At 68.4% G+C, this 56921-nt stretch carries 54 protein-coding genes (2 of these 54 cut by a window edge); 33 read left to right on the forward strand and 21 right to left on the reverse strand.

Features of this window, described 5'->3' with window-relative positions:
* Together D577_RS0110660 and D577_RS0110665 are read right to left on the reverse strand one after the other, a co-directional pair.
* Positions 1–266, reverse strand: partial view of a sulfotransferase family 2 domain-containing protein gene (locus D577_RS0110660; RefSeq protein WP_026289015.1) — the 5' portion only. The gene continues 496 nt to the left of window position 1, outside the view; 266 of the gene's 762 nt are visible here — the first part of the coding sequence; the start codon lies at positions 264–266; its stop codon lies off the left edge, out of view.
* The gene (locus D577_RS0110665; RefSeq protein ID WP_018947461.1) at positions 263–1357 is read right to left on the reverse strand and encodes a glycosyltransferase; all 1095 of its coding nucleotides are present in this window, start codon (positions 1355–1357) and stop codon (positions 263–265) included. Before D577_RS0110665 ends, D577_RS0110660 begins: the two co-directional genes overlap by 4 nt.
* A gap of 81 nt (positions 1358–1438) precedes the next feature.
* Here D577_RS0110665 and D577_RS0110670 point away from each other — a divergent pair, with 81 nt between their 5' ends.
* A complete protein-coding gene (locus D577_RS0110670; protein WP_018947462.1) occupies positions 1439–2212 on the forward strand; it encodes a sulfotransferase family protein in 774 nt (257 codons plus the stop codon).
* Here the strand turns inward: D577_RS0110670 and D577_RS0110675 are convergent.
* The 3 genes from D577_RS0110675 to D577_RS0110685 all read right to left on the reverse strand — a co-directional run bounded on the left by D577_RS0110675 (position 2201) and on the right by D577_RS0110685 (position 5130).
* A complete protein-coding gene (locus D577_RS0110675) occupies positions 2201–2959 on the reverse strand; it encodes a hypothetical protein (RefSeq protein ID WP_018947463.1) in 759 nt (252 codons plus the stop codon). The two genes, D577_RS0110670 and D577_RS0110675, sit on opposite strands and share 12 nt — an antisense overlap.
* A 3-nt stretch (positions 2960–2962) precedes the next feature.
* Positions 2963–3757, reverse strand: coding sequence for a phosphotransferase (locus D577_RS14425; protein WP_018947464.1), 795 nt, complete (start codon positions 3755–3757; stop codon positions 2963–2965).
* Positions 3758–3999: 242 nt separating this feature from the next.
* The gene (locus D577_RS0110685) at positions 4000–5130 is read right to left on the reverse strand and encodes a glycosyltransferase (protein ID WP_026289017.1); all 1131 of its coding nucleotides are present in this window, start codon (positions 5128–5130) and stop codon (positions 4000–4002) included.
* Positions 5131–5307: 177 nt separating this feature from the next.
* Here D577_RS0110685 and D577_RS0110690 point away from each other — a divergent pair, with 177 nt between their 5' ends.
* The 6 genes from D577_RS0110690 to D577_RS0110715 are packed head-to-tail and all read left to right on the forward strand — an operon-like array spanning position 5308 to position 11168.
* Positions 5308–6702 (forward strand): O-antigen ligase, encoded by a 1395-nt coding sequence (locus D577_RS0110690; protein WP_018947466.1) that lies wholly within the window; start codon positions 5308–5310, stop codon positions 6700–6702.
* Positions 6702–7442 (forward strand): 3-deoxy-D-manno-octulosonic acid kinase, encoded by a 741-nt coding sequence (locus tag D577_RS0110695; protein WP_081618827.1) that lies wholly within the window; start codon positions 6702–6704, stop codon positions 7440–7442. The genes D577_RS0110690 and D577_RS0110695 overlap by 1 nt, the downstream gene beginning before the upstream one ends.
* Positions 7439–8581 (forward strand): glycosyltransferase, encoded by a 1143-nt coding sequence (locus D577_RS0110700; RefSeq protein ID WP_018947468.1) that lies wholly within the window; start codon positions 7439–7441, stop codon positions 8579–8581. The genes D577_RS0110695 and D577_RS0110700 overlap by 4 nt, the downstream gene beginning before the upstream one ends.
* A complete protein-coding gene (locus tag D577_RS0110705; RefSeq protein ID WP_018947469.1) occupies positions 8578–9180 on the forward strand; it encodes a hypothetical protein in 603 nt (200 codons plus the stop codon). The genes D577_RS0110700 and D577_RS0110705 overlap by 4 nt, the downstream gene beginning before the upstream one ends.
* Positions 9181–9229: 49 nt before the next feature.
* A complete protein-coding gene (locus D577_RS0110710) occupies positions 9230–9910 on the forward strand; it encodes a sulfotransferase family 2 domain-containing protein (protein WP_018947470.1) in 681 nt (226 codons plus the stop codon).
* Positions 9885–11168, forward strand: a complete 1284-nt coding sequence (locus D577_RS0110715; protein ID WP_018947471.1) for a hypothetical protein — start codon at positions 9885–9887, stop codon at positions 11166–11168. The genes D577_RS0110710 and D577_RS0110715 overlap by 26 nt, the downstream gene beginning before the upstream one ends.
* Before the next feature lie 21 nt (positions 11169–11189).
* Here the strand turns inward: D577_RS0110715 and D577_RS0110720 are convergent, their stop codons facing one another.
* Genes D577_RS0110720 through glnE form a run of 5 tightly spaced genes read right to left on the reverse strand, consistent with a single transcriptional unit; the run spans position 11190 to position 17658 of the window.
* Positions 11190–11999 (reverse strand): sulfotransferase, encoded by an 810-nt coding sequence (locus tag D577_RS0110720; RefSeq protein ID WP_018947472.1) that lies wholly within the window; start codon positions 11997–11999, stop codon positions 11190–11192.
* 25 nt (positions 12000–12024) lie between these two features.
* Entirely contained in the window at positions 12025–13449 is a 1425-nt protein-coding gene (hldE, locus tag D577_RS0110725) for a bifunctional D-glycero-beta-D-manno-heptose-7-phosphate kinase/D-glycero-beta-D-manno-heptose 1-phosphate adenylyltransferase HldE (RefSeq protein WP_018947473.1), read from the reverse strand.
* A 50-nt stretch (positions 13450–13499) separates the two neighbouring features.
* On the reverse strand, positions 13500–13727 hold the full coding sequence (locus D577_RS0110730) for a zinc-finger domain-containing protein (protein WP_018947474.1): 228 nt from the start codon (positions 13725–13727) through the stop codon (positions 13500–13502).
* A gap of 35 nt (positions 13728–13762) precedes the next feature.
* The gene (locus tag D577_RS0110735; RefSeq protein ID WP_018947475.1) at positions 13763–14683 is read right to left on the reverse strand and encodes a branched-chain amino acid transaminase; all 921 of its coding nucleotides are present in this window, start codon (positions 14681–14683) and stop codon (positions 13763–13765) included.
* A gap of 35 nt (positions 14684–14718) precedes the next feature.
* On the reverse strand, positions 14719–17658 hold the full coding sequence (gene glnE, locus D577_RS0110740; RefSeq protein ID WP_018947476.1) for a bifunctional [glutamate--ammonia ligase]-adenylyl-L-tyrosine phosphorylase/[glutamate--ammonia-ligase] adenylyltransferase: 2940 nt from the start codon (positions 17656–17658) through the stop codon (positions 14719–14721).
* A gap of 167 nt (positions 17659–17825) precedes the next feature.
* Between glnE and D577_RS0110745 the strand changes: the two genes are divergently transcribed.
* The 5 genes from D577_RS0110745 (at position 17826) to D577_RS0110765 (ending at position 27980) form a co-directional block, all read left to right on the forward strand.
* Positions 17826–18881 carry a Fe(3+) ABC transporter substrate-binding protein gene (locus D577_RS0110745; protein WP_018947477.1) on the forward strand — a complete coding sequence of 352 codons (1056 nt, stop codon included), beginning with the start codon at positions 17826–17828 and terminating at the stop codon, positions 18879–18881.
* 153 nt (positions 18882–19034) lie between these two features.
* Positions 19035–20834 carry an iron ABC transporter permease gene (locus D577_RS0110750; RefSeq protein ID WP_018947478.1) on the forward strand — a complete coding sequence of 600 codons (1800 nt, stop codon included), beginning with the start codon at positions 19035–19037 and terminating at the stop codon, positions 20832–20834.
* A complete protein-coding gene (locus D577_RS0110755; protein ID WP_018947479.1) occupies positions 20834–21919 on the forward strand; it encodes an ABC transporter ATP-binding protein in 1086 nt (361 codons plus the stop codon). The genes D577_RS0110750 and D577_RS0110755 overlap by 1 nt, the downstream gene beginning before the upstream one ends.
* A gap of 146 nt (positions 21920–22065) precedes the next feature.
* Positions 22066–23799, forward strand: a complete 1734-nt coding sequence (locus tag D577_RS0110760) for an autotransporter assembly complex family protein (RefSeq protein ID WP_038036312.1) — start codon at positions 22066–22068, stop codon at positions 23797–23799.
* Positions 23796–27980 (forward strand): translocation/assembly module TamB domain-containing protein, encoded by a 4185-nt coding sequence (locus D577_RS0110765; RefSeq protein ID WP_018947481.1) that lies wholly within the window; start codon positions 23796–23798, stop codon positions 27978–27980. The genes D577_RS0110760 and D577_RS0110765 overlap by 4 nt, the downstream gene beginning before the upstream one ends.
* Before the next feature lie 81 nt (positions 27981–28061).
* On the opposite strand, the gene D577_RS0110770 is transcribed toward D577_RS0110765, so the two are convergent.
* The 4 genes from D577_RS0110770 to D577_RS0110785 form a co-directional block, all read right to left on the reverse strand.
* Positions 28062–28709 carry an OmpA family protein gene (locus D577_RS0110770; protein ID WP_018947482.1) on the reverse strand — a complete coding sequence of 216 codons (648 nt, stop codon included), beginning with the start codon at positions 28707–28709 and terminating at the stop codon, positions 28062–28064.
* A gap of 285 nt (positions 28710–28994) precedes the next feature.
* Positions 28995–30662 carry a chaperonin GroEL gene (gene groL, locus D577_RS0110775; RefSeq protein ID WP_018947483.1) on the reverse strand — a complete coding sequence of 556 codons (1668 nt, stop codon included), beginning with the start codon at positions 30660–30662 and terminating at the stop codon, positions 28995–28997.
* A 51-nt stretch (positions 30663–30713) separates the two neighbouring features.
* Positions 30714–31004 carry a co-chaperone GroES gene (gene groES, locus D577_RS0110780; RefSeq protein ID WP_018947484.1) on the reverse strand — a complete coding sequence of 97 codons (291 nt, stop codon included), beginning with the start codon at positions 31002–31004 and terminating at the stop codon, positions 30714–30716.
* A gap of 142 nt (positions 31005–31146) precedes the next feature.
* Positions 31147–31647, reverse strand: coding sequence for an FxsA family protein (locus D577_RS0110785; RefSeq protein ID WP_018947485.1), 501 nt, complete (start codon positions 31645–31647; stop codon positions 31147–31149).
* A 151-nt stretch (positions 31648–31798) separates the two neighbouring features.
* On the opposite strand from D577_RS0110785, the gene D577_RS0110790 reads away from it, so the two are divergent.
* The 13 genes from D577_RS0110790 (at position 31799) to D577_RS0110850 (ending at position 43399) form a co-directional block, all read left to right on the forward strand.
* On the forward strand, positions 31799–32353 hold the full coding sequence (locus D577_RS0110790) for a thioredoxin family protein (protein WP_018947486.1): 555 nt from the start codon (positions 31799–31801) through the stop codon (positions 32351–32353).
* 76 nt (positions 32354–32429) lie between these two features.
* Positions 32430–33734, forward strand: a complete 1305-nt coding sequence (locus D577_RS0110795) for a TolC family protein (RefSeq protein ID WP_018947487.1) — start codon at positions 32430–32432, stop codon at positions 33732–33734.
* Positions 33731–34534: an efflux RND transporter periplasmic adaptor subunit gene (locus tag D577_RS0110800; protein ID WP_018947488.1), complete on the forward strand. Its 804-nt coding sequence runs from the start codon at positions 33731–33733 to the stop codon at positions 34532–34534. The genes D577_RS0110795 and D577_RS0110800 overlap by 4 nt, the downstream gene beginning before the upstream one ends.
* Before the next feature lie 34 nt (positions 34535–34568).
* Positions 34569–34901, forward strand: coding sequence for a divalent-cation tolerance protein CutA (cutA, locus tag D577_RS0110805; RefSeq protein WP_018947489.1), 333 nt, complete (start codon positions 34569–34571; stop codon positions 34899–34901).
* A complete protein-coding gene (dsbD, locus tag D577_RS0110810; RefSeq protein ID WP_026289019.1) occupies positions 34889–37204 on the forward strand; it encodes a protein-disulfide reductase DsbD in 2316 nt (771 codons plus the stop codon). Before cutA ends, dsbD begins: the two co-directional genes overlap by 13 nt.
* Positions 37201–37773, forward strand: a complete 573-nt coding sequence (locus D577_RS0110815; protein ID WP_018947491.1) for a TlpA disulfide reductase family protein — start codon at positions 37201–37203, stop codon at positions 37771–37773. The genes dsbD and D577_RS0110815 overlap by 4 nt, the downstream gene beginning before the upstream one ends.
* A 140-nt stretch (positions 37774–37913) precedes the next feature.
* Positions 37914–38357 (forward strand): type II 3-dehydroquinate dehydratase, encoded by a 444-nt coding sequence (aroQ, locus tag D577_RS0110820; RefSeq protein ID WP_018869755.1) that lies wholly within the window; start codon positions 37914–37916, stop codon positions 38355–38357.
* Positions 38358–38363: 6 nt separating this feature from the next.
* Positions 38364–38822: an acetyl-CoA carboxylase biotin carboxyl carrier protein gene (accB, locus tag D577_RS0110825; protein WP_018947492.1), complete on the forward strand. Its 459-nt coding sequence runs from the start codon at positions 38364–38366 to the stop codon at positions 38820–38822.
* A 34-nt stretch (positions 38823–38856) separates the two neighbouring features.
* Entirely contained in the window at positions 38857–40200 is a 1344-nt protein-coding gene (gene accC / locus D577_RS0110830) for an acetyl-CoA carboxylase biotin carboxylase subunit (protein WP_018947493.1), read from the forward strand.
* A gap of 7 nt (positions 40201–40207) precedes the next feature.
* A complete protein-coding gene (gene prmA, locus D577_RS0110835; RefSeq protein WP_018947494.1) occupies positions 40208–41092 on the forward strand; it encodes a 50S ribosomal protein L11 methyltransferase in 885 nt (294 codons plus the stop codon).
* A 495-nt stretch (positions 41093–41587) separates the two neighbouring features.
* On the forward strand, positions 41588–42028 hold the full coding sequence (locus D577_RS14430) for a DUF3426 domain-containing protein (RefSeq protein ID WP_018947495.1): 441 nt from the start codon (positions 41588–41590) through the stop codon (positions 42026–42028).
* A 43-nt stretch (positions 42029–42071) separates the two neighbouring features.
* The gene (gene dusB / locus D577_RS0110845) at positions 42072–43082 is read left to right on the forward strand and encodes a tRNA dihydrouridine synthase DusB (RefSeq protein ID WP_018947496.1); all 1011 of its coding nucleotides are present in this window, start codon (positions 42072–42074) and stop codon (positions 43080–43082) included.
* Entirely contained in the window at positions 43079–43399 is a 321-nt protein-coding gene (locus tag D577_RS0110850; RefSeq protein ID WP_018947497.1) for a helix-turn-helix domain-containing protein, read from the forward strand. Before dusB ends, D577_RS0110850 begins: the two co-directional genes overlap by 4 nt.
* 6 nt (positions 43400–43405) lie before the next feature.
* Here D577_RS0110850 and D577_RS0110855 read toward each other — a convergent pair whose 3' ends face one another.
* A complete protein-coding gene (locus tag D577_RS0110855) occupies positions 43406–44185 on the reverse strand; it encodes an inositol monophosphatase family protein (RefSeq protein ID WP_018947498.1) in 780 nt (259 codons plus the stop codon).
* A 133-nt stretch (positions 44186–44318) separates the two neighbouring features.
* Here D577_RS0110855 and D577_RS0110860 point away from each other — a divergent pair, with 133 nt between their 5' ends.
* Positions 44319–44636 carry a DUF2322 family protein gene (locus D577_RS0110860; RefSeq protein ID WP_018947499.1) on the forward strand — a complete coding sequence of 106 codons (318 nt, stop codon included), beginning with the start codon at positions 44319–44321 and terminating at the stop codon, positions 44634–44636.
* Between the two features lies 1 nt (position 44637).
* On the opposite strand, the gene D577_RS0110865 is transcribed toward D577_RS0110860, so the two are convergent.
* From D577_RS0110865 to D577_RS0110875, 3 genes are read right to left on the reverse strand one after another with little or no spacing between them, the layout of a single operon-like run.
* On the reverse strand, positions 44638–45237 hold the full coding sequence (locus D577_RS0110865; RefSeq protein ID WP_018947500.1) for a histidine phosphatase family protein: 600 nt from the start codon (positions 45235–45237) through the stop codon (positions 44638–44640).
* Positions 45234–45800, reverse strand: a complete 567-nt coding sequence (gene ampD, locus D577_RS0110870) for a 1,6-anhydro-N-acetylmuramyl-L-alanine amidase AmpD (RefSeq protein ID WP_018947501.1) — start codon at positions 45798–45800, stop codon at positions 45234–45236. The genes D577_RS0110865 and ampD overlap by 4 nt, the downstream gene beginning before the upstream one ends.
* Positions 45797–46177, reverse strand: a complete 381-nt coding sequence (locus D577_RS0110875; RefSeq protein WP_018947502.1) for a thioredoxin family protein — start codon at positions 46175–46177, stop codon at positions 45797–45799. The genes ampD and D577_RS0110875 overlap by 4 nt, the downstream gene beginning before the upstream one ends.
* A 52-nt stretch (positions 46178–46229) precedes the next feature.
* Between D577_RS0110875 and D577_RS0110880 the strand changes: the two genes are divergently transcribed.
* Positions 46230–48341: a UvrD-helicase domain-containing protein gene (locus tag D577_RS0110880; protein ID WP_051073640.1), complete on the forward strand. Its 2112-nt coding sequence runs from the start codon at positions 46230–46232 to the stop codon at positions 48339–48341.
* Here D577_RS0110880 and D577_RS0110885 read toward each other — a convergent pair whose 3' ends face one another.
* On the reverse strand, positions 48342–50069 hold the full coding sequence (locus D577_RS0110885) for a potassium/proton antiporter (RefSeq protein ID WP_018947504.1): 1728 nt from the start codon (positions 50067–50069) through the stop codon (positions 48342–48344).
* Here D577_RS0110885 and D577_RS0110890 point away from each other — a divergent pair.
* Both D577_RS0110890 and D577_RS0110895 read left to right on the forward strand, forming a co-directional pair.
* Complete coding sequence (locus D577_RS0110890) at positions 50068–51111, forward strand: lipid A deacylase LpxR family protein (RefSeq protein ID WP_038036277.1); 1044 nt, start codon at positions 50068–50070, stop codon at positions 51109–51111. The genes D577_RS0110885 and D577_RS0110890 overlap by 2 nt on opposite strands.
* 57 nt (positions 51112–51168) lie before the next feature.
* Complete coding sequence (locus tag D577_RS0110895) at positions 51169–51771, forward strand: DUF502 domain-containing protein (protein ID WP_018947506.1); 603 nt, start codon at positions 51169–51171, stop codon at positions 51769–51771.
* 28 nt (positions 51772–51799) lie between these two features.
* Here the strand turns inward: D577_RS0110895 and ilvD are convergent, their stop codons facing one another.
* Complete coding sequence (ilvD, locus tag D577_RS0110900) at positions 51800–53656, reverse strand: dihydroxy-acid dehydratase (RefSeq protein WP_018947507.1); 1857 nt, start codon at positions 53654–53656, stop codon at positions 51800–51802.
* Between the two features lie 84 nt (positions 53657–53740).
* Here ilvD and D577_RS0110905 point away from each other — a divergent pair, with 84 nt between their 5' ends.
* The 3 genes from D577_RS0110905 to argA all read left to right on the forward strand — a co-directional run bounded on the left by D577_RS0110905 (position 53741) and on the right by argA (position 56025).
* Positions 53741–54016: a heavy-metal-associated domain-containing protein gene (locus D577_RS0110905; RefSeq protein WP_018947508.1), complete on the forward strand. Its 276-nt coding sequence runs from the start codon at positions 53741–53743 to the stop codon at positions 54014–54016.
* Between the two features lie 46 nt (positions 54017–54062).
* Positions 54063–54524, forward strand: coding sequence for a DUF192 domain-containing protein (locus D577_RS0110910; protein WP_018947509.1), 462 nt, complete (start codon positions 54063–54065; stop codon positions 54522–54524).
* Positions 54525–54666: 142 nt separating this feature from the next.
* Positions 54667–56025 carry an amino-acid N-acetyltransferase gene (gene argA, locus D577_RS0110915; RefSeq protein ID WP_077244834.1) on the forward strand — a complete coding sequence of 453 codons (1359 nt, stop codon included), beginning with the start codon at positions 54667–54669 and terminating at the stop codon, positions 56023–56025.
* 18 nt (positions 56026–56043) lie between these two features.
* Here argA and dksA read toward each other — a convergent pair whose 3' ends face one another.
* Positions 56044–56445 carry an RNA polymerase-binding protein DksA gene (dksA, locus tag D577_RS0110920; RefSeq protein ID WP_018869735.1) on the reverse strand — a complete coding sequence of 134 codons (402 nt, stop codon included), beginning with the start codon at positions 56443–56445 and terminating at the stop codon, positions 56044–56046.
* A gap of 110 nt (positions 56446–56555) precedes the next feature.
* On the opposite strand from dksA, the gene D577_RS0110925 reads away from it, so the two are divergent.
* On the forward strand, positions 56556–56921 hold the 5' portion of the coding sequence (locus D577_RS0110925; RefSeq protein WP_018947511.1) for a metallophosphoesterase. It continues 420 nt past the right edge of the window; the window shows 366 of its 786 coding nt (coding positions 1–366); it begins with the start codon at positions 56556–56558; the stop codon falls past the right edge of the window.

The following is a 56921-nucleotide window of genomic DNA, read 5'->3' on the forward strand; positions in this document are numbered from 1 at the left end:
GCGCGCTTTTTGACCACCTTGTTCAGCGCGGAACGCCAGTCACGATTCTTGCGCCGCGCGTCGACCAGCTCCCGCAGCCCGCCGGGCGTCATCAGCTGGCGAAGAATCCACCCCTGGCGGGGGTCCACATCCCGCAGGGCCTCGTGCAGGCTCCCGAGCATCAGGTCGCGTCCGCCCAGATGGGGCGCGAGGGCCACCTTCATGGAGCTTCCCGCTACCTTGCGGCAATGGATAAAAATGAATCGATGGCGATGGCTGACAATCACGGAGTTTCTCCTTCTCGCGGCACCAGCCCCATGACCTGCGCATACCGAAGGGCGACGCAGTCGCTGCGGAAGCGGTCCAGGCCTTCGCGGATCCGCTCCTCGCCGGGCGGGTTTTCCAGCGTCGCCTGCAGGGCTGCGGCCAGGGCATCCGCGTCGCCCACCGGCACGAGCGGACCGATCCGCCCATGCTGGAGGATCTCGGCCGGGCCGGACGGACAGTCGGTGGCCACCGCCGGCGCCCCGGCCGCCAGGGCCTCGATGAGCACGTTACCCAGCCCTTCGTAACGCGAAGAAAGGCAGAAGACCCCGGCCCGGGCGAAATAGGGTAGCGGGTCCGGGACATAGCCGGGAAGGTCAACGGCCTCCGCCACCCCCAGCCGCCGTGCCTGCTCCAGCAGGGCTTCACGCAGAGGCCCCTCGCCCAGGATGACCAGTCGCACCGGACGCCGTTCGTGCACCCGGGCGAAGGCCTCCAGCAGCGTGGCAAAGTCCTTCTGCGGTGTCAGACGACCGGCCCCGACAATAACCGGCGGTCCGTCACCAGCAAACCAGGGATGATCCACCGGCGCCTTCACGCGCTCGGGGATATCCGGGGTTACGGTCGGGTTGTAGATCACCTCGATCCGTTCGGGATCCACGTCAAAATGCTCGACCAGGTCATCCCGGACGCCTTCGGAGATCGCGATGACCCGGTCGGCATGCCGGTACAGCCAGCGCGCCGAATGGCGCTTGAATGAGCGGCGCAACGTCTGGCTCGGAGTATTGGTCACCTTCACGAACACCGGCGACGGCACCCACCCCAGCATGCGCCCCAGTACGGCCACCTTGGCCGAATGGTCCTTGGCGGTCAGCACGGCCCCGGGCGGATCCTGCCGCAGCAGACGCCGCAGCTTGAACAGGCTGTCGAATTTACCCCTGCTCTGAAGATCCACTACCTCCACGGCCGCCGGGAGTTCCTCCGGGTAGGGCACCTGTCCGCCGCGGGTCAGCACAAGCCGGGGCCGGATGCCCAGTTGCAGGAACTCCCGACTCAGGATCAGCATCTTGCGCTCGATCCCGCCCCAGGCCTTGAAGGGTGCAAAAATCACCAATTGCGAGTTCAATATTGTCGCCCCCGTTAAGGAAACCAGGCCACGTGGAGGCCGGGCCTGCTGTGCTATATTTCGATCGCCATGCACCTGCGCCGCACCCTCGACGAAAGGTTCAACCCCCTGCTGTCCGGTCTCGACGGCCGGGTTGCGCGCCACCGCGTCAATCCGCGCATCCTGATATCGACCTCGAGCCGGTTCGTCTTCTATCGCATCCCCAAGGCCGGTCATTCCACTGTCGGCAACACCCTGCTTAACCACGACCCGGGCATTTCGCAGGATCAGCGCGACGCGATCCGGGGGCGGGGTGACAAGATCGGCGGCTACCACCATCCAAGGGAGGTCGGCATCCGCGTCAGCCGCGAGGCCTGGCGCCACTACTTCCTGTTCACGTTTGTTCGCAACCCGTTTCACCGCACCCTGTCAGCCTACCTCGACAAGGTCGTCCGCGGCCGCCCGCCAGCCAGAAAACACCTCGGCGCCGGGCAATATTCGTCAGCTCCGGACGAGGAGCCGCCCGGTTTTGCGGATTTCCTTGCACGCCTGGAGCAGGGCGATCTCTATCGCGGCCCACACTGGGCCCCGCAGGTGGCGCTCCTGCCGCGAGACCGCCGGCGTCTCGACCATGTCGGGCACCTGGAACGGATCGATGAAGACCTTCCGGAACTGCTGCACCGTCTTTTCGACGTCCGGGACAACCCCGAGATCGCCAACTGGGATCCGCATCGCACCGATTCGACTCAAAGGCTCGCGGAATATTATGACGGAAGGTCCATCGACCGTATCCGCCGTCTGTATCGCGAGGATTTCGATGCCTTTGGTTACAGCTTCGATCCGGATCGTTCCTCACCGGCCTGACATCACGGACAAGCCCTTCAGCGCCCGAGCAGTCTCCTGCACCGCGGACTCGACATCACCGGAGGCGTCGATATCGACCACCGGTATGCCACGCGTCCCCAGCGCCTCGCCGGCCAGCTCTCCGATCTCGAACGCCCGTTCCACCATGGCGTTGAAACGCGTCACATCGGGGTTCCGGGTCCGAAGCCGGGCCTGAATCTCCGCGCTCGAGGCCCGGACACGCACGACGGCCGCCGGCGCCGGCATCCGCCGATAGTATTCACGTGTTCGAGCCACATCCATGCCCTGCCCCAGGCTGATTCCCCGCTGTGCCAGGCCCTCGTCGAAAACCACCGCTCCCTGACCATGCAGGCTGTCCGCCACCCACGCCTGAGCCGCGCTGAACGCAAAACTCCGGAGGCGTTCCAGAGCGAGGGCCTCCGGGATTTCCGGGTCCGGGGTCCCGAGCGCACCACGCAGAAATTCCGGCCAGGGCCCGGGTGCGTCTCGCAAGGCGCGCAGGGCATGACGGATCATCTCCTTCTCCAGCCTGGGACGCATCCAGCGCCGCAGACCCTTGCGGGCATACAGGATCGATTCCAGATTCCGGGTCACGGCGTTCGGTCGCTTGCGCTGGTGTTCGGCCCACAGCGGCAGCCACTGGGGCGCGTGCAGCGCGGGCAGGCCGGGAGCTCGATCGTCCTGCAGACGGCGCACCACCGTCGTCTTGCCCACGCCCGGCGGGCCCATGAATTCGATTCTCAGCACGGATTACTCCCAGCCGCAGTCGGCGCGCAGCTTTTCGCAGGCCCCGATGAATTTCTCCCGACGCTTGCGCGAGGACGCCCGGGCGAACTGCGGACGAAACGCATGGGCCATGGCCATTGCCAGCAACGCACCCTCACGCCCCTCGGGGTCCCAGGTCTGCCCCGCGGCGGCCCAGATCTCGGCCAGTGCCGTATCAAAATGCCCTGCCAGAAAGGCACGCCGCAGAGACTGATTGACCGCGGCCGAACCACGCAACAGGGACAGGGCGTCAAAAAAGAAAGGCACCGACTGCACCCGCTCCAGATCGATCAGCGTTACCGAACCATCGGGCAGTACGAACACGTTGCCGTTGTGGCAATCCGCATGACTCGCGAGCAGCGGGCAGCCCTGCAACAGGGGTTCCCAGCGAGACCGGTGACCTTCAACTGCCCGGGAAAGCCAGTGCGGCAGGGTCCAGCGATCGAGCTCCTGCCGGACCGGATCCAGGTCGAACCGGCCCTCCCATCGGCGGGCATGCACGCCGCACATCCGCAGCAGGTCGCGATAGGCCGATTCCCAAACCGTCTCGGGAGCCTCGCGGATCGGCGTGCCCTCCACAAAGGATTCGCTTACGCCGGCGAACCCCCGCGGAAGGTCCGCCGCCGGTTCCAGCCGCGGGCACCGATACGCCGAGGACAGCCAGCGCGCATTTTCCAGCAAGCGCTGCACGCGTTCGGCATCCCGCGTGACCCGTAAAACCCGGCGGCGCGAGCGCTCCACCAACAGGGTCCAGTCGCCTCGAGCGATCAGGGTGTCCATACCCGGCTCTCCCCCCTCCGCCCGGACCGTCACATGGACCGGAGAACGAACCTGCCCGCCCTGGCCGGGCAACAAGGTATCCCGCAGATGCTGCTGGTAGGCATCCGGTTCCCCCTCCGCCCCTGCAGGCAGCCATGCCAGCGATCCCTGCAGCCACCACTCGCCAGGCACAAGACAGTGCTCCAGCGCCCGCAATAGTCCGACTACCCGACGCCGCTCTTTCCAGCCTCGCCAGGACATCCTCATGCGGCCTGCCCCGTTTGAAGGCGTTGAAGCCCGAAAAAGTCCAGGTAGGCAGCGGCCGCGGTTTCCGCACGGAACCGATCTACGGCCTCGTCCCGATCAAAAACAGGCCCGTCGCCCCGCAGGACTCGATCCAGTCCCTCGGCCAGCGCCTCCGGATCCTTCATCGGTACCAGGACCCCGTAGCGCCCGTCAGCCAGGATCTCCCGTGGACCGCTGGGGCAATCCGTCGAGACCACGGGAACGCCAAGCCCCAGTGCCTCCATGACCACGTTCACCAGTCCTTCCCAGCGGGACGACAGGGCAAACACGTCGGCCCGGGCCATCCAGGCGTACGGATTGGCGGCAAACCCGGGGAAGTCGACATGCTCCGCGATGCCCAGCTCACGGGCGAGTGCCTCCAGCTGCTCCTGTTCGCGACCCTTGCCGACGATGATCAGACGTGCCTCGCGCCGTTCGCGTAAGCGGGCGAAGGCTCGCAGCAGCGTCGGATAGTCCTTTTGCGGGACCAGACGGCCGGCCGACATAATCACCGGCACCGCGGAATCCTCGGCAAGCCACGGGTGGTCCACCGGCTCCCCGGCCCTCTCCAGGGTGCCCGATGCAACGGACCCGCTATAGATCCGTTGTACGTCCACTCCCTTCAGCCCGACGTTTTCGACCAGGTCCCGGCGCACCCCGTCGGACACGGCAATCACCCCGTGAGAACGCGGGTACCAGCGGCGAATCTGGCGGAACTTCTGTTCCCGCCGTCGCGGTTCCGCGGCAAGCTTTTCGGATTCACCAAACGTGTTGGGAACGCTCAGGAACCGCTTCGCCCCCGTTTCCGGCAGCATCCCCGCCTGAGCCAGGATCACGTTGGTGATGTGATTGACCGACAGGACAACGGCCGGGCGCCGCCGCCGCATGTACCGCCACAGGGCGAACGCTGTCGCAAGCTTCCCCCGGGTCCCCAGATGAACGCAGGCCACCGATTCCGGCATTTCGTCCGGATAGAACATCTCACCGTCGCGAAAGGTCACCAGCTCCACGGACCAGCCATCCCTGGTCCAGACGTGGATCTGGTTCATCAATCGCCGGTAGGTCCCGCCCCACGGCCGAAACATCCCGAACAGGACGATATCTGGCATGTTGTCCCCGCCCATATGTCCGGAGCCGGACTCCAGGACACGTGAATTCCGCCGCCATGATACAGCGGCCGACCGCTCAGGGCCCGCCTCCGGCTCCAGCGACGCCCCCTGCGCCCCACGGGAAACACTGGCAAAATACCACCCTCTGAGCCCCCCCTTGGCAAAGTCGGCCCATCCATGATGAACATCCATGCCCCTGCATCCAGCCGAACCTTCCTGCCCGGGGATGCCCTCAGCCTCTGGGCCGCCGGAGCCCTCTATGCGGGTGCGTTCGTGGCCCCCCTGTCCATCTCTCTGGGACAGGCCTTCCAGCTGCTCCTCCTGATCCTCGGAGTCCTTTTCGTGCGCCGTAACTGGTCACACCTGAGAGGATCCCCGCTGATCTGGCTGCCTGTCGCTTTTGCCGTTTACGTGGTCCTGCGGACGGCATTTGCAGCCCTGTTCGAACGCCCGGATCTCGCCACCTCACACTGGGACGAGATGACCACCTGGATGAAGACCGCGATCGTACCCGTGATGATCTACGGCCTCGCCCTGGCTGCCACTGGAAACTGGCTCCGCCATGGTCTGGTCACAGTAGCCCTGCTGCTGGCCGGTTACTGTATCTATCTGGCAATGCACATCTCGCCCGCGGACCTGGTGGCAGCCCTCCAGACCACCGGCCGGTACAACATGGAACTGGGGTTCCGGTCCTCGGCCATCAAGCTCCCGGCCATCATTACAGCCCTCGTAATCACCACCGTGTTCTTTTTCGCCACCCTGTCGTCTGCGCCATCCCGAACGCGCTGGTCCCTTCTGCTCGGTGGCAGCCTGATTTCTCTGGCACTTCTTGCTTTTTTCATCGCCTCGATCATCGCAACCAAGAGCCGTAATGGCTGGCTCACACTGGCGATCGCGCTGGTTGCGGTACTTGCATTGAGTATCTGGGCATATCGCAGAGACCTCCATCGCATTCGGGGAGCACTGCTGGGCGCGATGGTGGCGATGCTGCTCGCCGCCGGCACTCTGGCCACCTTCAGCTGGGACCACATCAGTGAACGCTGGGGACAGACAGCCGATACCGTACAGCAGACGATTGCCCTGCCTTTCCACGGGAACATCGAGGAACTGGAGCGCGATTCCGTGGGCGTCCGGGTCGTCTACTGGGCATTTGCCTGGGAACGTTTCCTCGAGCGTCCTCTGGTGGGGCGGGGTGCCGCCGACCAGCGCCACCTGACGGAAGAATTCCCGATTCCGCCCCAACTTGAGGATCGCGACGACACCTTCCACAACTCCCATCTCGACATCCTGGTCCGTTTCGGCCTTGTCGGGTACGGCATGATCGCCGTCTTCACGATGATCCTTGCCGTAGCCGCGTGGCGCATGCTCGGCATGGCGGGGAGCACTCGTGCGATCGGAATCTACACCCTGGCCTTCCTGCCGGCGCTGTTTTTCTGGGCCATGAATGCCCAAATCCTGCATCGATATACCATGGAGCACTTCTACGGTCCGATCCTGGCTCTGCCCTTTGCATTCGCAATCTCGAGGATACTGACCAGGAACAAACCCGAGTCACCCGGACAATCATCGTGATGCGTACTTTTTCCGGGACACCGGGACAATGGAATACGCATCCGGGTGTCGGGCATTGCCACATCCTGTCCGACCCCGGAATGCTCCGGGAGTGCAATAACGACCTGTTCGACCCCGAGGCATTGCGGGCACGAGGTCAGTGGACCGGCAGCAGCAGCGGCCGACGGGCGGCCCACTTCCTGCATCACGAGGGGCGCGACTGGGTCCTGCGCCATTACTGGCGGGGCGGACTGATGGCCCGGGTTGCCACGGATACCTACCTGTGGGCCGGGCTGGAACGCAGCCGGCCGGTGCGCGAGTGGCGCCTGCTGGCGCAACTGCACGAACTGGGTCTGCCGGTCCCGCGTCCGGGGGCCGCACGGGTCTGCCGCCACGGGCCGGTGTATCGTGGCGATCTGCTGAGCGAACGCATCCCGGACAGCCACCCGCTGGACGAATGGATCGGGGATGGAAAGGACGCGCCCGAATTGTGGGACGCAATCGGCCGGGTGATCGCCCGGTTCCACGCCCATGGCGCCTGGCATGCGGATCTCAACGCCCGCAACATCCTGATCCAGGGCAACGGGCAGGTCTGGCTGATCGACTGGGACCGGGGCCGGATCGGCTACCATCGTGCGCTTCAGGACAACCTGTCGCGTCTGCGGCGTTCGCTGGACAAATGGGCGGCGACCCGCGAACGCGGCGCCCTCGGCTGGCCGCACCTGCTTCAGGCCTACAACGAGGAACGGAAACCGGCATGACAACCCCGCGGCTGGCCGTACTCGTTTCCTACACCGGGGATGGCGGCGTCGAAAAGATGATGAACCATCTGCTGCGCGGGTTCGTGGATGCCGGCGTGCAGGTGGACCTGCTGCTGCTGAAGGCCCGCGGCGGCCATGTGGAAGGCATTCCGGCAGAGGTCAATGTGATCCGGCTGGATGCGCGCACCTCCCTGCTGGCACTGCCCGCGGTCACCCGCTACGTGCGTCGCCAGCGCCCCGACGCGTTGCTGGCAGCCAAGGATCGCGCCGGCCGCGTGGCCCTGCGCGCGCGCCGGCTGGCACGGGTCCCGACGCGGATCGTTCTGCGGATGGGGATGCACCTCAGCGGCTCGCTGGCCGACAAGACCGCCCTGCAGCGATGGCTGCGTTACCGCCCCGTCCGGCGACTGTACCCGCTGGCGGATGCCATCGTTGCCGTGGCGCCGCCGGTGGCCGACGACCTCGCCCGCATCGGGGGCATCCCGTCGGAGCGTTTCCGCGTGATCGCCAACCCGGTGATCTCGCCATCCCTGAGTGCCAGGGCCGAAGAAGCCGCGGAGCATCCGTGGCTGGAAGCGGCCACACGGAGCGAAACACCGGTGATCCTGGCGGTAGGCCGACTGCGACCGCAAAAGGATTTCGCTACCCTCCTGCGGGCCTTCGCGCTGCTGCATGCCCGGCGACCCTGCCGGCTCATCATCCTGGGGGAAGGACCGGAGCGGGACCGCCTGCAGGGCCTGACGCGCGAACTGGGCATCGCCGACCATGTGGATCTGGCGGGCTTCCGCTCCAATCCGTATCCGCTGATGCGCGCTGCCAGCCTGTTCGTGCTGTCATCCCGCTTCGAGGGATCGCCCAATGTCCTGGTCGAAGCCATGGCGCTCGGGACACCGGTGGTGGCCACCGACTGCCCGAGCGGTCCGCGCGACATCCTCGCCGGGGGCCGCCTCGGCCCGCTCGTCCCGATGGGCGATACCTCCGCGCTGGCCGAAGGGATGGCCCGCGGGCTGGAGGCACCCATCGAACCGGGGCTGCTGCAACAGGCCGTCGCCAACTACACCGTCGAAACGAGCGCCCGCGCCTATCTGGAGGCGCTGGGCATCGCGCCAACGACCAATCCGGAAACACACACCCCATGAAACCGCCCGTCCTCGTCGACCTGCCCACCCGGGAACTCCGGCGCTACCTCGCCAAGCGCGATCCGGCATCCAAGGCCCGGTTTTTCCTGGACGGGCTGTTCCTGCCCCGCCGCGTGCGTCGCGGGCAGTGGCACCGGCGGACCGAACCCTTCGACCTGCACCCGATCTACGCCCTGCTGGAACATCTACTGGACGAAGAACGCAGCCGCTCCGAACACATCGAGGCGCTGCATCGCTACTATCGGGCCCGTGGAAAAACCGAGGACCAGGCCGAAGAGAAGATCGCGCGCTCACTGGACAAGTACCTCGAGCGGTACCGTGGCCTCGCCCGCAACATGGCGGAGAACGGATACGTCGCCGGTCTGGGCAAGGACGAGATCGGCGTGGCCATCGGCCCGGAGGGCGAATTCATCAAGGTGGCGAACGGCAACCATCGGCTGGCGGTGGCCCGTCTGGCCGGGGTATCGCAGGTCGTCGGAGAGATCCAGTTCGTGCACCGCGACTGGCTGCGCCGCCAGTCCTCGCGGCGGGACGCCGACGAGGCCGTACTCCATGCCCTGCGCTCACTGAACGCGCGGCGCAACCCCGCGGACTCCTGAAGCGCCCGCGGTTACAATGCCGCGACCGTTCGCAGCCGAACCCCGATTTATGCTGATTTCCTATCGCAAGAATTTCCTGTTCGTGCACATCGCCAAGACGGGCGGGACCAGCATCCGGGCGGCGCTGCGGCCGTATCGCTGGGGCGGCTGGTACAGCATTCCGCTGTGGGCGGCCAGCCAGGTCAGTCAGCTGACCCGGCCGCGGCACAAGCTGGGGCTGAAGTTTCCGCGGCACGCGAAGGCGATCGCGGCGAAGGAGATGCTGCCGGAGCCGGTCTACCGCGAGCTGTTCAAGTGCGCGATCGTGCGCAATCCCTGGGATCTGCAGGTGAGCTCCTGGCACCACATCCAGCGGGAGAAGCCCCAAGTACTGGAGGGCACAAGCACCTTCGGCGATTTCCTGCGGCTGAAATTCGACCCCGAACGGCCGTACGACTACATGCTGGACACCTCGGCGGAGCTGCAGCACGAATACATCGTGGATCTGCAGGGGCGGGTGATCGTGGATTTCATCGGCCGCTACGAGAACCTGCACGAGGATTTCGCCACGATCTGTCAGCGCATCGGGATCCCGACGCCCGAACTCCCGCATCTGCGCCGCGCCAGCGAACGCGACGACTATCGCAGTTACTACGACGACACCCTGGCGGAGATGGTGGCGCAGCATTACCGCCGCGACCTGGACCTGCTGGGCTACGAATTCGATGCCCCGACTTCCACAAACCGGTGACCGCCCGGAGATCCCGGGCCTCGGGACCCTCGCGCTGGAGGACTGCCTCCACGAGTACCCGGGCAAGCGGCGGATCTTTCGCGCCCGGCTGGCGGACGGCCGTGTGGTGGTCGCCAAGTTCTATCTCGGGCGCATCGCGCAGTGGGCCGAATGGCGCCGTGGCGCCCGCGGGGCACGCCGACTGGAGGCGGCCGGCGTGCCGGCGCCGGCGCTGCACCACGCCGGCTACTGCCCGCAATACCGCGCGTGGCTGCTGGTGCTGGACCTGGTCGAGGCGGATACCCCCTGGCCACCGCCCGGCGGCGATCCCGGGCACGAGGCCCATGCCCGGCTGCTGACCACCCTGGCCGAACACCACCGCGCCGGCGTCGTGCAGAACGATCTCAACTGGCTGAACTTCATCCCCCGCGACGGAAAGCTGTACGCGATCGACGGGGACCGGGTACGCCAGCGTGGAGCCGCCCTCGGACGGCGAGCCGCCCTGCGCCACCTGCAGCGGCTGTACGCGTCCAAGACCCGCGTGCCCGAGGCGCGCATCCGCGAGGGCTTCCGGCGCTACCACGAGCTGCGCGGCTGGGACGCGAGCGAGGCCGAGCTGGAGCGTTTCCTGCGGGCACTGCGCCACGCCCGCGTCCGCCACGCCCGCCGGGTTGCGCACCGCGCGGCACGGGGCTGGAAACACTATCCGCGCTTTCGCAGCGACGACCTCGGGATCATCCACGACCGGCGCAGCATCACCCGTGAGCAGGCCGGCGAGATCGCCCGCCAGCTGTACGCGGCCGGCGAGCTACCCGAGACCCCGGCGAACAACGAGCTGCGGGCCCGACGCATCGACGCCCCCTGGCAGACCCTGCCTGCCCTGCTGCGCCCGGCCCTCACCCGCCGGGTCGCGCGTCGGGTCTGGAGCCATGCGCTCACCCTCCGGCGGCTGGGGTTGGCGGTGCCGCGGCCGGTGGCGGTGGTCGCTGCGGATTGCGGCATGATCTGGCTGGTCCAGGAGGCGATCCCGGACATGCACCCGCTGACGGACGGCGGCCCTCCGCCCGGTCCGGAAGCGGCCGAGACGCTGTGGGCGGGTCTGCGGGACTACGGGATCCGGTTCCGCGGGCGGGATCCGCGCATGCTGGGCAGCGACGGCCGGAACCTGTGGATCCTCGATCCGCTGCCGCTGGCCTTTGCCCGGCCGAGGGCGCGCGGCTTTCTGCGTGCCGCGCAGCACGACCGGGAGTGGCTGCTGCGGGTCGGCGAGGCGCGCTGACCGGCCGCGGACGCGGGTGCGTCAGTCCAGACCCCAGCGACGCTCCTTGGCGTCGTTGGCGACCCGTCCGGGCCAGGCGATCACGTTCTGGATGCGCTGCATGTACGGCGGAATCACCTGCTTCCAGGCATCGTCCGGCCAGATCACGCTGCCCTCGGTCTTGCGGAAGACATCCGCCGAGCCGATGTTGTGATGCGCCATCTCCGCCCAGGAGTCGAGCTGCGGGCGCTCGAACTCCAGCCCCAGACGCTCCATCAGCTTCGGCAGCTGGTCCTCGGGGTCGTAGGCCAGCTTCTCGTAGTTCACCACGATGTGCGGCTCGTTGCGCAGCAGGTGGTACAGCCGCAGCGAGCGATGGGAATAGGAGAAGGTGGGGAGGTAGTTCTGCTGCTTGCGCTTGCGCAGCGACTGCGCCCGCCCGCGCGGGTCGCGCAGCACGTGGATGGGCACCACTTCGATGTCCGGGGCGGCCATCAGCCGGCGCAGGCGCTGCACCGACTTGGAATTGTCGGTCACGAACGGGACCCCGCTGACCTCGGAGACCACCTCGAACAACGTGCGGTTGTGCTCGTTGAAACGGGCCGGGTCGCGCGCATGCACGTCCAGGGTCTCCAGGTTGCAGCCCAGGCGCTCCTCCAGCCGGGCGTTGACCGCCGACCAGAAGTCGCAGGCCCAGAAGCTGGGCGCGCCGCAGGGGCAGGGATGCTTGCGCGCGTAATGCGCCAGGCGCCGGACCCCGCCCAGCGCGCGCACCTGGCTGTGCGCGTCCAGCAGGATGTCCAGCAGGGTCGAACCGCTGCGGCCCATGCCCACGAGATAGAGTACTTTCATGTGTGGTTTTGCCCCGGAATTCGTCTCAGTAATGGCCCTGTCGGATACGCTCCATCACCGCGCTGGTCGAACAGCCGTCGACGAAATCCAGCACCTCGACCCGGCCGCCGGCCGCAGTGACGGCATCATAACCCGCGATGTCTTCCGGCCTGTAGTCGCCGCCCTTGACCAGCACGTCGGGCAGGATCTCGCCGATCAACTCCGCCGGGGTGTCCTCGGCGAACGGCACTACCCAGTCGACCGCGGCCAGCCCGGCGAGCACGGCCATGCGGCCCTCCAGCGGGGTTACCGGTCGTCCGGCGCCCTTCAGGCGCTGCACCGAGGCGTCATCGTTGACCGCCACCACCAACCGGTCGCCGCGAGCCCGGGCCTGCTCCAGATAGGCCACGTGCCCGGCATGCAGCAGGTCGAAGCAGCCGTTGGTCATCACGATGCGCTCGCCGGCGGCCCGCGCGCGCTCCAGCGCGGCCATCAGCCCGGCGCGGGACAGCACGCCGCGATCGGCGCCCCCCGGCTCGTGCCGCGCCGCACGCAGTTCGTACGGCGAGACCGTCGCGGTGCCCAGCTTCCCGACCACGATCCCGGCGGCGAGGTTGGCCAGATGCATCGCATCCTCCAGCGTCTCGCCGGCCGCCACCGCGGCCGCGAGGGTCGCGATCACCGTGTCGCCGGCACCGGTCACGTCGAACACCTCGCGTGCCCTGGCCGGCTGATGCACCGGCGGCCGGTCGGGACGGAACAGGGTCATGCCCTCCGCCCCGCGCGTGACCAGCAACGCCTCGATACCATGCTCGCGGAGCAGACCGGTGGCCGCGCGCTCCAGCGCCGCCGTGTCCGGACAGGGACCGGCCACGGCCTCCAGTTCCGCGAGATTGGGCGTGACCAGACTGGCGCCGCGGTAGGCGGAGAAATCGGTGCCCTTGGGGTCCACCAGCACCGGGCGGCCGGCGGCCCGCGCCGCGCGGATCAGCGGCTGCGGGTCGCGCAGCGCCCCCTTGGCGTAGTCGGACAGCACCACCACCTGGCAGTCGCTCAGCAACGGTTCGAAATCCGCCATCAGGTCACCGGCCGTGGCGCCGGGGAAACCGTCCTCGAAATCCAGCCGGATCAGCTGCTGATGACGACTGATGACCCGCAGCTTGGTGATGGTCGCGGCCCCCGACCGGCGCCGGAAGTGGCAGCGAACGCCCGCCTCCTCCAGCAATGCGGACAGATCGGACGCGGCCGTGTCGTCCCCGGTCACCCCGACCAGATCGGGACGCCCGCCCAGCGCGGCCAGGTTCAGGGCGACGTTACCGGCCCCGCCCGGACGCTGCTCGATGTCGCGCACGTGCACCACGGGCACCGGCGCCTCCGGCGAGATGCGGTCGGTCGCGCCGTGCCAGTAGCGATCCAGCATCAGATCGCCGGCGACCAGCACGCGGGCCTGATCCAGGGGGGGCAGGGTCATGGTCGTACCTGCGCCCGGGTCCGGGATCGTGCCGGGCCCGGGCGGGGGGATCAGTCGGCGGCGTCTTCGAGGATATAGATCGTGCCGCAATAGGGACACTGGTAGCGCCCGTCCTCGGTCTCGTCGATCGGGATGAACACCCGCGGATGGGAAGCCCACAGGGCCGTGCCGGGCGTCGGGCAGTGCAGCGGGAGATCCCGCTGGGTCACGCGTACCGTCGTCTCGGCATTAGCGGTCGTGTACTGGTCCTGATGGCTGGCGGTATCGGGATTCACCATGGTTCGGGTCTCGCTCCGGGTCGGGGTCGCGCCGTTCAGACGTAGGTCAGCCAGTCCTGATGCCGCGAGTCACGGCCGTGGACCACGTCGAAATAGCGCGACTGCAGCAGTTCGGTGATGGGGCCGCGGCTACCGGTACCGATCGGCCGGTCGTCCACCTCGCGGATCGGGGTGACCTCGGCGGCGGTCCCGGTGAAGAAGGCCTCGTCGGCGATGTAAACCTCGTCGCGGGTGATGCGTTTCTCCACCACGCGGAAGCCCTCCTCGGCCGCCAGTTCGATCACGGTGCGGCGGGTAATGCCGTCCAGCGCCGAAGTCAGGTCCGGCGTGTAGATCACGCCGCCGCTGATGATGAAGATGTTCTCGCCGCTGCCCTCGGCCACGTAGCCCTCGGTGTCCAGCAGCATGGCCTCGTCATATCCGCAGCGGGTGGCCTCCTGCAGGGCCATCATCGAGTTCATGTAATTGCCGTTGGCCTTGGCCTTGCACATGGTCACGTTCACGTGGTGCCGACTGAACGACGAGGTACGGATGCGGATGCCGTTCTCGATGCCGTCGTCGCCGAGGTAGCTGCCCCAGCTCCAGGCCGCCACCATCACGTGCACCTCGAGATTGTCGGCGCGCAGGCCCATGCCTTCGGAACCGAAGAAGGCCATCGGCCGAAGATAGGCGCTCTCGAGATTGTTCTCGGTGATCGCCGCCTGTTGTGCACGGTTCAGACGCTCGGCGGTGAACGGCAGGGTCATGCCGAGGATCTTGGCGGAGTTGAACAGGCGCCGCGTGTGATCCTCGAGACGAAAGATGGCCGGCCCGTGATCGGTGGGATAGGCCCGGACACCCTCGAACACCCCCATCCCGTAGTGCAGGGTGTGGGTCAGAACATGGGTCTTCGCATCCCGCCAGGGCACCATCTCGCCATCCAGCCAGATCACCCCGTCCCGGTCGGCCATCGACATCGCTTGCGTCCTCGGTTTCGTGTTGTTCCGTCGGGTCAGCCGCGGGAAGCAGCATCAACATCGGCATCGCCGAATACGCTCTCCCAGGCACGCATCACCCGCGCGCGCACCGCCTCCAGCTCCGCATCCGGCTGTTCCACGCGGGCGTCGCGCCCGGCAAGGGTCAAACGGTGGATGCGGTTGCGCAGATCGCGGTAGGCATCGGCCAGTTCGCTGCTGAACCCGGCGTCGATCACGCCACTGGCGCCCAGGGCCTCCAGGGTGCGGATCTTGTCCGGGTATTCGCACACTGCCGGATACTCGTGCGCGGCAACCAGAACCCAGTATTGAACCATGAATTCGATATCGGTGATACCGCCACGGTCGCGCTTGAGGTGGAAGCCATCGCCCGGTTTCGACGCGTGCTCGGTCAACATGCGCTGGCGCATCTCCACCACCTCGCGGCGCAGGGCATCGGCATCGCGCGGACGGGTCAGAACCTCCCGGCGCAGGGCGGCGAAGTCCTCGCCGAGCAACCGATCTCCGGCCACGAAGCGCGCCCGCACCAGTGCCTGGTGTTCCCAGGTCCAGGCCGACTCGTCCTGGTAGCGACGGAACGCCTCCAGCCCGGAAACCAGCAAACCGGCCGTACCCGAGGGGCGCAGCCGCGTGTCTACTTCGTACAGCCGCCCGGAGGCGGTGAACGCCCCCAGCAGATGCACCACCCGCTGGGCGACCCGGGCAAAGAACTCGCTGTTGTCGATCACCTTCGGCCCGGCGGTGCGCGCACTGGCGCTGTCATCGCTGTCGTGCAGGAACACCACATCGAGATCCGAACCGTAGCCCAGCTCGAAGCCACCCAGCTTGCCGTAGCCGATGACCGCGAAACGCGCCGGACGGCAGGCGCTGGCATCCTCGCCGCACTGCGGCGCGCCGAAACGCTGCACCATGTGCTCCCAGGCCAGGTGCAGCACCTGTTCCAGCAGCACCTCCGCCAGCCAGGTCAGATGATCCGAGACCTTCATCAGCGGCAGGAACCCGGTAATGTCGGCCGCCGCCACGCGCAGGGTCTGCACCTGCTTGAACTGGCGCAGGCGGTCCAGCATCTGCTCGTGGTCCTGCCCCGGGAAGCGTGCCAGCTCGTCCTCCAGTTCCGCCTGCAGGCCCTCGCGGTCCGGCGGAGCGTACAGCGCGCGCGGATCCAGCAGTTCGTCCAGCAGCAGGGGATGATGGGTCAGCTGGTCGCTGATCCACGGACTCGCGCCCACCAGGCGCACCAGCTGGGACAGCGCCAGCGGGTTTTCCACCAGCAGCGACAGATACACCGAGCGCCGCGCGATGGTGCGAATCAGCTGCAGCGCCCGCGGCAGGACATCGTCGGGCACGTCCTGCTCGGCGATGGCCCCCAGCAGCAACGGCATCAGCCGGTCGAGACGCTGACGCCCGGTGGTGCTCATCGCCCGCACCCCGGGGCTTTCGCGCAGATCATTGATGCCGGCGAAGGCCGATCCGGGATCGTTGAAGCCGAGTCCGGCCAGCGCCTCACGGGCCTCGTCCTCGTTCAGCGTGCCCATCCACAGCCGCTGGATCTGCTGTTCGCGATCGGCCTCCGGCGAGTCCTCCATGCTTTCTTCGCCGGCCCGCTGCGGGGCAACGAAGACCTGATCGAAATGGGCATGGACCCGGTGCTGTTCGCGTACCAGCGCGGCCTCGAAACTGCCCTCGTCCTCGAACCCCATGGCCAGCGCCAGGCGCGCGCGGTCATCGCCCTCGCGCGGCAGACGGTGGGTCTGCTGGTCGTTGAGCATCTGCAGGCGGTTCTCCACCCGCCGCAGGAAACGATAACCGCGCTCCAGCTGTTCCACCACGTAATCGGGCAGCAGCTCGCGCTCCCCGAGCACCGCCAGCACGCCCAGCAGGTCGCGCCGCTGCAGGGCCTGATCGCGTCCCCCACGGATCAACTGGAAGGCCTGGCCGATGAACTCGATCTCGCGGATCCCGCCCTCGCCGTGCTTGACGTCCTCGAACCGCCCCTTGCGCGCGGACTCGTCGTTGATCATCTGCTTGAGCTGGCGCAGGTTGGCCAGCGAGCCGTAATCCAGGTAACGGCGATAGATGAACGGGCGCAGCCGGCGCATCAGGCGCCCGCCGGCCTCGACGTCCCCGGCGATCACCCGCGCCTTGATCAGCGCGTAGCGTTCCCACTCCCGACCATGGGCCTGGTAGTAATCCTCCATCGCGTCGAAGTGCATCGCCAGGGGGCCGGTATCCCCGAACGGCCGCAGGCGCATGTCGACCCGGTAGCAGAAGCCGTCCGCGGTCACCTCGGACAGCACCGCGATCAGCGCCCGGCCGAGGCGCTGGAAATAGGTCGGGTTGTCCAGCGGCTTCGCGCCGTCGGTCTCGCCATTCTCCTCGAAGGCAAAGATCAGATCGATGTCGGAGGAGAAATTCAGCTCGCCGCCACCCAGCTTGCCCAGCCCCAGCACCACCAGCGACTGCGGCGATCCGTCCTCGGCGCTGCGCGGCTGGCCGTGGCGCTCGCGGTAACGCGTATCCAGCCATCCCAGCGCCGCACCGATCAGGCCATCCGCCAGGCGGCTGAGATCGTGCATGACTTCTTCCAGGTCCGCCGCGCCGGCCAGGTCGCGCCAGCCAATCCGCAGCAGCTCGCGATGGCGCGTCTCGCGCAGCGCCCGACGCAGGCCGTCCTCGTCCTCCGCCGCGTCCACCCGGGCCTGCAGGACTGCATGAAAGTCCGCGTCGTTACAGGCGGGCATGTGCCCCCCGTCGTCCAGCGCCTCGAGCAGATACGCGGGATGGCGCCGGACCGTCTGCGCCAGGTAATGGCTGAAGGCCGGCGGCCGGTGCTCGGCGGGGAGCGAGTCCGGCGGTGGCCCGCCCTGCGCGGGTTCCATTTCTTCCCACAGGCGCCGGATCTCGTCCTCCAGCGCGGCGGGCAGCGGGGCGGGGGTCTGCGGCAGTGGCTTGTCCATGGGTCTCAGATTAGGGAAACACCGATCGATGTGCACGTCCGGGGCGGGCCGCCGCGACAAACAATCCGGATGATGGGACTTGACCACGGAAGATAATACAAATAACAATCGTTCTCGCTTTTATGGCGAATCAACTACAAAAACCAACCGTCTGAGGACCAACGGCCATGCAGACCCGCCCCCTGAACTGGATCATCGGTGCCGCCGCCACGGTGGCCGTCACTCTGCCGCTTGCTGGCTGTGGCCCCGACGCCGATAACGGCGCCGCGGGCGCCGGAGAGGTCAACCTCTATTCCGCACGCCAGGAACAGCTCATCCAGCCGTTGCTGGAAGACTTCACCGACGAGACCGGGATCGAGGTCAATCTGGTGACCGGGGGTGCCGACGCTCTGCTCCAGCGGCTGCGGCAGGAAGGCCGCAATTCGCCCGCCGACGTGTTCATCACCACGGACGCCGGACGTCTGCACCAGGCTCACGCGGCCGGGGTACTCCAGGGGATCGAGAGCGAAACCCTCGAAAACAACGTCCCCGAGCGCTACCGCGACCCGGATGGCGAGTGGTTCGGCCTGTCCATGCGCGCCCGGCCCATCATGTACCACACCGACCGTGTCGACCCGTCCGAGCTGTCGACCTACGAGGCCCTGACCGACGCGCAGTGGGAAGGCCGGATCTGCATCCGTTCTTCCGACAATGTCTACAACCAGTCGCTGGTCGCCTCCATGATCGCCAGCGAGGGCGAAGATGCCGCCCAGCAATGGGTGGAAGGCATCGTGGCCAACATGGCCCGGCGTCCGCAGGGAGGTGACCGCGACCAGATCCGCGCGGCGGCCGACGGCGTGTGCGACATCGCCATCGCCAACACCTACTACCTCGGCATGATGCTGGAAGGCGAAGGGCGTGATCGCGAAGTGGCCGAGCAGATCGGGGTCTTCTGGCCCAATCAGGACGGTCGTGGCACCCACGTGAACATCTCCGGCGCGGGCGTCACGGCCCATGCCCCCAACCAGAAGAACGCGGTCCGGCTGATCGAGTACCTGACATCGGAATCGGCCCAGGAGTGGTACGCCGAAGCCAACCAGGAATACCCGATCCGTGACGATGTCCCGACCAGCGACATCCTCGCCGGTTTCGGCGACTTCGTCTCCGACGACATCGAGCTGTACATCCTGGGCGAAAACAACGCCGAGGCCGTGCGCATCATGGACCGCGGCGGCTGGCGCTGATCCCGCCTGACCCGGAGACCCCTGCAGCGCCCCGACCATGCCCTGGTCGGGGCGCTTGTGTGTGCCCCCCGGAACGCGGCAGTGGCCGTACTCCCCGCAGACTGCGGGGGCACCCATGGAATTCGAAACAAGAACCTTTACTATTTGCACTCCATGACCGATTCCGTCACCAGCACCGGGGCACGCATGCCCGCCTTCCGCCGTCCGCGGCTGCCGCTCAGCCCGTGGTCGCTGGTGGCGGTGATCACCGCGCTGGTCCTCGCCCTGCCGGTGCTGGTGATCTTCGGACACGTGTTCATCCCCGCCGGCGAGGTCTGGGAACACCTGCGCCAGACGGTGCTGGCCGACTATGTCACCAACTCCCTGGTACTGCTGGTCGGGGTGGGGATCGGCGTACTGCTCATCGGCGTGCCGGTGGCCTGGCTGATCAGCATGTGCGAGTTCCCGGGCCGCTCGGTCTTCCAGTGGGCCCTGATGCTGCCGCTGGCGATGCCCGCCTACATCATCGCGTATACCTACACCGGCATGCTCGACTTTTCCGGGCCGGTGCAGGGGCTGATCCGCGAGCTCACGGGGCTGGGCTACGGTGAGTACTGGTTCCCCGAGATCCGCTCGCTGGGCGGCGCCATGGTCATGCTGCTGCTGGTGCTCTACCCCTACGTCTACCTGCTCAGCCGGGCGGCCTTCCTGGAACAGTCGGTCTGCGTGCTGGAGGTCTCGCGCACTCTGGGCGCCGGCCCCTGGGAGGGCTTTCGGCGGGTCGCCCTGCCCCTGGCCCGTCCGGCGATCATCGCCGGGCTGACCCTGGCACTGATGGAGGTACTGGCCGACTACGGCACCGTGGCCTATTTCGGCGTCAGCACGTTCACCACGGGCATCTTCCGCACCTGGTACGGGCTCGGCGACCCGGCCGCAGCCGCCCAGCTGGCGGCCGTGCTGCTGAGCTTCGTGTTCGTGCTGATCCTGCTGGAGCGCTGGTCGCGCGCAAAGGCCCGCTTCCACCACACCAGTCGCCGCTATTCCACGCTGCCGCGCTACCGCCTGCGCGGCTGGAAGGCCTCCGGCGCCTTCCTCGCCTGCCTGCTGCCGGTTCTGTTCGGCTTCCTGATCCCCACGGTGCAGCTGGCCATCTGGGCGTTCCAGACCACCGACCAGTGGATGAATCCGCGTTTCGCCGGACTGGTGTTCAACACCTTCTGGCTGGCCATCGCCGCCGCGATCATCGCGGTCGCGCTGGCCCTCGTGCTCGCCTACGCCCAGCGCATGGAGGGGGGGCGGATCACCCACGTGGCGGTCCGCATCGCCGGCATGGGCTACGCGGTACCGGGCACCGTGATCGCGATCGGCATCATGATCCCGTTCGCGGCCTTCGACAACGCGCTGGACAGTGTCATGCGCGACACCTTCGGCGTCAGCACCGGGCTGCTGCTGTCCGGCACGGTGTTCGCGCTGCTGTTCGCCTACGCCGTGCGCTTCCTCGCGGTGTCGCTGCAGACCGTCGAGGCCGGCCTGGGCAAGATCCAGCCGAGCATGGATGACGCCGCGCGTTCGCTCGGGCTGCACCCGGTCAAGACCCTGTGGCGGGTCCATATGCCGATCATGCGCGGCACGCTGCTGACCGCCCTGCTGCTGGTGTTCGTCGACGTCCTCAAGGAACTGCCGGCGACGCTGATCCTGCGTCCGTTCGACTTCAACACCCTGGCGGTGCGGGCCTTCGAGCTGGCCGGGGACGAGCGCCTGCGGGAGTCCTCCAGCGCGGCGCTCGCCATCGTGCTGGTCGGGCTGGTTCCGGTTATCCTCCTGTCGACGACCATCGGGCGCTCGCGCCCCGGCCAGGGCGCGCCGGCAGACGAACCTGCCGAGGACCCCGGCCGCCGGCCACGTTCGCGAGCACTGGCAGCGCCCGCCGGCGCCACCATGAATCCGTCCGCCGACGAAGCACAGGACCGCTGATGCAGGTACCCCATACACCGCTTCTGGATCTCGACCACATCGACATCGGCTACGACGGACAGCCCGTCGTCCACGACGCGTCACTGCAGCTTCCCGAAGGCCAGATCGGCTGCCTCCTCGGGCCCTCGGGCTGCGGCAAGACGACCCTGCTGCGCGCGATCGCCGGCTTCGAGCCGGTGATGCGCGGTGAGGTCCGCATGAACGGTCGAACGATGAGCGACCCCGGTTTCACCGTGCCTCCGGAAAAGCGCGGCGTGGGCATGGTGTTCCAGGATTTCGCCCTGTTCCCGCATCTGACGGTAGGCGACAACCTGCGCTTCGGCATCCGCCACTGGAGCCGCGCGAAGCAGGACGAACGGGTGCGACAGCTCCTGCGGCTGGTCGGCCTGATCGGCTATGAACCAGGCTATCCACACGCGCTGTCGGGGGGACAGCAACAGCGCGTCGCCCTGGCCCGTGCCCTGGCACCACGCCCGGGCCTGCTGCTTCTGGACGAACCCTTTTCCAGCATGGACGTCGAGCTGCGCGGCGAACTGGCGCGCGAAGTGCGCGAGATCCTGCGCGCGGAGAACACCACGGCGATCCTGGTAACCCACGATCAGAACGAAGCGTTCGCCTTCGCCGACCGCATCGCCGTCATCCACGAGGGGCGCATCGCCCAGCTGGACAGCGCCTACAACCTCTATCACCGGCCGGCCAACCGCTTCGTCGCGGATTTCATCGGCGAAGGCACCCTGATCCCCGGCATGGTGGAACCCGGCAATCAGGTCGACACCGCCCTGGGCCACCTGCAGGGCCCGCTGTCGGAGGACCTCGCCCCCGGCACCGCGGTCGACGTGCTGGTACGCCCGGACGACATCGCCATCGACAACGAGAACGGCGAGGTCCGCACCGAGGTCCTGGACAAGGCCTTCCGCGGCGCGGATTTCCTCTACACCCTGCGCCTGCCCGACGGCCTCAGCGTGCAGTGCATGGCACCGTCGCACGACAACTTCGTGATCGGCGAGCATGTCCGCCTGCGCCTGGATTTCTCCCATCTGGTGGTATTCTCGCGGGAAAGTGGCGTCGACTGCCCCGGCGGCTGACCCCTCCCGCTGAACACCGGGGAGCGGAACCCGCGACCCGCCTTGTCACTCGGAGAAACATGGACCGAACCTGTCGGCAACATTCGGCCGTTGCCCCGTGATCGCGTGACCCGTCATCGATGATTCTCATCCCGCCATTCGTCCGGCTGCGCCGCCTCCTCCTCGCGGCCCTGCTCGGGGCCCTGCCCCTGCTGACCTCCCCGGCAGCCGGTGACGAGCGGCCCCGCCTGGTACTGGAGGGCGGCACCGCCGAACAGCGCGACAACATCGAGGCAACCCTCGACCTTGCGCGCCAGCGCTGCGAGCTGCCCGAATTCCGCGAGAGCCGGGTGCTGCGCGACGCCGAAAGCCGCGCCCGCGACGCCCTGCGTGCCATCGGCCACTACCATCCGGAGCTGGAACTGTCGCTGGAACGCGACGCGGACCCCTGCTGGACCCTGAACCTGACCTTCGACCCCGGCCCGCCCACCACGGTGGAATCGCTGGACCTGCGGGTAGAGGGAGAGGGCCGCACGGACCCGGCGTTCGAAGCCATCCTGATGCAGACACAGATCGCCACCGGCGACGTGCTGCGCCATGACCGCTACGAGGCCCTGCGTTCGCGCCTCACCCGGGTGGCCGCCGAACGCGGTTATTTCGATGCCGAGCTCACCATGCGCCGCCTGGAGGTGGACACCGAAGAGCGTACCGCTTCCATCCGCCTGCACATGGATACCGGCCCGCGCTACCAGCTGGGCGAGATCCGCATCGAGCAGGACATCCTGCGCGGGCGTTTCATGCAGCGTCTGCTGCCGTTCGAACCCGGGGAGCCCTATGCCTCGGCGCGGATCATCGAACTGCAGCGCAATCTCAACAACAGCGGCTATTTCGAATCGGTGCGCGTGCGCCCGCTGCGTGACGAGGCCGAGGAGCGCCGCGTACCGGTGATGGTCGAACTGGAACCGCGCAACCGCCTGGCCTTCGAGGCCGGCATCGGCTATTCCACCGACATCGGCCCGCGCACCCGCTTCGGCATGGAAAACCGCTATGCCAACCGCCGCGGTCACCGCTATACCGGCGAGGTGGAGGCCTCGCCCGTGCGTTCCGGCGTGGCCTTCAACTACGAGATCCCGCTGCGCGATCCGCTGCGCGAACGCCTGAACCTGTTCACCTCCTGGCGCACCGAGGACACCGGCACCCAGCAGTTCGACCGCTTCCAGCTGGGCACCAGCCGCGTACTGCAGCGCGACTCCGGCTGGCAGACCACCGAGATGGTGCGCTACGAGTACGAGGACTACACCGTCGGCGACCAGACCGACACCTCGAAGCTGCTGATCCCGTCGTATCGCGTGAGCCGCACCGAGGCCGACGACCCGATGACCCCGCGCCGGGGCTACCGCCTGGAGGGCACGGTCCAGGGGGCCGCGGAGGAACTCCTCTCCACCACCAGCTTCGCCCAGGTGCGCGGCAACGCCCGCTACATCCGCGGTCTGGGACCGGGACGCGCGCTGCTGCGCGCCGATGCCGGCTTCACCGAGGTCGATTCGGTGCGCGAACTGCCCAGTTCCCTGCGCTTCTTCGCCGGGGGCGACGGTTCCATCCGCGGCTATGGCTACCAGAAACTGGGGCCGAAGAACGACGACGGCGACATCATCGGCGGACGACACCGCCTGGTGGGCAGTGCCGAATACGAGATCCCGGTGTTCGGGGACTGGAGCGCGGCGATCTTCGTGGACGCCGGCAACGCCTTCGACGACTTCTCCGACTTCGACACGGTCTACGGCGGCGGGATCGGCGTGCGCTGGCGCTCGCCGGTGGGTCCGATCCGTCTCGATCTGGCCCACGGACCGGATTCGGACGACGACTTCCGCATTCACTTTTCCATGGGGCCGGACCTTTGAGCCGCTGGCTGCGCATCGGCGCCCGCGCGACCGGCATACTGGTGCTCCTGCTGCTCGGCGCGCTCGCCGGCCTCGCCGCCCTGCTGTCCAGCGAATCCGGGACGCGCTGGCTGGCCGAACAGGCCGAACGCCACGCCCCGGTAGATCTGAGCATCGCGGAAGTCGAGGGTACGCTGTTCCGGGGGTTCGCCGTGCGCGGGCTCTCGCTCGAACTGCCGGAAGGACCCTCGATCGCGGTCGACGAGGCACGGGTGGCGCTGGACCCGGCGGGACTGCTCGCCCTCGATCTGCGCCTCGGCGAACTCGGTGCGCGCGGGGTGCGGGTGGATCTGCCCGAGACACCGGATGACGAGGCGGACGCACCCGGGGAACTCCCCCTGCCCCTGGAACTGCCCGACCGCATCCGGATCCCGCTGCTGGGCGTCCACCTCGACCGGGTGCATCTGACCGACTTCCGGGTCACGCGCGCCGGCGAGGAACTGTTTGCGATGACACGCATGCAGGCGCGACTGAGCGCGCGCGGCACCCGCTTCCACCTCCACCACCTGGACCTGGCCCTGCCGGAACCGGAACTCGAACTGAGCCTGCATGCCCGGCTGCGGGCCCGCGGCGACTATCCGCTGGAGGCCGGAGGCCGGTGGTTACTGCGGCTCCCCGATGCAGCCGGCGAACTGCTGGAGCGTGACGACGCCCGGGGCTCGCTGACGCTCGAGGGCGAACTGCTGCAAAGCCTGCACCTCGACCACGTGGTCGAGGCCGGCCCGCGGATGGAGACCCGCGCGACCCTCCACCGCGCCCTCGCGGATCCGATGCTGGAGCTGGAGCATGCGTGGGAAGCCTTCGAGCTGGTGCCGGATCCCGAGACCCGGCTGGCCATCGATGCCGGCCGGCTGCGTGCCAGCGCCACGCCGGACGAATGGGACCTGGATCTGACCGCCGGCGCGCGCATGGAACCCTGGCCCGCACTGGACCTGCTGCTCGCGGCGCACGGCGACCTGGAATCCGCCCGCCTGGAGACCCTGGCTCTGCGCTCCGCGGCGGGGAACCTCACTGTCAGGGGCGACGCGGGGTTCGCCGATGACCTCACCTGGGACCTCGGTCTGGACCTCGACGCGCTCGACCTCGCGGCGCTGGAAACGGCACTGGACGACATGCCGGAGCTGGATGCCGGAATCCGGCGCCTGAGCGCGAGCAGCCGGGGACGCCTGCCGCTGGCGGCGGAAAATCCGCTGGCCGCGCTGGAAGCCGCCGTCACCCTCACCGAGCTGGACGGCCATTTCGAAGACCAGCCGCTGACCGGCGAGCTGGACCTGCTGCTGGCCGAAGGCCGCGCCCGCTTCGAGCGGGGAAGTTTCGCGCTGGGCGATGCCCGCCTGAGCCTGCAGGGGCACCTGGACGGGCTGCAGGCGGCGGCCGATGATCCCGAGACCCGCTGGCCGTTCGCCCTGGACCTCGACCTCGAGGGAGTGGATGCGGCGCAGTTCCGGCCCGATGCCGATGCCCGGCTGGACCGCCTGCGGCTCGCCCTGACCGGCGCCCTGGCACCGGCCGAGGCCGATTTCGATGCCGGCCTGGCGCTGACCGCGCTGGAGGCGAGCGCACAGGGGGTCGGGGTGCGCGGCGACGGCCGCGTGGAGCTGGACGCCCAGCGCGCCCGCATCCGTGAGCTCAACCTGCGCAGCGACCCCGGAGCGCACCTGGGCCTGAGCGGCGAGGTGGGCTACGGCGCCGGCCTGGACTGGGACCTCGACCTGCGCGCGCGCGAGCTCGATCCCGGCCTGGCCGCCCCCGATTTCCCCGGGCGCCTTGCCCTGGACCTGCACACCGCGGGCCGGCTGGACCCGGAAGACGGACCGACGGTGGAGGCCCGCATCCGCCGGCTCGACGGCCATCTGCGCGAGCAGCCGGTGTCCGGGAGCGGCGAACTGCGCCTGGAAGACGAGATCCTCGACATCCGCGAGCTCGTACTCGGGCTGGGGGACAACCGGGCCCGGATCGCGGGGCGCGTGGCCGACACCCTGGACCTGGACCTCGCGCTGCAGGCACCCGGGCTGGACGCCCTGATGCCGGGACTGGGTGGCGAACTCGAGCTGGATGCCCGCCTGCATGGCGAACGCGAGGCGCCGCGGATCACCGCCCGCGGCCGCGGCGCGCAACTGCGTTACGAGGACTTCGCCCTGGAACGGCTGGAACTGGAGGCGGACACCGGGCTCGCGGAAACCGCCCCGGCCGAGATCGACCTGAGCCTGCACGGGGTCGCGAGCGCGGGGCAAACCCTGATCGAACGCCTGCGGCTGAGCGCCGATGGCACCGCCGGCGAGCATCGGGCGCGGCTGGATCTGGAGGCCGCCGAATTCGGCCAGCTGGAGCTGGCCGTGGATGGCGGTCTGGACACCGAAGCGCTGCACTGGAAGGGTCGCATCCAGCAGCTCACGCTCGACCAGCCGCTCGCCGGACGCTGGTCACTGGCGGGGCCGGTGGCGGTGGAAGGCGGTCCCGAGTCGGCGCGCCTGGAACGGCTGTGCCTGCAACGCGACGGCGGCGAGATCTGCGCCGAAGGCCGCCTGGAGCCCTCCGGGGAGGCGAGCTTCGCCACCCGCCTGGGAGCCATCGACCTGGCCTGGCTGCAACCGCTGCTGCCCCCGGAACTGGCCCTGCAGGGCACCGTGGATGCGGAGGCCGACGGGCGTCTGAACGCCGACGGCCGGCTGGATGCGGATCTCGCCGTCACCCCGAGCGATGGCGTTTTGCAGGTACGCGACGGCGACGACCTCCTGCAGGAGGTCCCGTGGCGGGACACCCGACTGACGGCCCGGGTGCGCGACCGGGACGTGGATGCCGCGCTGCGCCTGGACTTCCTCGACAACGGCATGGCCCGGGCCGATATCGCCCTGCGCGAGGAAGACGGGGTGACGCGCATTCAGGGCGACCTGGAGGCGCGCCTGGAGGATCTTGCCTGGCTCGCGGCCACCAGCCCGGAGATCGAGAACCTGCGCGGCGCGTTCGAGCTGGCGCTGGGACTGGACGGGCCGCTGCAGGACCCGCTGGTGGAAGGCGGACTGCGCTTCCACGATGGCGGGGTCACGATCCCCGAGGCGGGCATCGACGTGGCGATCCCGGAACTGCGCGCCGATGTCCTGTCCGCGCGCGAGATGACCATCAGCGGGGCACTGGAGTCCGGCGAGGGCCGGATCGACCTCGACGGCCGCGCCGATCTCGGCGAGGACGGCCCGCAGGTCCTGCTGCGGGTCGACGGGGAAGACTTCCTGGCGGTCAACCGCGCCGATGCCGAGGCCCTGATCGATCCGGCCCTGCGCATCCGCTTCCGCCCGGACGAGGGCCTGGCGATCCGTGGCGGCATCAGCGTGCCGCGCGCCCGCCTGCGCCCGCCCGACCTGCCGCCGGGCGCGGTGCGGGTATCGGGCGACCAGGTCATCGTCGGTGAGGAAGAGGAGCGTACGGCGGCGTTTCCCATCGATATCCGCGTGCGCCTGCATCTGGGCGATGACGTACGCTTCGACGGCTTCGGCCTGACGGCCCGCTTTGCCGGCGAAGTGGATGTGGAACAGGTCACCGGACGCCCGACGCAGATGTTCGGCGAGATCCGCATCCCCGAGGGCGAATACACCTCCTACGGCCAGGACCTGCAGATCGACCGCGGCATCCTGCTGTTCCAGGGACCGCCGGAGGCGCCCGATCTCGACCTGCGTGCGGTACGCCGGGTGCCCGAATACAACGTGACCGTGGGCCTGGAGATCGGCGGCACCCCGGATGCCCTGCGCAGCCGGATCTTCTCCGAACCGCCGATGGACGAGACCGAGGCCCTGTCCTACCTGCTGACCGGCCGGCCGCTGTCCGGGGCATCGGAATCCGACGGCAACCTGCTGGCCGCCGCAGCCGCCGGCTGGGGCCTGGAACAGGGGGCGATGATCACCCAGCGCATCGGCTCGGAGCTGGGCCTGGACGAAGTGGAGCTGGACACCGATGGCGGCCTCGACCAGAGCGCGCTGACCCTGGGGCTCTACCTGTCGCCACGGCTGCTGCTGCGGTATACGGTCGGGCTGTTCGACAACACCTCGCGGGTACTGTTGCGCTATGAACTGACCCGTTCGCTGAGCGTGGAGACCTCCTCGGGCAGCGAGGGCCAGGCGATCGACCTCATCTACCGCCACGAGCGCTGACACCGCGGCCACAGGAGCAAAAAAACCCCCGGTCGCAAAACACGACCGGGGGTTCGAGTCTCCGCTACGGTGCGGTCCGGATCAGTCGACCCGGCGCTCCACGTCGGAGGTCACTTCCACGCGACGGTTGGCCTCGCGGCCTTCGCGGGTGGAGTTGTCCGCGGTGGGACGGTCTTCGCCATGACCCATGGACTCGATGTCGCTCTCGCGGATGCCCTCGGAAGCGAGGAAGTCCGCCACGCTCTGCGCGCGACGCTCGGACAGGCCCTGGTTGTAATCGGCCGGACCGATCGTGCAGGTGTGACCCTCGACCAGCACGGAGGTGTACGAGGCACCTTCGGCCGTCAGGTCGGCCACCAGGTCACGCAGCTCGGCACGGCCTTCGGAACGCAGCTCGGCGCTGTCGAATTCGAACAGCACTTCGGCGCTCAGGGTCGTGGTTTCGAATTCCGGCTCGGGGCTCGGGGCCGGAGCGGGTTCCGGATCCGGCTCGGGCGCTTCGGCGGTTTCTTCGATGTAGCCGGCGCACTGCGAATGGCGCACGTACTCGGGCGCCCAGCTCGAGGTCCGCACGCACTCGCCGGAACCGTCGATGACCACGGCACCGGAGGAGTCGGTGACATTGGCGGCGGGGTTGGAGTGGCTGCCCGCCACGGCCTGGCCGGCCGCGCCGAACATGAGTGAGGCCACCGAGGCGGCCAGCAGGTTCTTGACAAGCTTCTGATTCATTCTTTGCCTCCTTGGAGAAACGATGACGACGGATTGCGGGAATTCAGGAAGCGACGCCTGCACACCGATCCCGGCCCTATCCGGACGGAAGGACGGCTCACGGCCCGGACCTTCCACATCGCCTTGATAGTGGCACACCATTCACGGTTTTGCACGCAATCAAGCGTGGATTCTGTCTCGATGTCACAACGCTGTGCCGTACATGAGACATTTTGACGGCGCCTCCATCAAAAAGACCCCGCCGAAGCGGGGTCCCGAGGGCTGACCGGTGAGGCCGGGCCGGCATTACATCATGCCGCCCATGCCTCCCATTCCGCCCATGCCACCCATGGCGCCCATGTCGTCACCGCCGCCACCGCCGGCGTTGTCGTCGCTCTTCGGCAGATCGGCCACCATCGCCTCTGTGGTGATGATCAGGGCCGCGACCGATGCCGCGTTCTGCAGCGCCGAACGGGTCACCTTGGTCGGATCCAGGATGCCCATCTCGATCATGTCGCCGAACTCGCTGGTTGCGGCGTTGTAGCCGTAGTTGCCCTCGCCTTCCAGCACCTGGTTGAGGACCACGGACGGCTCGTCACCGGTGTTGTAGACGATCTGGCGCAGCGGCTCTTCCATCGCGCGGCGGGCGATGTTGATGCCGGCGTTCTGCTCCTCGTTGTCGGTCTTGAGCTCGCGGATGGCGTTGCAGGCCCGCAGCAGCGCGGTACCACCGCCGGGCACCACGCCTTCCTCGACGGCCGCACGCGTGGCGTGCAGGGCGTCCTCGACGCGCGCTTTCTTCTCCTTCATCTCGACCTCGGTGGCCGCACCGACCTTGATCACCGCAACACCGCCGGCCAGCTTGGCCACGCGTTCCTGCAGCTTTTCCTTGTCGTAGTCGGAGGTAGCTTCGTCGATCTGCTTGCGGATCTGGCTGACACGACCCTGGATGTCGTCGTTGTTGCCCATACCGTCGATGATGGTGGTGTTTTCCTTGGACACCTGCACCTTCTTGGCGCGGCCCAGGTCTTCCACCGTGGCCTTCTCCAGCGACAGGCCGACCTCTTCGGAGATCACCTGACCACCGGTCAGCACGGCGATGTCCTGCAGCATGGCCTTGCGGCGGTCACCGAAGCCGGGCGCCTTCACGGCGGCGACCTTGACGATACCGCGCATGGAGTTCACCACCAGCGTGGCCAGGGCCTCGCCCTCGATGTCCTCGGCGATGATCAGCAGCGGCTTGCTGTTCTGGGCGACGCCTTCCAGCACCGGCAGCAGCTCGCGAATGTTGGAGATCTTCTTGTCGACCAGCAGGATGTAGGCATCATCCAGCTCGGCGCTCATGCTCTGCTGGTTGTTGACGAAGTACGGGGACAGGTAGCCGCGGTCGAACTGCATGCCCTCGACCACGTCCAGTTCGTTCTCCAGCGAGGAGCCTTCCTCGACCGTGATCACGCCTTCCTTGCCAACCTTGTCCATCGCGTCGGCGATGATCTCGCCCACGGCGGTGTCGGAGTTGGCGGAGATGGAACCGACCTGGGCCACGGCCTTGTGCTCGGTGCACGGCTTGGAGAGCTTCTTCATCTCCTCGGTGGCGGAGGTCACGGCCTTCTCGATGCCCCGCTTCAGGTCCATCGGGTTCATGCCGGCGGTCACGGCCTTCATGCCTTCGTGCACGATGGACTGGGCCAGCACGGTCGCGGTGGTGGTGCCGTCACCGGCGCTGTCGGAGGTCTGCGAGGAGACTTCCTTGACCAGTTGCGCGCCCATGTTCTCGAACTTGTCTTCCAGTTCGATTTCCTTGGCCACGGACACGCCGTCCTTGGTCACGGTCGGGGCGCCAAAGGCCTTGTCGAGCACCACGTTGCGGCCCTTCGGACCGAGGGTGACCTTCACGGCGTTGGCGAGGGTGTTCACACCCTTGGCCATGCGGGTACGGGCATCGTTGCCAAAGCGGACTTCTTTTGCACTCATGTCGGATTCTGCTCCTGAAATTGAATAAAACTACGTGACGCGAATGCGGGCTCAGCCCTCGATGACGGCCATGATGTCGTCTTCGCGCATCACCAGGACTTCTTCGCCGTCGACCTTGACCTCGGTGCCGGAGTACTTGCCGAACAGCACCTTGTCGCCGGCCTTGATGTCCAGCGCGCGCTTCTCGCCGTTGTCCAGGATCTTGCCGTTGCCCACGGCCACGACTTCACCGCGGATCGGCTTTTCGGCCGCCGAATCCGGGATCACGATGCCGCCGGGCGTGGTGCGTTCTTCTTCCATGCGCTTCACAATCACGCGATCGTGCAAAGGCCGCAGATTCATGGTGGAAACTCCTTTCTGTCTGTTCATAACAGGGGTCTGAGGGAACCGGATGGATGCCCTGTTAGCAGCCACCCGCAACGAGTGCTAATCATAGGGGCGAACGAACACGAGTCAAGAGCACGGAAACGCGTCCGGAAAGGGGTCAGCGACGCCGATCGTCGTCGCCGGAATCGTGATCGAGCACGTCGCGGCCGCCGGCCTCGTCATCGTGCCGGCGGAACTCGCCCTCGATCGGGCCGCCGGCGTCATGGCCGGATCCCTGGAACGGGCCGGTCCGGGCGCGCACCAGACCGCGGCGCAGGATGCCCGCGGCAATCAACCGGCGCAGTGGTGGCACCAGCAGTACGGCCCCGGCCGCATCGGAGAAGAATCCCGGGACCAGCAGGAGCACCGCGGCCGCCATCAGCAGCCAGCCCTCCAGCAGACCGCGCGCGGGGACCTCGCCGCGCGCCAGGCTCTGCTGCAGCCGCCGCCAGTGGTAGAAGCCCTGCACCCGGAACAGCACCATCCCGCCGGCCGCGGTCGCCACGACCAGCGCCACCGTGGCGAGCGCACCGACGGCATCCCCGACCCAGGCGAACCCGAAGATCTCGAGCAGGATGAAACCGAGAAAGACCAGAAGCGGTAACAGGGGATTGCGCATCGCGAGGAGGATTCGACAAAGAGGCGATCATTGGAGCACGTCACGGGTACGGGTGTCGATTCGGCCGGGTTCCCTTGCCGTGACCCCGGAATTTCGCGACCCTCCCCTGCGTCTCAATGACAGAAGACGCCCACCGGAGGAAGGAGGCCACATGAAACGCAGCCCGCTGTACCAACGAGTGATTCCGGTCCTGCTGCTGACCCTCGCGTTCATGCTGGCCGGAACGGCCGTCGCCCAGGACGACCCGCGTGATCCGGAAGAACACTTCTTCCAGCCGACGTTCGGCGATTTCCAGGAAGAGCTCGATCTTGCTCGCGAGGAAGGCAAGAAGGGCATCCTGATCTTCTTCGAGATGGATGCCTGTCCTTTCTGTCACCGCATGAAGAACCAGGTGCTCAATCAGCCGCAGGTGCAGGACTACTACCGCGAACACTTCGCCATCTTCAGCGTGGACATCGAAGGCGACGTCGAGATCACCAACTTCGACGGCGAGACCCGGCGGATGGCCGATTTCGCCACGCGCGACTTCCGCGTGCGCGCCACGCCCGTCTTTCAGTTCTTCGACCTGGACGGCGAACCGATCCACCGCTTTACCGGGGCCACCCGCGATGCGGACGAATTCCTGACCCTGGGGCGCTTTGTCGCCGAGGGGCACCACGAAGAAACCAACTTCAATCGCTTCCGCCGCGAGCAGCGCGGCCGCTGAACGCAAAGGAGCGGACATGACTCCTCGTCTCCCTGTCCGGGGGCGCCGTGCCGGCGCCCTCCTGACGGCGTGCCTCGTGCTGGCCGTCGGCACGGGCGGTCCCGCGTCGGCCGAGGTGGTGCCGGACATCGAGCCGCTGCCCCAGCCCCTGCGGCTGCAGCATGCCATCGAGGCGGTGAATGCGATGCACCCCCGCGTGCAGCAGGCCCGCGCCCGACGCGAAGCGGCCGAAGCGGAGCTGGAAGCCACGCGCGCCGACCGTGACCTGCGCGTGGACGCGCGCCTGGAAGCACGCTGGATCGAGCCCAACGACAACATCGCCGACGACCGCAACAACGACTCGCGCGCAACCCTGGTCGCGCGCAAGCTGCTGAGCGACTTCGGCCACTCCCGGGCGCGCGAGGAGGCCGGGGCCAGCGCGGTGGAAGCCGCACGCCAGGAGGAATGGCTGGCGTTCGCCCGGCACCGCCTGGAGGTCCTGGAGCGCTACTTCGACGTGGTCCTCGCCGATCTGGCCTTCGCCCGCGACACCGAAGCCATGGCCGCCGCATTCGTGACCCTCGAACGCATGCAGGAGCGCAACGAGCTGGGCCAGGTCTCCGACATCGACCTGTTCGAGGCGGAAGCGGAATACCAGGAACACTTCACCCAGCGGCAACGCTCGCTGTACCGCCAGCAGCGCAGTCGCGCGGAGCTGGCCGAGGCCCTGCATCACCGCGGACGCCCGCCGGCCGACGTCCTCGGTCCGCCGCTGCCGCTGGACCTGCCCGAGCTTCCGGAGCTGCGCAGCCTGCTGGCGGACCTGGAGTCCGGCAGCCCGGCCCTGGCCGCCGAACGGCAGCGGGTCGAGGCCGCTACCGGCCGCGTGCAGGCGGCCCGCAGTGAAAGCCGCCCGCGGCTGTATGCCGAGGCCGAGACCGGCTACTGGAACAAGGAGTTCGGCGGAGACCGCAACCCTTTTGCCGCCGCGCTGGTGCTGGAGGTGCCGCTGTTCGAGGGGCGCCGCGGCGATGCCCGTGTCGGCCGCGCGGTGGCCCAGCGCCGGGAAGCCGAGGCCGAACGCGACCAGGCCATGCTCCGGGCCCGCAACCGGGTGCGTGAACTCGTGCACGAAATCCGGACCCTGGAGGTGCAACGCGACGAGGCACTGGCACGCATGGACTACCGCGACCTCTACATCAGCCGCGCGCGCTATCTCTATCAGATGGAAGACGAGGCCGATCTCGGCGACTCCATGGTCCAGCAGAGCGCGGCCGCGCATTTCAATGCCCGTACCGAATTCGAGCTGGCCCTGGCCTACGAACGCCTTGCCCTGCTGACCGGCCGCGAAGACCTGAGTCCGTTCGCCGCCGACGCCACCGCCTTTGGAGGGACCCCATGAACACCCGCATTCACCCCATCCCGCACACCACCCGGCGGGCGATCGGCGCGAGCCTCGCGCTGTTGTTGCTGAGCCCGGCCGCGGGCGCCCAGACTGTGGACGCGGAGCTCGCCTGGAGCGAGCAGTACCGGATCACCGCGCCCGTCGCGGGCCAGGTCCGGGAGATCGGGGTCCGGCCCGGCGACCGGGTGATGGAAGATGACACCCTGTTCCGCATCGACGATCGCCGGGCCCGTGCGGAACTGTCCGCAGCGCAGGCCGAGGTCGAACGCCTGGAGCTGGAAGCATCGGAAACCGAACGCGAACTGCGCAAGGCCCGCGACCTGTACGACCAGACCCTGATCGCCGAGCGCGAACTGGAACTGGCCCGAATCGACCACACCGCGGCCGAATCGCGCCTGACCGAGGCCCGTGCCCGGGTCCGCCAGGCCCGCGCGGACTTGCACGACACCGAGATCGCCGCGCCCGGAGAGGGCCGCGTGCTGCGCCTGGACGTCACCCGCAACGAATACGTGAACCCCGCGCTGGTTCCGCCGGTTCTCGCGGTGATCGGACGCGACGATCCGATGCATGCACGCGGCCGCGTGGACGCGGATACCGCCGCACGCCTGGAACCCGGGCACCCGGTTACGGTCATCCTGAACGACACCCGCGTCGACGGCCGGGTGGTGCACGTGGACTGGGAGCGCAGCGGCGAAGAGGACGACCCCGCCTATCGTCTGCGGGTCGAGTTCACGCCCCCGGATGGCCTCGCCCCGCGGGCGGACCAGGCGGCACGGATCGAACTCGGCCTGGAATGAGCATCCGGACTGAACCAGGAGGACGCACATCACCATGAGCGAATCCGACCCCGCACCGGCCTGGCTGGTCATCACCACGCTGGACGATCCCGACGCCGCCGAGCGCCTGGCCGGCCACCTGGTCGAGGCCGGCCGCGCCGCCTGCGTGCACATGCTCCCGCCCGGCCGCTCGATCTATCAGTGGCAGGGCCGCATCGAGGTCGACAGCGAAGTCACCCTGCTGATCAAGACCTCGCGCGAGGCCTGGCCCGAACTTCGGGCCACCCTGCACGATCAACATCCGTACGACACCCCCGAAATCATCGCCCTGCCGATCGAGGACGGACTGCCCGACTACCTGAACTGGATCCACGAATGCACCCGATGAACCTCCGTTACTGGCTTGCCGCCCTGTTCACCGCGCTGTTGCTGCTGCCCGGAGTGGCCGCGGCACAGTTCGGCATGGACGACGACCTGCTCGACCCGGACGACGCCTTCGCGATCAGTGCCGAGGCGGTGGATGAATCCACCATCCGCCTGACCTGGGACATCGCGGACGAGTACTACATGTACCGCGAGCAGTTCGAATTCGAACCGGAAAGCCCCGGTCTGGAACTGGGCGATCCGGCGATCCCGGACGGCGAGATCAAGGAAGACGAGTTCTTCGGGCGGGTCGAGACCTATCGCGGCGAGGTCAGCATCGAGCTGCCGGTACTGGCCGCCGAAAACGAGACCATCGAGCTGACCGCACGCTCGCAGGGCTGCGCGGATGCCGGCATCTGTTACCCGCCGCACTTCCAGACCGTATCCATCACCCTGCCGGGCCTGCCGGGTGACGCCGAGGCCGAGGCCGACACCACGGCGGCCGAGGAAGGCGCACTGGACGAGCTCGGCCAGATGTCCGGCGACCTCGCCGGGGACGAGGATCTGCTCGACCCCGAGGACGCGTTCGCCGCCTCCGCCGAGGCGATCAGCCAGAACGCCGTGGTGCTGCGCTTCGACATCGCCGACGGCTACTATCTCTACCGCGATCAGCTGGACGTGCGCGTCGCCGAAGGGGAAGGCATCGAGCCCGGCAACATCAGCCCGCCCGACGGCGAGCTGCACGAGGACGAATTCTTCGGCGAGACCCGCATCTTCCGCGACGAGGTGGAAATCCTGGTGCCGGTGCAGCGCGATGCCGACGACGTCGCCGACATCGTGCTGGCGGTGGACTACCAGGGCTGTGCGGACGCGGGTATCTGCTACCCGCCGCTGACTCAGGAAGTCGCGGTCAGCTTTGCCGCCGATCTGGCCGCGGAGGCCGACACGGCCGCCCTGCCGGACGAAGGCGAGCCCGCGCCGGAGGACGACGACGCCGTCGCCCCTCCGGCCTCGGAACAGGACCGCATCGCGGCGCAGCTGGCCGACGGGCGCGTGTGGCTGGTGGCCCTGGCGTTCTTCGGCTTCGGCCTGCTGCTGACCTTCACGCCCTGCGTGTTCCCGATGATCCCGATCCTGTCCAACATCATCCTGGGCCAGAAGGAGATGAACACCCGCAAGGCGTTCTTCATCTCGCTGGTGTTCGTGCTCGCGATGGCGCTCACTTACACCGTAGCCGGGGTGCTGGCGGGCATGGCCGGGGCCAACCTGCAGGCCGCCTTCCAGAACCCCTGGATCATCGGCACCTTCGTCGCCATCTTCATCGCTCTGTCGATGTCGATGTTCGGCTTCTACGACCTGCAGATGCCGGCAGGCGTGCAGAGCAAGCTGTCGAACATCAGCAACCGGCAGGAAGGCGGCACCCTGTTCGGCGCCGGTATCATGGGCTTCCTCTCGGCCCTGATCGTCGGGCCGTGCGTCACCGCACCGCTGCTGGGAGCCCTGCTCTACATCAGCCAGACCGGCGACGCCGTGCTGGGCGGGATCGCCCTGTTCTCGCTGAGCATGGGCATGGGCGCTCCCCTGCTGGCGATCGGCACCTCGGCCGGACGCCTGCTGCCGAAGGCCGGCCCGTGGATGGATACCATCAAGGCGGTGTTCGGCGTGGGCCTGCTGGCCATGGGCATCTGGCTGCTGGAACGGGTCATCCCGGGCGAAGTGGCGATGTTCCTGTGGGCCACCCTGTTCATCGTGGTCGCGGTGTACATGGGGGCGCTGCAGAGCCTGCCCGAAGGCAAGTCCGGCTGGCACACCCTGTGGAAGGGGATCGGCCTGGTGATCCTGATCTACGGCATCCTGCTGATGCTGGGGGCGGCCACCGGCGGCAAGGACATGACCCGCCCGCTGGCCACCCTCAGCCAGCCCGCCGTCACCACCGCGGACGGCGGACCGACGGAGATGGAGTTCACCTACATCGACAGCCTGGAGGACCTGGAACGCGAGGTGGACGAGGCTGCCTCGCGCGGCGAACCGGTGTTCCTCGACTTCTACGCCGACTGGTGCGTGGACTGCGTGCGTCTGGACCGCACCACCTTCCAGGACCCGGAGGTCATCCGCGCCACCGCGGATGTCCATCTGCTGAAGGCCGACGTCACCGACAACACCTCGGAGCACCGCGAACTGATGCAGCACTTCGAGCTGTTCGGCCCGCCCGCGATGGTGTTCTACGACCGCGACGGCGAACCGCTGCCGCAGTTTCGCCGTGTCGGATACCTCAACGCCGAGGCCTTCCTCGAGCACCTGGACAACGCCCTGGGGGTGCGCCCGTGAACGGGAACCGCTGGTGGCTGGCACTGGCCATCGGGCTGTGCGCCCCGGCCCTGACCGCCTGCCTGGATAACGACCGGTCCGGCGACACCGCGACCGGCGGCGACCCGGATGTCGATGCCGCCGACGTCGCGGGGCCGGAGGACACCCCGACCGGCGAGTCGCGCATCGACTTCACCCTGCCGGACCTGGAGGGCGAGGAGCAGGCCTTCAACCAGTGGGACGACGACCTGGTGGTACTCAACTTCTGGGCCACCTGGTGTCCGCCCTGCAAGAAGGAAATGCCGCTCTTTCAGGAAACCTGGGAAGAATACCGGGACGAGGACTTCAACATCGTCGCGGTCGCGGTGGACGAACAGTCGGCCACCGAGCAGTTCGTCGCCACCTACGGCATCGAATTCCCGATCCTGATCGGGCAGGACGAGGCCATGGAGGTCCAGGCCGAGTACGGCAACCGGATCGGGGCCCTGCCCTACACCGTGGTCATCGATCGTGACGGGACCGTGCGCGAGACCCACCGCGGCGAGGTTACCGAAGACGACCTGAACGGCTGGCTCGAGCAGTACCTCTGACCCCGCGCGGGCACGCTCCGGCGCACGGCAAAGATGCTGGACACCCCGCGCTCCCTGCGGCAGAATCGCGGCCATGGATTCGCCGGCATGTTCCGGCGCGTTCGCCCCCATTCACGTCCGGATCGCCGCCGATTCCCGTCATGGCCACCATCCTGCTGCTCAACGGCCCCAACCTGAACCTGCTCGGACAGCGGGAGCCGGAGCGCTATGGCCATGCCACGCTGGCGGACATCGAGGCGGATCTGGAGAACCGGGCGCACGAGGCGGGGATCCGCCTGAACTGCTTTCAGAGCAATCACGAGGGCGCCCTGATCGACCGCATCCACGCGGCGCCGGGCGAGGACGTGCGCCGTATCCTGATCAACCCGGGCGGACTGACCCACACCAGCGTCAGCCTGCGTGACGCCCTGCTGGGGGTCGCGATCCCGTTCTACGAGATCCACATCAGCAACGTCCATGCCCGCGAGGCGTTCCGGCAGACATCGCTGCTGGCCGACGTCGCCGCCGCCACCCTGGCCGGTTTCGGCCCCCGGGGCTACCGGCTGGCGCTGGACGCGGCGATTGCAGCCATCAAGGAGTCATAGGCACCCATGGATATCCGCAAGGTCAAGAAACTGATCGACCTGCTCGAGGAGAGCGGGATCCACGAAATCGAGATCAACGAGGGCGAGGAGTCGGTGCGCATCACCCGCTCGCCCGGGGGCGTACCCCAGGCACAGCCCGCACCGATGCCGGCCGCCGCGCCGCCGCCCGCACCGCCCGCTCCCGCGGCCGCGGCCGAGGAAGCAGCGGCGGAAGAACCCGCGGAACTCGAGGGCCACCGCGTGACCGCGCCCATGGTCGGCACCTTCTACCGCGCCCCCAGCCCCGGCGCCACGCCGTTCGTCGAAGTCGGACAGCAGGTGGAGGTGGGCGACACCCTGTGCATCATCGAGGCGATGAAGATGCTCAACCCGCTGGAAGCGGACCAGGCCGGCACCGTCCGCCAGATCCTGGTGGAGAATGGCAATCCGGTGGAATACGGCCAGCCGCTGTTCATCATCGCGTGAGCCTTCACCGTCTTCGCCGAACACAGGTCCGAGCATGTTTGAAAAAATCCTGATCGCCAATCGCGGCGAAATCGCCCTGCGGGTCCTGCGCGCCTGCCGCGAGATGGGCATCGCCACCGTAGCCGTACACTCCGACGCCGACCGTGACCTCAAGCACGTGCGCCTGGCCGACGAGTCGGTCTGCATCGGCCCCGCCCCCTCGAACGAGAGCTATCTCAACATCCCGGCACTGATCGCCGCCGCCGAAGTGACCGACGCAGGTGCCATCCACCCGGGCTACGGCTTCCTGTCGGAAAACGCCGATTTCGCCGAGCGGGTGGAATCCAGCGGCTTCGCGTTCATCGGGCCGCAGGCCGAGACCATCCGCCTGATGGGGGACAAGGTCTCCGCCAAGCAGTCCATGCTCTCGGCCGGCGTTCCCTGTGTGCCCGGTTCCGGGGGAGCTCTGGGCGAGGACCCCGAGGCCAACCTTCAGCTGGCCCGGGAGATCGGCTACCCGGTCATCGTGAAGGCCGCCGCCGGCGGCGGTGGCCGCGGGATGCGCGTGGTGCATACCGAGGGTGCGCTGCTCAACGCGATCTCCCTGACCCGCAACGAGGCCCGTCAGGGCTTCGGTAACGACACCCTGTACATGGAGAAATTCCTCGAGCGCCCGCGCCACGTGGAGTTCCAGATCCTCGCGGACACCCACGGCAACGCGGTGTGCCTGGGCGAGCGCGACTGCTCCATGCAGCGCCGCCACCAGAAGGTGATCGAGGAGGCCCCGGCCCCGGAGATCACCGACACACAGCGCCGCGACATGAGCGAACGCCTGATCCGCGCCTGCCAGGAGATCGGCTATCGCGGCGCCGGGACCTTCGAGTTCCTGTACGAGGACGGGCAGTTCTTCTTCATCGAGATGAACACCCGGCTGCAGGTCGAGCACACGGTGACCGAGGAGGTCACCGGCATCGACCTGGTGCGCGAACAGATCCGCATCGCCGCCGGAGAACCGCTGGGCATTACTCAGGACGACGTCACCATCCACGGCCATGCGATCGAGTGCCGCATCAACGCCGAGGACCCCGCAACCTTCGTCCCCAGCCCCGGCACCATCCAGCAATATCACGCGCCGGGCGGCCCCGGGATCCGCATGGACACGCATATCTACAACGGCTACGCGGTCCCGCCGCATTACGATTCCATGGTCGGCAAGCTGATCGCCCACGGCACCACGCGCGACATCGCCATCGCGCGCATGCGCGGCGCCCTCGGCGAAATCATCGTCGACGGCATCCGCACCAACATCAGCCTGCATTCCGACCTGATGAACGACGCCAATTTCCAGCGGGGTGCCACCGACATCCACTACCTGGAAAAGAAGCTGAAGGCACACTGAGGGCCGCATGAGTCTTGCCGAACTGGAATGCCGGGTCGAACCCGGCGATGCCGAGGCCCTGGAAGAGCTGCTGTTCGAGCTGGGTGCAGTCAGCGTAGAGCTGTTCGATGCGGCCGACGAACCCCTGTTCGAGCCGCCACCGGGCACCCACCCGCTGTGGTCGGACATCCGCCTGAAGGCCGTGTTTTCCGACCGCACCGCGGCGGAGCTGGCCTCGGCCTCGATGCTCCAGCGCGACCCCGCCCCGTCCGAGCTGCAGGTCACCGACATTACCGACCAGGACTGGGTACGCGCGGGCCTGGACGGGCTGGAGGCCATCCACTGCGGCGGGCCGCTGTGGATCGTGCCTTCGTGGGAGGAACAGCCGGACGTCGAGGACGGGGTCTTCGTGCACCTCGACCCCGGCCTGGCCTTCGGCACCGGCAACCACCCGACCACCGCCATGTGCCTGACCGCGCTGGCGGAGGATCCGCCGCGTGACCTCGAGGTTCTGGACTACGGCTGCGGCTCCGGGATCCTCGCGATCGCCGCGCTCAAGCTGGGGGCGCGCCACGCCCTCGGGATCGACAACGACCCCCAGGCAGTCCAGGCCACCGAGTCCAACGCCGCGGGCAACGGCATCGGCGGCGACCGTCTGCAGGCCGGGCTCACCGATCACCCGCTGCCCGAGGGCGGCTCCGATCTGGTGCTGGCCAACATCCTCACCCGCCCGCTGATCGAACTGGCCCCGGAGCTCACTGCGGCCACGCGCCCGGGCGGGCGCATCCTGATGGCCGGACTGCTGGATCGTCAGGCGGAAGAGGTCATGGAGGCCTATGCCCATGCATTCGACATCGGTGTCCGCGATTCCCGCGATGGCTGGGCCCTGCTGGACGGTCGCCGCCGCACGTAACCGGCCGGCGAAGTATTCGCCCGCCGCTCGCCGGCACAATGGGCGGTCCGGATAATGCTCGCCCGCTGCCCGCATTGCAGCGTTGCCCACGTCGTGACCCGCCCTCCGGGGAACGAGAGCCACGGACACGTGCGTTGCGAAGCCTGCGGCCGGGCGTTCGCATTCTTCCCGGCGCTGGAGATCGCACCGGCCGGAGAGCCGGTCAGCGGGCCCGGAGTGCAGCCCGTCCGGAGGCTGCACGAATACCCCCGCACGCCGACCGACTCCGACTGCGCGGACGCGGCCCCGACCACGGCATCACGGGCCAGCGGCAACTTGGACGCCCCGACCAGGCTCTTCGCATCGACCCCGGAGTGGAACCCATCCCCGGAACCCGAGCCGGAACACCCCGCGCCCGCCGATTCGCCCGAGCGGGCTCACGCGTCAGCACCCGCCGCACCGGCCCCATGGCTCCGCACAAGATCCCGGCGCTCGCGTGCCCGCAGCCGGGGCGCAATGCTGGCCGGGCTGCTCCTGCTAGGCCTGATCTTCCAGTTACTGACTTTCCCGCCCCGCGCCATCACGCACGAGCCCGCGCTGGAGACCCTGCGGAGCTCGCTCTGCGATCGCCTGCGCTGCCCCGAACGCGCCCATCGCGCGCCCGGGTCCGTTCGCGTCTCCAGCCCATCCCTGCACCCGGCCGGCGCAGGCAGCGGCCGCTGGCTCATCTTCGAGCTCTACAACCACGAATCACGCGCTCAGGCCTGGCCGCTGCTGGATATCGCCCTGTCGGACACCGTTGGCCGCACCCATGCCCGCGAGCGCATCCACCCGCGGGTCTATGCCCCGGACGGTGATACCCCCCCGCAAATGGCTGCCCACCGACCCTGGCCCGTTGCCCTGCGCATACGCACCGAGCACCCGCGCCTGAGCGGGGTCCACGTCCGGCCCCGCTGACGCGGATTCCTGCGCCGGGCGTCCGGGCTGCTAAACTGACGGCATGCAGCTCGGCCCCCACCATTTCTCGGACCCGCCGGTCTTCCTCGCGCCCATGGCCGGGGTCAGCGACCGGCCTTTCCGCCTGCTCGCACGACGCCTGGGGGCCAGTGCGGCGGTCTCGGAGATGGTCACCTCGCAGCAACAGCTGTGGGACAGCGCCAAGAGCCGGCACCGCCTGGATCACGCGGCCGAACCGTCACCGCGCATCGTCCAGCTGCTGGGCAACGAGCCCGCTGCCGTGGCGGATGCCGCCCGCGAGAATGTCGCCCGCGGTGCCGACATCATCGATCTCAACCTGGGGTGCCCGGCCAAGAAGGTCTGCAGCCGCGCCGCCGGCTCGGCCCTGATGGGCGATACCGGGCTGGTCCGCGAGCTGCTGCAGGCCCTCACCGAAAACGCCGGCGTACCGGTCACCCTGAAGATGCGCCTGGGTCTGGACGCCGAACGCATGAACGCGGAAACCATTGCCGGGATCGCCGCGGAGGCCGGGATCGCGATGCTCACGGTCCATGGGCGCACCCGCGCGGCGGGCTACCGCGGTGCGGCCGATTACGACGCGATCGCCCGGGTGGTGGCCGCCACCGCCCTGCCGGTGCTGGCCAATGGCGATATCCGCGACGTCGAGGATGCCCGGCGGGCCCTTGCCCGCACCGGTGCCACCGGGGTCATGATCGGACGCGGCGCGCAGGGACGCCCGTGGCTGCCGGGACGGATCCGCGCCGCGCTGGCCGGTGAGCCCCTCCCGGCCGAACCCGGACCGGCGGAAATCGCGGCGCTGATGCGCGAGCACGTCGCCGCACTGCACCGGCAATATGGTCCGCATCAGGGCGTACGTATCGCCCGCAAGCACCTCGGCTGGTATCTTGAGCAGCTGGGGAGAGGCGAGGCAGCCACCCGCGCACTGCGGGCCGAGCTGTTCGCCCTGGAGGACGCCGGCGAACAGCTCCGGCGCCTCGAGGCAATCATTCCATCAGGCGATTCGCCTGCGGACGATTCTGGCAGGGCTGCATGAGCACGAACGGGTATTCCGCACGTCGCAAGGAGGGCAACGGACAGGCGTGGCCAGGGAGCGATCCGGCCGGCGAGGCGGAATCGGAAAGCGTGCTTGCGCAATCCGTACGCCAGGCCATGGAAGAATACTTCGACACCCTCGACGGCCAGTCCAGCCACGACCTCTACGCCCTGGTGATGGAGGAGGTCGAACGTCCGCTGCTGGCCAGCGTTCTGGAGCGCTGCGGCTACAACCAGAGTCGCACGGCGGCCGTGCTGGGCCTCAACCGCGCAACCCTGCGCAAGAAACTGCGCAGCCACGGGCTGCTGGAAAGCTAACTCCCGTCAGCTCCAGCCGAGGCGTTCGCGCAGGGTGGCGTGCAGCTCGGGGGTGCCCGCCGCCAGCACCGTGCCGGTGTCCAGGTCCAGCTCGCCGCCGGCGAGATCGGTGAATGTCCCGCCCGCTTCACGCACGATCACCGCCAGTGCCGCGATGTCGAGGATGTTCACGTCCGACTCCACGATGCAGTCGATGCTGCCGCGGGCCAGGAGATGATAGTGATAGAAGTCGCCGTAGCCGCGGACGCGGTTGACCTCGGCGACGATCCCGCCCAGCGCGTTCCAGCAGTCGCCGCGTGCCGCCAGCGAGCGCAGGTTGCCGGTGGAAAGGGTCGCGCGGTCCACCGCGGTGATGCCCTTCTCCACACCGATGCGCTCGCCGTTGAGGAACGCCCCCTGCCCCTTCTCGGCCCAGGCGCGCTCGCCGAACTGCGGCCCGTTCGACAGCCCCAGGACCAGCTCGCCCTTGTACATCAGCGCGATCTGGGTGGAGAAGAACGGGTACCGCCGGACGAAGCTCTTGGTGCCGTCGATCGGGTCGATCAGCCACACATAATCGGAATCCATGTCCGACTGCCCGGTCTCCTCGCCGTAGAAGCCGTGATCCGGGAAACGTTCGCGGATGACGGAGCGGATCGCCTCTTCGCTCTCCACGTCGGCACGAGTGACCGGCGTGTCATCGGCCTTGGTTTCGACGTCCACGCCATGTTCGTAATAATGACGGATCACCTTTTCGGCGGCATCGGCCGCGGCCTGCGCGGCTTCCAGGAACGGGCTTGCCTGCATGTTCTCGGTCCTCGGGGAAAAGCCGCTATCGTAGCAGGAGCGGCACGACGCGACGAACCCGCCATGATTGCGGGCGGTTGTGGCCGGACGGGGCAGCCCCGATAATGCCGCCGATTCATCCGAGGAGCCCGGCATGTCCAAGAAACTGCCCGACGTGAGCAATATCGAACGCCTCGAACTGTTTGGCGAGGACTACAACCCCACCGCCACCATCGAGAACCAGGAGGGCCAGAAGCTCTCCCTGCAGGTGTACTACCAGCTGGCGCTGGATTTCGGCGGCATCGGTCCCAAGGCGGCCAATTCCGGTCTGCTGATGTACGGCAGCCATGCCGACGACGCCCGCGCCAACCCGGGCAGGCACCCCAACATCGACCGTCTGATCGACATCCTCGAGAACGACTACTACCTGTCGGTGAAGGCGGTCCCCAGGCGCAAGCGCAACGCCGGCTGACTCAGTCCGCCACGACCCGGTTGGTGAACGCCAGCCGCCAGCCCCGCCCCGGCTGACGGTGGATACGCGTGAGGCTGGCGTAGTCGCAGTCGAGCTGGAACAGGTGGCCGTCCGGCACGGCCATCACGCCGCCGACCAGCGCGCGGATCACGCCGGCGTGGACCACCAGCAGCACGTGTTCGTCGGACCGGCCGGGCCCTTCCACGCTCTCGGCAAAGGCCGCCGCAACCCGCTGACGAAACGCATCCAGCATCTCCGCCCCCTCCGGCCGGTTGTGCTCGGGGTCGGCGTAAAAGGCGCGGTACTCCTCCGGGCGCTCCGCCTGCAGCTGGGCGCGGGTGCGCCCCTCCCAGGCACCGAAGCCGATCTCGCGCAGATCATGCGCCGCGGCCAACGGCAGATCGCGTTCGTGCGCCAGATGCTCGGCGAAGGCCCGGCAGCGGACCAGCGGCGAGGTCAAAATCCGCTGCCACCCGGTCTCGGTGGCCGCGGCGCGCTGCATCTGCCGCCAGCCGGTCTCGCTCAGGGGATCGTCGCAGCCGTGGCCGCGAAACCGCTGGCCGCCGGCCGGCTCTCCGTGTCGCATCAGGTCCACGATCATGTTGCTTGCTCCAGCAGGGCGTACAGGTGCGTCCAGTCGAAATACGGACCCGGATCCGTCTTGCGTTCCGGGGCGATGTCGCAGTGCCCGGCCAGGGCATCCGGGGCGATCGCCGGATAGCGGCCGCGCAGCCAGCGGACCAGGGTCGCCAGCTCACGGTACTGCACCGCGGTGAACGGGGTATCGTCATCGCCTTCCAGCTCGATCCCGATCGAAAAGTCGTTGCAGCGCTCGCGCCCGCGCCACGCCGAGACCCCGGCGTGCCAGGCGCGCCGGGCAAACGGGACAAACTGGACGGCACGACCCTCGCGGTCGATGAATACATGCGCCGACACGCGCAGGCCATGGATTTCGGCGAAATACGGATGCGCCGCCGGGTCGAGGCGGTTATGGAACAGTGCCTCCACGTGCGGGCCGCCGAATTCCCCCGGCGGCAGACTGATCGCGTGCACCACGATCAGCTCAGGCTGCACCCCGGCCGGGCGCGCATCCTGATTCGGACTTTCGCTGGGCTGCGCCAGCGGCCACCAGTCCTTCGCCACGGGCACGTCCGCCGCGCTCATGGTGCTTCCTCCGGCGGCAGACGCAGGCGTGCCTCCAGAGCCTCGCGCAGCAGCGGCACGCGCGGCGGGGCCTGCAGCGGGCCGTGGTACTCGCCATCCACAAACACGAACAGCGCCGGCAGGTGGAAGACCTCGAACTCGCGCACCAGCGCGGTATCGACCTCGGCATCCACGCAGAACAGCGCCGGGGGATCGGCGTCCACCTGCCAGCGCCGCAGGGCGTCGCCCATCGCGTGACAGGCGCTGCATCCGCGCCGGGTGAAGAGGACCACGGCCGCACCCGGCACCTCCTGCAGACGGTGATGGAAACCGCCTGCGTCCAGGGCCGGCAGGTCCCCGGAAGCACCCGGCTTGTCGGCACTGGACGATTGCGACACGCTGCCTCCACGACACGCCCGCGGGGAAACTCGCCGCGGGGCTTTATGATCAATGACGCGTGGGGTAGTTTACGCGCCCGCGTCCCGAGGAAGCGACCCGCCGGTGTCCGAACAGCTCAATCCCCAGCAACACGCCGCCGTCTCCACCACCGACCGTCCGCTGCTGGTCCTTGCCGGCGCGGGCTCGGGCAAGACCCGCGTGATCACCGAGAAGATCGCGCACCTGGTGGAAAAGCGCGGCCTGGACGCGCGCCAGATCGTCGCGATCACCTTCACCAACAAGGCCGCGCGCGAGATGCGCGAGCGGGTGCAGGGACGCCTGTCGCGGGAACAGAGCCGCGGGCTGGGCGTGTCCACCTTCCACACCTTCGGCCTGCAGTTCCTGCGCCGCGAACTGGCGGCCACCGGCCTGCGCCCGGGCTTCTCCATCCTCGACCCCGGCGACTGCCGCCAGCTGCTGCGCGAGATCACTCACCGCGACGACACCGCTGCCGAGGTGGATGACCTGATCGGCCACATCAGCCGCTGGAAGAACGACCTGCTGACCCCCGACGAGGCGCTGGCCGAGGCCAGCCAGGCGGGCGACGAAGCCCCCGGGGCCCTGCTCGCGGCCAATCTCTACCCGCGCTACGAACAGGCCCTGCGCGCCTACAACGCGGTGGATTTCGACGACCTGATCAAGCGCCCGGTGGACTGCCTGCGCGAGGACCCCGATCTGCGCAACCGCTGGCAGGACCGCATCCGCCATCTGCTGGTGGACGAATACCAGGACACCAACTCCGCGCAGTACCAGCTGGTGCGCCTGCTGGTCGGGGTCAGCGACGGCCTGACCGTAGTCGGCGACGACGACCAGTCGATCTACGCCTGGCGCGGCGCGCGTCCGGAGAACCTCGCACGCCTGCAGCAGGACTTTCCGCGCCTGGAAGTGGTCAAGCTGGAGCAGAACTACCGCTCCACCAACCGCATCCTGGCCACCGCCAACGCGCTGATCGCCAACAACCCGCACGTGTTCGAAAAGCGCCTGTGGAGCGCCCTCGGCGAAGGCGAGAAGGTCGAGGTGATCGACTGCGCGGACTCCGATGCCGAGGCCGCGCGGGTGGTCTCCGAGCTGATGCGCCGGCGCTTCCGCCTGAACGCCGGCTGGGGTGATTTCGCCATCCTCTACCGCAGCAATCACCAGTCGCGGGTGTTCGAGAAGCTGCTGCGCGAGCAGGGCATCCCCTACCGCCTGAGCGGCGGGCAGTCGTTCTTCGAGAAGGCCGAGATCAAGGATCTGGTCGCCTACCTGCGCCTGCTGGCGAACCCGGACGACAACACCGCCTTCCTGCGCGTGGTCAACGTGCCGCGCCGCGAGATCGGCCCGGCGACCCTGGAAAAGCTCGGCCAGTATGCCAACCAGCGCGGTGTCTCGCTGCTGCAGGCCGCGCGCGGGGCGGGCCTGGCCGAATACATGGACGAGCGTGCCCGGGCGCGTCTGGAACGCTTCGTCGACTGGGTCGACGGCTTCCGCGCACGTGCGGCCGAGGAGGCCCCGGATGCCCTGCTGCGCGCGCTGGTCGAGGACATCGACTACGAATCCTGGCTGCTGGACAACAGCGCCAACCCGCGCGCCGCCACCCGGCGCATGGAACAGGTGCGTGAATTCATCGACTGGGTCGCGCGCCTGGCCGGCTCGCGCACACCCGAGGCCGAATACGGCGACGAAACCGCCGACGACGAGAGCGGCATGGAGCTGGCCGACATCGTCAACCGCATCAGCCTGATGGACATCCTCGACCGCAACCGCGATGCCCAGGACGACACCGAGGCGGTGCAGCTGCTGACCCTGCACACCGCCAAGGGCCTGGAGTTCCCGCACGTGTGCCTGGTCGGCTTCGAGGAGGAGCTGCTGCCGCACCGCGTGAGCCTGGAGGACGACGCCATCGAGGAGGAGCGCCGCCTGGCCTACGTCGGGCTGACCCGCGCACAGCAGACCCTGCTGATCACCTACGCGCGCAGCCGCAAGCGCTACGGCGAGACCCTCGACTGCGAACCCTCGCGCTTTCTCGACGAGCTGCCCGAGGAACACCTCGAATGGCCCGACGCGAAGCCGCCGGACCCGGAGACCCAGCAGCTCACGGCGCGCGCCCACCTCGCCGGGCTCAAGGCCATGCTGGAGAAGTGATCAGTCCTTCTTCAGCAGCTTGAGGCCGACCCGGGTGATGCGCGCGCCGTCCATCTCCCGCACCACCAGGCGCGTGGGCCCGAGGTCCACATAGTCGCCCACCACCGGCTCGGTCTGCAGTTCGGCGCGCAGAAAGGCCTCCAGGGTCTCGGCCTGACGTTCGGACGGTACCGGCGCGCCGTAGGTCATGCCCACGGCCCCCAGCAGGGCATCGCCGTTGAGGGCAAACTCCCCGAACACGCTGCGCTCGGTCAGGCGTTCCGGCACCTCTTCCTGCGGCACGAACAGGCGGTCCAGGTCCGGCAGATCGGCCGGCGCGACCATGATGTAGAGATGGTCGCCGGCCTGCAGGTCCAGCAGTTCCAGGGTCTCCAGCAGCTGGCCTTCCCGCAGATGCGCGACCACGCGGGCCGAACCGGGCAGACGGAAACCGGACCAGGCCTCGCGCACCACCGGGGTGGTCTCCGCCAGCCGGTAGCCCACGAGCTCCATCTCCTGCTGCCCCGGGATATCCAGCTCGGTGCGCTGGACCCGGGCGGTGGTCGGCGGCAGCTCCAGGCCCAGCCAGCGCGCCGAGGAGGCCACGGTCCAGCCCTGCACCATCAGCGAGATCAGCACCACGAAGAACACCACGTGGAAAAAGTACTCCGCCAGCTCCAGCCCCGCCAGCAACGGAAACAGCGCGAGGATGATGGGCACCGCCCCGCGCAGCCCGACCCAGGCGATGAACAGCTGCTCGCGCCACGGGAAGCGGAACGGATACAGGCACAGCGCCACCGCCAGCGGGCGTGCCAGCAGGATCAGCACCAGCGCCACCAGGCCCGCGTCCAGCGCCACCGGCGGCAGCTCCGAGGGCGTGACGATCATCCCCAGCATCAGGAACATGCCGATCTGCGCCAGGGCCGCGATGCCATCATGGAAACGCTTGATGTTCTGCGAGGCCTCCAGCGGCCGATTGCCCAGCAGCAGCCCGGCGAGATATACCGCGAGGAAGCCCGATCCGCCCACCATGCCGGTCAGGCCGAAGATCGCCAGCGCCCCGGCCAGCGCGAACAGGGGATAGAACCCGGCCGACATCGGGACCCGGTTGATCAGCGCCAGCAGCGCGAGTCCGCCCCCGACCCCCAGCAGAGCCCCCAGCCCCATCTGCTGCACGAACTCGACCAGCACCACCACCCCGAAGTCGGGCTGGTCCATCAGGATCAGCTCGATCAGCACGATGGTGAGGAAGATCGCCATCGGGTCGTTGGAGCCCGACTCGATCTCCAGGGTCGCCCCCACGCGGCTCTTGAGCTCCAGCCCGCGCGAGCGCAGCAGGGAAAACACCGCCGCCGCGTCGGTGGAGCCGACGATCGCCCCCAGCAGCAGCCCCTCCAGCCACGACAGCCCCAGCCACCACACCGCGAACAGCCCCGTCAGGCCGGAGGTGATCAGCACGCCCACGGTGGCCAGCCCCACCGCCGGTTTCAGTCCGATACGGAAATTGCGCGCCGGCGTGCGCATCCCGCCATCGAACAGGATGATGGCCAGGGCCGCGGAGCCGATCAGATGGGCCAGGGTGATATTCTCGAACGACACGCCGCCGGGGCCCTCCGGGCCCAGCAGCATGCCGATGCCGAGGAACACCAGCAGCAGCGGCACGCCCAGCCGCGAGGTCACCACGCTGGACAGGATGCTGCCGAGCAGGACCACGGCGACGAGAAAGATGATCTGACTGGAGAAATCCATGGCGCCATCATACCGGACTGCCACGCCCGTCCGTGGGCGAGCACGGCCGCCGGCAATGTTCGTAGCGGCCACGATCGCCGCAGTGCTCGCCGGCTCGCCGGCGGCGGCCGACCGTGGTGACGTGGACGCCCTGCATTTCGAATTCGAGAACGACCTGTTCGGCGGCGAGGACCGCTACTACACCAACGGGGTACGGATCGGCTGGACGCGCAGCGAGGGCCAGGTGCCATCCTGGCTGGAGACCGTCGCCGATCGGATACCGCTGTTCGTCGCACGCGAGGAGCGCGGCCGGCTGAAGTCGGCCATCCATCTGGGCCAGAATATGTACACCCCGGAGGATATCGAACGCCGCATCCCGGACCCGAACGATCGCCCGTATGCCGGCTGGCTCTACCTCAACTTCAGTCTGGCCGAGGAATTCGGCGACCGACTCGATCGCCTGCAAGTCACCACCGGGGTCGTGGGTCCGGCGTCGCTGGCCGACCACACCCAGCGCGAGGTGCACAGCTGGTCTTCGGCCCCGGAACCGCGCGGCTGGGAGCACCAGATCGGCAACGAGGCCACCCTGATGGTGCGGTACGAACGCCAGCTGCGCAGCCAGTCGCACCGGGACGGACGCGGCTGGGACTGGGACCTCACCCCGCACTGGGGAGCGACTGTCGGCAGTCCGTTCACCTTCGTCAACGCCGGTGCGATCCTGCGCGCCGGGCGCAATCTGCCGCGCGACTACGGCCCGCCACGGATCAATCCGGCCCTCTCCGGGTCACATACGTTCCAGGGGATCCGGCCCCGCGGGGGATATCTGTTTGCGGGCGTGGACACCCGCCTGATGGCCTACGACCTGTTCCTCGACGGTCCGCTGTTCCGCGACGGACCCTCCGTGGACAAGCACCCGGTGGTGGGCGAATTCACGGCGGGCGTGGTGTTCCACTGGCACGGGGTGCGCCTGGGCTATACCCATGTCTGGCGCTCGCGCGAATTCAGCGGCCAGGCCACCGGCGCCGCGGAATTCGGCTCGCTGCACGCCACCTGGCAGTTCTGAACCGCCCCCGCCCCGGCGTTGTTACGATCGAGGCGTCGCCCCTTCCGGAGAACCCGCGTGCGCAAGATTTCCCGAACCTTCCTCACCGGCCTGGCCGCGATCCTGCCGGCGATGGTCACGCTGGCCCTGCTGTGGTGGCTGGGCAGCACCGCGGAACAGGTCCTGGGCGGCATGCTGCAGGCCGTCCTGCCGGATCTGCTGTACGTACCGGGCATGGGGATCGCCGCCGGGATCGGCCTGGTGTTTGTGGTGGGCGTGCTGCTGCGGGCCTACGTGGTGCGCTGGCTGTTCAACTGGCTGGAGGGCCTGATGCAGCGCATCCCGGTGGTCAAGACCATCCACGGCACGGTGCGCGATGTCACCAATCTGGTCTCCGGCGACATCCACCAGCAATTCGGCCAGGCGGTGCTGGTCACGCTGCCGGGGCTGGAGGCGCGCGTCATCGGCTTCGTCACGCGCGAGGACTTCGAAGGCCTGCCGGAGCCGCTGGGCGGGGCGGAGACCCTCGCGGTGTACCTGCCGATGAGCTACCAGATCGGCGGCTACACCCTGATGCTGCCGCGCGACCGGGTGGAACCGCTGGAGCTGTCGCTGGAGGACGCGATGCGCTACGCCCTGACCGCCGGGGTCTCCGCGCGCAGGGAGGATCCCGGGGCGTGAATCGGGTGGTGCAGCGCGGCGGCCGGCGTCAGCCGTCCTCCAGCGGGGAGATGTCGCGCACCGCGCCGAACGCGGCCGAAGTGGTCATCAGGGCATAGGCGCGCAGGGCCTGAGTCACCGGCCGATTGCGCGACTCGGGCTTCCAGGCCTTCGCCCCGCGGGCCTCCATCGCCTCGCGCCGCGCCGCCAGGGTGGCGTCGTCCACGTCGATGCGGATCTCGCGCGCGGGGATATCGATCACGATGGTGTCGCCCTCCTCGATCAGGCCGATCGCGCCGCCCTGCGCCGCCTCCGGCGAGACATGACCGATGGACAGCCCGGAGGTGCCGCCGGAGAACCGCCCGTCGGTAATCAGCGCGCAGTCCTTGCCCAGCCCCTTCGACTTCAGATACGAAGTGGGATAGAGCATCTCCTGCATGCCCGGACCGCCCTTCGGACCCTCGTAGCGGATGATCACCACGTCACCCGCCTGCACCTGGTCACCGAGGATGCCCTCGACGGCCGCATCCTGGCTCTCGAACACGCGCGCGGGGCCGGAGAATTTCAGGATGCTCTCGTCGACGCCGGCGGTCTTCACGATGCAGCCGTCCGGGGCCATGTTGCCGTAGAGCACGGCCAGACCGCCGTCCTGCGAGTAGGCATGTTCGATGTCGCGGATGCAGCCGCTGGCGCGGTCGAGGTCGAGGCTGTCCCAGGCACGATCCTGGCTGAACGCGGTCTGGGTGGGCACCCCGCCCGGCGCGGCGCTGTACAGGCGCTCGGACTCGGCGGCATGACGCATCACGTCCCACTGCTCCAGGGCGGCGCCCAGGGTCGGGGCATGCACGGTCGGGATGTCGCGGTGGATCAGCCCGCCACGGTCCAGTTCGGCGAGGATGCCGACCACACCGCCGGCGCGGTGCACGTCCTCCATGTGGTACTGCTGCGTCGCGGGAGCCACCTTGCACAGGTTGGGCACGTGGCGCGACAGGCGGTCGATGTCGGCCATGGTGAAGTCGACCTCGCCCTCGCGCGCGGCCGCCAGCAGGTGCAGCACGGTGTTGGTGGAACCGCCCATGGCGATGTCCAGGCTCATCGCGTTCTCGAACGCCTCGAAGGTGGCGATGGAACGCGGCAGGGCCGAGGCGTCGTCCTGCTCGTAGTAGCGCCTGGCCAGGTCGACCACGCGCCGGCCGGCCTCCTCGAACAGGGCCTGGCGCGCGGCATGCGTGGCCAGCAGCGAACCGTTGCCCGGCAGCGACAGCCCCAGGGCCTCGGTCAGGCAGTTCATCGAGTTGGCGGTGAACATGCCGGAGCAGGAGCCGCAGGTCGGGCAGGCGGAACGCTCGACGGTCTCCACTTCCTCGTCGCTGGCGCTGGAATCGGCGGCCTTGACCATCGCATCCACCAGATCGAGGTGGATCACGTTGTCCTGCCCGGGCGCCTGTACCTTGCCGGCCTCCATCGGCCCGCCGGAGACGAACACCACCGGGATGTTCAGGCGCATCGCCGCCAGCAGCATCCCCGGGGTGATCTTGTCGCAGTTGGAGATGCACACCAGCGCGTCGGCGCAGTGGGCGTTGACCATGTACTCCACCGAGTCGGCGATGATCTCGCGCGAGGGCAGGGAATAGAGCATGCCGCCATGGCCCATCGCGATGCCGTCGTCCACCGCGATGGTGTTGAATTCCTTGGCCACGCCACCGGCCTGTTCGATCTCGCGCGCAACCAGCTGGCCCATGTCCTTCAAATGCACGTGTCCCGGCACGAACTGGGTGAAAGAGTTGGCGACGGCGACGATCGGCTTGTCGAAGTCGCCATCCTTCATGCCGGTGGCGCGCCACAGGGCGCGGGCCCCGGCCATGTTGCGGCCGTGGGTGGTTGTGCGGGAACGATAGGCAGGCATGATGGGCAGATCTCGCGAACGTTCGTGGAAATGCGAAATCGTACATAATGCGAGCATCAATACCCAGTAGGGGAGGAAGCGTTCATGAAATTCGAGGTCGAGAACATCAAGTGCGGCGGCTGCGCGAGCTCCATCCGCAAGGGCCTGATGCAGGTCGAAGGCGTGGAATCCGCCGAGGTGGACGTCGAGAACGGGGCCGTGGAGGTCACCGCGCCGGAGTCCGCCACCGACGCGATCCGCGAGAAGCTGGCCCACATGGGCTACCCGGAGGTCGGCTCGGTGTCCGGATTGCGCTCCGCCGGCGCCAGGGCGAAATCGTTCGCCAGCTGTGCCGTTGGCCGCATGAGCGGGGACAAGTGATCCCGTGATGAGTCGCCGGCCGGCGCACGCCGGATTCGCGCATGGCATGGCCGCGTTCGGGCTGGCGGCCCTGCTGGTGTTCGGCGGCCCCGCCGCCGCGCAGAACACCGCCCCCTCCGGCCTGCCGGAAACCGCTCTGGAGATCGGCGGCCGGACGCTGACGGTGGAGATCGCCGCCGACGATGCCAGCCGCCGGCAGGGTCTGATGTTCCGTGACGAACTCGCGGAGGATCGCGGCATGCTGTTCGTCTGGGACCGCGCCGACCGCCGGGCGATGTGGATGCGCAATACGCTCATCCCGCTGGACGTGGCGTTCATCGACGGTGACGGCGAGATCACCAACGTCGAGACCATGGCGCCGGAGACCACCCGCATGCACTGGTCGGCGGCACCGATCGAATACGCACTGGAGGTCAACGCGGAATGGTTCGCGCAGCACGGGATCGAGGCGGGTGACCGCATTCCCGGCCTGGACGCCGCGCGCGAGGAGGCTGCCCGGGGCCGCTGAAGGCCACGCCGGGCGCCGACCTGGCCCCGCGCATCGCCGCCGGAATCGACTCAAGCCACCGGGGACGAGGCCATGGCTCGTCCGCCATATCGCGCAACTTGTCGCCCAACCGGATCGTCCAATCGTATTGCGAGGGAGCCGCGTGAACCCGCCAGACCACCCAACCCGCCCGCATCCCGCACGTCGTGCCCCGGCTCCGGGGGAACTCGCGTGGTTCCGCGACGCCGTGCCATACATCGCCGCGCACCGGGGCCGCACCATGGTCATCGCACTGGCCGGCGAGGCCGCGCAGGCAACGGAGTTCCCGGCCCTGATGCGGGACATCGCCAAGCTGCACGCACTGGGCGTGCGCGTGGTGCTGGTGTACGGGGCACGCCCGCAGATCGAGGCGCGCCTGGCCGAACGCGGCCTGCAGCCGCAGTACGCCGAGGGTCTGCGGATCACCGATGCCCCGGCGCTGGATGCCGTGCTGGACGCGGTCGGCCGCCTGCGGCTGCAGATCGAGGGCCTGCTGTCCCGCAGTCTGGGCCAGCCGGGCACCGGCAACGCACGCCTGCGGGTGGCCGGCGGCAACTTCGTCACCGCCCGCCCATTGGGAGTGCGCGACGGGGTCGATTTCCATTACACCGGCGAGGTGCGCGGGGTGGACATCGCCGCGCTCACCGCGCTGCTGGATCAGGAGCAGGTCGCGCTGGTCTCGCCGCTGGGGTATTCACCCACCGGCGAGGTCTTCAACCTGTCCGGCGAGGAGGTCGCGACCCGCGTGGCCATCGCCCTGGACGCGGACAAGCTGATTTTCCTGACCGAGGCCGGCGTGCTGCGCGGGCCGCAGGACGACGTGCTGGATCAGCTGACCGTGCCCGCCGCGGAGCGCATCCTCGCCGAACGCGACGACCTGCCGCAGGAACTGGCCAGCCACCTGCGCAGCGCAGTGGATGCCTGCCACGCGCGCGATCTGCGGGTCCACCTGGTCGACCGGCGCGACGACGGCGGGCTGCTGACCGAACTGTTCACCCGCCAGGGCATCGGCACCCTGGTCTCGCGGGAGCCGCTGGAGCGCCTGCGCCCGGCGACCCTGGACGATGTCGGCGGCATCCATGCGCTGCTGGAGCCACTGGAGGCCGAGGGCGTGCTGGTGCACCGCGCCCGCGAGCACCTGGAACTGGAGATCGACCGCTTCCACGTGCTGGAGGTCGACGGCCTGATCATCGGCACCGCGGCGCTGTACCCGTTCGGCGACCACGCCGCGGAGATCGCCTGCCTGGCGCTGCACGCCGAATACCGCGGCCACGGCCGGGGCGACCGGCTGCTGACCGCGATGGAAGATCTGGCGCGCGAACAGGGGGTTCGCCGGGTATTCGTGCTCACCACCCGCACGGCGCAGTGGTTCCAGGAACGCGGTTACGCCCCCGGCAGCGTCGACGACCTCCCGCCGGAGCGCCGCCAGCGCTACAATCAGGCGCGCAACTCGCGGGTCTTCACGCGCGAGCTGGAGGGCTGACCGGGGGCAACGCCGGGCTCAGCGGCCGCGCGCCTCGTCGCGCTCATGGGCCTCCTGCGCGGCCACGCTGAGGGTGGCGATGGGACGGATCTCGAGGCGCTCGAGGCCGATCGGCTCGCCGGTCTCCTCGCAATAGCCGTATTCACCGCGCTCGATGCGCGCCAGCGCCTCGTCGATCTTGGTCAACAGCTTGCGCTCGCGGTCGCGGGTGCGCAGCTCCACACCGGCATCGGCCTCGTGGGTGGCGCGATCGGAAGGGTCCGGCTCCTGCCAGTTCTCGGTACGCAGATGTTCCAGGGTCTCTTCCGACTCGGCGATCAGCTCGGCCCGCCACGCCTCGAGTTTGCGCCGGAAATAGTCCAGCTGGCGCGGATTCATGTAGGGTTCGTCCTCGGAGGGACGATAGTCGGGATCCACCATGTTGCACCTCCGGATCGTGGCCCGAGCCACGGGCCCGCCACAACGGGTAAACCTGCACTAGAACACATGTGCCGGACTCAGTACAGACCGCCAGACCACGGGGATCGAACATGCACGAACCGCTGCGCCTGATCCAGGTAACCGACAGTCACCTGGGGACCGAGCCGGGCCCGGTGCGCGCGGGCTACCCGGACAGCGACCTCGCATTGCGCCACGTCCTGGAAACCGCGCGAGCGCGGGAAGGCCTGCCCGACCGCCTGCTCCTGACCGGCGACCTCGCCGAGAACCCGTCGCCGGAGACCTATGCGCGCCTGAAGGCACTGCTGGACGACACGGGACCCTGGCCCACCAGCGCGCTGGCCGGCAACCACGACGACGCACGCGAACTGGCGGTAACCCTGGAGTCGGTCGGCCACGCGGTCCATCGCAGCGAAGGCCTGGGCAGCTGGCAGCTGATCGCCCTGGACTCCTCGCAG

Source organism: Thioalkalivibrio sp. AKL17 (assembly GCF_000377885.1).
Lineage (GTDB): Bacteria > Pseudomonadota > Gammaproteobacteria > Ectothiorhodospirales > Ectothiorhodospiraceae > Thioalkalivibrio > Thioalkalivibrio halophilus.

Bases quoted from the DNA above. Each gene is read 5' to 3' on its own strand.
- D577_RS0110670 (WP_018947462.1), top strand. From the start codon at position 1,439: ATGCACCTGCGCCGCACCCTCGACGAAAGGTTCAACCCCCTGCTGTCC.
- D577_RS14425 (WP_018947464.1), bottom strand. From the start codon at position 3,757: ATGGACACCCTGATCGCTCGAGGCGACTGGACCCTGTTGGTGGAGCGC.
- D577_RS0110685 (WP_026289017.1), bottom strand. From the start codon at position 5,130: ATGCCAGATATCGTCCTGTTCGGGATGTTTCGGCCGTGGGGCGGGACC.
- D577_RS0110690 (WP_018947466.1), top strand. From the start codon at position 5,308: ATGATGAACATCCATGCCCCTGCATCCAGCCGAACCTTCCTGCCCGGG.
- D577_RS0110695 (WP_081618827.1), top strand. From the start codon at position 6,702: ATGCGTACTTTTTCCGGGACACCGGGACAATGGAATACGCATCCGGGT.
- D577_RS0110700 (WP_018947468.1), top strand. From the start codon at position 7,439: ATGACAACCCCGCGGCTGGCCGTACTCGTTTCCTACACCGGGGATGGC.
- D577_RS0110705 (WP_018947469.1), top strand. From the start codon at position 8,578: ATGAAACCGCCCGTCCTCGTCGACCTGCCCACCCGGGAACTCCGGCGC.
- D577_RS0110710 (WP_018947470.1), top strand. From the start codon at position 9,230: ATGCTGATTTCCTATCGCAAGAATTTCCTGTTCGTGCACATCGCCAAG.
- D577_RS0110715 (WP_018947471.1), top strand. From the start codon at position 9,885: ATGCCCCGACTTCCACAAACCGGTGACCGCCCGGAGATCCCGGGCCTC.
- D577_RS0110720 (WP_018947472.1), bottom strand. From the start codon at position 11,999: ATGAAAGTACTCTATCTCGTGGGCATGGGCCGCAGCGGTTCGACCCTG.
- hldE (WP_018947473.1), bottom strand. From the start codon at position 13,449: ATGACCCTGCCCCCCCTGGATCAGGCCCGCGTGCTGGTCGCCGGCGAT.
- D577_RS0110730 (WP_018947474.1), bottom strand. From the start codon at position 13,727: ATGGTGAATCCCGATACCGCCAGCCATCAGGACCAGTACACGACCGCT.
- D577_RS0110735 (WP_018947475.1), bottom strand. From the start codon at position 14,683: ATGTCGATGGCCGACCGGGACGGGGTGATCTGGCTGGATGGCGAGATG.
- glnE (WP_018947476.1), bottom strand. From the start codon at position 17,658: ATGGACAAGCCACTGCCGCAGACCCCCGCCCCGCTGCCCGCCGCGCTG.
- D577_RS0110745 (WP_018947477.1), top strand. From the start codon at position 17,826: ATGCAGACCCGCCCCCTGAACTGGATCATCGGTGCCGCCGCCACGGTG.
- D577_RS0110750 (WP_018947478.1), top strand. From the start codon at position 19,035: ATGACCGATTCCGTCACCAGCACCGGGGCACGCATGCCCGCCTTCCGC.
- D577_RS0110755 (WP_018947479.1), top strand. From the start codon at position 20,834: ATGCAGGTACCCCATACACCGCTTCTGGATCTCGACCACATCGACATC.
- D577_RS0110770 (WP_018947482.1), bottom strand. From the start codon at position 28,709: ATGAATCAGAAGCTTGTCAAGAACCTGCTGGCCGCCTCGGTGGCCTCA.
- groL (WP_018947483.1), bottom strand. From the start codon at position 30,662: ATGAGTGCAAAAGAAGTCCGCTTTGGCAACGATGCCCGTACCCGCATG.
- groES (WP_018947484.1), bottom strand. From the start codon at position 31,004: ATGAATCTGCGGCCTTTGCACGATCGCGTGATTGTGAAGCGCATGGAA.
- D577_RS0110785 (WP_018947485.1), bottom strand. From the start codon at position 31,647: ATGCGCAATCCCCTGTTACCGCTTCTGGTCTTTCTCGGTTTCATCCTG.
- D577_RS0110790 (WP_018947486.1), top strand. From the start codon at position 31,799: ATGAAACGCAGCCCGCTGTACCAACGAGTGATTCCGGTCCTGCTGCTG.
- D577_RS0110800 (WP_018947488.1), top strand. From the start codon at position 33,731: ATGAACACCCGCATTCACCCCATCCCGCACACCACCCGGCGGGCGATC.
- cutA (WP_018947489.1), top strand. From the start codon at position 34,569: ATGAGCGAATCCGACCCCGCACCGGCCTGGCTGGTCATCACCACGCTG.
- dsbD (WP_026289019.1), top strand. From the start codon at position 34,889: ATGCACCCGATGAACCTCCGTTACTGGCTTGCCGCCCTGTTCACCGCG.
- aroQ (WP_018869755.1), top strand. From the start codon at position 37,914: ATGGCCACCATCCTGCTGCTCAACGGCCCCAACCTGAACCTGCTCGGA.
- accB (WP_018947492.1), top strand. From the start codon at position 38,364: ATGGATATCCGCAAGGTCAAGAAACTGATCGACCTGCTCGAGGAGAGC.
- accC (WP_018947493.1), top strand. From the start codon at position 38,857: ATGTTTGAAAAAATCCTGATCGCCAATCGCGGCGAAATCGCCCTGCGG.
- prmA (WP_018947494.1), top strand. From the start codon at position 40,208: ATGAGTCTTGCCGAACTGGAATGCCGGGTCGAACCCGGCGATGCCGAG.
- D577_RS14430 (WP_018947495.1), top strand. From the start codon at position 41,588: ATGCTGGCCGGGCTGCTCCTGCTAGGCCTGATCTTCCAGTTACTGACT.
- dusB (WP_018947496.1), top strand. From the start codon at position 42,072: ATGCAGCTCGGCCCCCACCATTTCTCGGACCCGCCGGTCTTCCTCGCG.
- D577_RS0110850 (WP_018947497.1), top strand. From the start codon at position 43,079: ATGAGCACGAACGGGTATTCCGCACGTCGCAAGGAGGGCAACGGACAG.
- D577_RS0110855 (WP_018947498.1), bottom strand. From the start codon at position 44,185: ATGCAGGCAAGCCCGTTCCTGGAAGCCGCGCAGGCCGCGGCCGATGCC.
- D577_RS0110860 (WP_018947499.1), top strand. From the start codon at position 44,319: ATGTCCAAGAAACTGCCCGACGTGAGCAATATCGAACGCCTCGAACTG.
- D577_RS0110865 (WP_018947500.1), bottom strand. From the start codon at position 45,237: ATGATCGTGGACCTGATGCGACACGGAGAGCCGGCCGGCGGCCAGCGG.
- ampD (WP_018947501.1), bottom strand. From the start codon at position 45,800: ATGAGCGCGGCGGACGTGCCCGTGGCGAAGGACTGGTGGCCGCTGGCG.
- D577_RS0110880 (WP_051073640.1), top strand. From the start codon at position 46,230: ATGACGCGTGGGGTAGTTTACGCGCCCGCGTCCCGAGGAAGCGACCCG.
- D577_RS0110890 (WP_038036277.1), top strand. From the start codon at position 50,068: ATGGCGCCATCATACCGGACTGCCACGCCCGTCCGTGGGCGAGCACGG.
- D577_RS0110885 (WP_018947504.1), bottom strand. From the start codon at position 50,069: ATGGATTTCTCCAGTCAGATCATCTTTCTCGTCGCCGTGGTCCTGCTC.
- ilvD (WP_018947507.1), bottom strand. From the start codon at position 53,656: ATGCCTGCCTATCGTTCCCGCACAACCACCCACGGCCGCAACATGGCC.
- D577_RS0110905 (WP_018947508.1), top strand. From the start codon at position 53,741: ATGAAATTCGAGGTCGAGAACATCAAGTGCGGCGGCTGCGCGAGCTCC.
- D577_RS0110910 (WP_018947509.1), top strand. From the start codon at position 54,063: ATGGCCGCGTTCGGGCTGGCGGCCCTGCTGGTGTTCGGCGGCCCCGCC.
- dksA (WP_018869735.1), bottom strand. From the start codon at position 56,445: ATGGTGGATCCCGACTATCGTCCCTCCGAGGACGAACCCTACATGAAT.